At 43.1% G+C, this 57,671-nt stretch carries 38 protein-coding genes (2 of these 38 cut by a window edge); 18 read left to right on the top strand and 20 right to left on the bottom strand.

The genetic code is table 11. From position 1 onward, the window contains the following. Together CLV51_RS04370 and CLV51_RS04365 are read right to left on the bottom strand one after the other, a co-directional pair. Positions 1-1,209, bottom strand: the 5' end (the start) of a protein-coding gene (locus tag CLV51_RS04370; RefSeq protein WP_106526776.1) for a TAT-variant-translocated molybdopterin oxidoreductase. 1,854 nt of this gene lie to the left of the window's left edge; the window shows 1,209 of its 3,063 coding nt (coding positions 1-1,209); the start codon lies at positions 1,207-1,209; its stop codon lies off the left edge, out of view. 70 nt (positions 1,210-1,279) lie between these two features. Further along, positions 1,280-2,551: a c-type cytochrome gene (locus CLV51_RS04365; RefSeq protein ID WP_245898614.1), complete on the bottom strand. Its 1,272-nt coding sequence runs from the start codon at positions 2,549-2,551 to the stop codon at positions 1,280-1,282. 452 nt (positions 2,552-3,003) lie between these two features. Between CLV51_RS04365 and CLV51_RS04360 the strand changes: the two genes are divergently transcribed. The 3 genes from CLV51_RS04360 (at position 3,004) to CLV51_RS04350 (ending at position 5,206) form a co-directional block, all read left to right on the top strand. Next, positions 3,004-3,744 (top strand): copper resistance protein NlpE N-terminal domain-containing protein, encoded by a 741-nt coding sequence (locus CLV51_RS04360; RefSeq protein WP_158266925.1) that lies wholly within the window; start codon positions 3,004-3,006, stop codon positions 3,742-3,744. Positions 3,745-3,888: 144 nt separating this feature from the next. Continuing rightward, positions 3,889-4,458, top strand: coding sequence for a phosphoribosylglycinamide formyltransferase (purN, locus tag CLV51_RS04355; protein WP_106526774.1), 570 nt, complete (start codon positions 3,889-3,891; stop codon positions 4,456-4,458). Between the two features lie 79 nt (positions 4,459-4,537). After that, a complete protein-coding gene (locus CLV51_RS04350) occupies positions 4,538-5,206 on the top strand; it encodes a hypothetical protein (protein ID WP_106526773.1) in 669 nt (222 codons plus the stop codon). Here the strand turns inward: CLV51_RS04350 and CLV51_RS04345 are convergent, their stop codons facing one another. The 3 genes from CLV51_RS04345 to CLV51_RS04335 all read right to left on the bottom strand — a co-directional run bounded on the left by CLV51_RS04345 (position 5,207) and on the right by CLV51_RS04335 (position 9,436). Continuing rightward, positions 5,207-7,669: a TonB-dependent receptor gene (locus CLV51_RS04345; RefSeq protein ID WP_106526772.1), complete on the bottom strand. Its 2,463-nt coding sequence runs from the start codon at positions 7,667-7,669 to the stop codon at positions 5,207-5,209. It abuts the gene before it with no gap. A 138-nt stretch (positions 7,670-7,807) separates the two neighbouring features. Beyond that, on the bottom strand, positions 7,808-8,992 hold the full coding sequence (locus CLV51_RS04340; protein ID WP_106526771.1) for a GTP-binding protein: 1,185 nt from the start codon (positions 8,990-8,992) through the stop codon (positions 7,808-7,810). Between the two features lie 18 nt (positions 8,993-9,010). Further along, complete coding sequence (locus tag CLV51_RS04335) at positions 9,011-9,436, bottom strand: MerC domain-containing protein (protein WP_106526770.1); 426 nt, start codon at positions 9,434-9,436, stop codon at positions 9,011-9,013. 186 nt (positions 9,437-9,622) lie between these two features. Between CLV51_RS04335 and CLV51_RS04330 the strand changes: the two genes are divergently transcribed. Both CLV51_RS04330 and CLV51_RS04325 read left to right on the top strand, forming a co-directional pair. Next, positions 9,623-10,249 carry an SCO family protein gene (locus tag CLV51_RS04330; protein ID WP_106526769.1) on the top strand — a complete coding sequence of 209 codons (627 nt, stop codon included), beginning with the start codon at positions 9,623-9,625 and terminating at the stop codon, positions 10,247-10,249. A 14-nt stretch (positions 10,250-10,263) separates the two neighbouring features. Continuing rightward, complete coding sequence (locus CLV51_RS04325; RefSeq protein ID WP_106526768.1) at positions 10,264-10,698, top strand: Fur family transcriptional regulator; 435 nt, start codon at positions 10,264-10,266, stop codon at positions 10,696-10,698. Positions 10,699-10,773: 75 nt separating this feature from the next. Here CLV51_RS04325 and CLV51_RS04320 read toward each other — a convergent pair whose 3' ends face one another. From CLV51_RS04320 to CLV51_RS04310, 3 genes are all read right to left on the bottom strand, one after another. Continuing rightward, complete coding sequence (locus CLV51_RS04320; protein ID WP_106526767.1) at positions 10,774-12,495, bottom strand: M3 family oligoendopeptidase; 1,722 nt, start codon at positions 12,493-12,495, stop codon at positions 10,774-10,776. Between the two features lie 89 nt (positions 12,496-12,584). Further along, positions 12,585-13,250, bottom strand: a complete 666-nt coding sequence (locus tag CLV51_RS04315; protein ID WP_106526766.1) for a DUF5606 family protein — start codon at positions 13,248-13,250, stop codon at positions 12,585-12,587. 94 nt (positions 13,251-13,344) lie between these two features. Then, positions 13,345-15,054 (bottom strand): hypothetical protein, encoded by a 1,710-nt coding sequence (locus CLV51_RS04310; protein WP_106526765.1) that lies wholly within the window; start codon positions 15,052-15,054, stop codon positions 13,345-13,347. Positions 15,055-15,201: 147 nt separating this feature from the next. Between CLV51_RS04310 and CLV51_RS04305 the strand changes: the two genes are divergently transcribed. Next, a complete protein-coding gene (locus CLV51_RS04305) occupies positions 15,202-16,191 on the top strand; it encodes an aspartate-semialdehyde dehydrogenase (RefSeq protein ID WP_106526764.1) in 990 nt (329 codons plus the stop codon). A gap of 317 nt (positions 16,192-16,508) precedes the next feature. Continuing rightward, entirely contained in the window at positions 16,509-16,760 is a 252-nt protein-coding gene (locus CLV51_RS04300) for a hypothetical protein (protein WP_079471700.1), read from the top strand. 87 nt (positions 16,761-16,847) lie between these two features. On the opposite strand, the gene CLV51_RS04295 is transcribed toward CLV51_RS04300, so the two are convergent. The 4 genes from CLV51_RS04295 to uvrB form a co-directional block, all read right to left on the bottom strand. Then, positions 16,848-17,507: a DUF2461 domain-containing protein gene (locus CLV51_RS04295; protein WP_106526763.1), complete on the bottom strand. Its 660-nt coding sequence runs from the start codon at positions 17,505-17,507 to the stop codon at positions 16,848-16,850. Positions 17,508-17,649: 142 nt separating this feature from the next. After that, complete coding sequence (locus CLV51_RS04290; protein ID WP_106526762.1) at positions 17,650-18,735, bottom strand: porin; 1,086 nt, start codon at positions 18,733-18,735, stop codon at positions 17,650-17,652. A gap of 282 nt (positions 18,736-19,017) precedes the next feature. Next, a complete protein-coding gene (locus tag CLV51_RS04285) occupies positions 19,018-20,409 on the bottom strand; it encodes an ammonium transporter (protein ID WP_106526761.1) in 1,392 nt (463 codons plus the stop codon). A gap of 409 nt (positions 20,410-20,818) precedes the next feature. Continuing rightward, positions 20,819-22,873 (bottom strand): excinuclease ABC subunit UvrB, encoded by a 2,055-nt coding sequence (uvrB, locus tag CLV51_RS04280; RefSeq protein ID WP_106526760.1) that lies wholly within the window; start codon positions 22,871-22,873, stop codon positions 20,819-20,821. A gap of 106 nt (positions 22,874-22,979) precedes the next feature. Here uvrB and CLV51_RS04275 point away from each other — a divergent pair, with 106 nt between their 5' ends. After that, the gene (locus CLV51_RS04275) at positions 22,980-23,771 is read left to right on the top strand and encodes a S1/P1 nuclease (RefSeq protein ID WP_106526759.1); all 792 of its coding nucleotides are present in this window, start codon (positions 22,980-22,982) and stop codon (positions 23,769-23,771) included. A gap of 120 nt (positions 23,772-23,891) precedes the next feature. On the opposite strand, the gene CLV51_RS04270 is transcribed toward CLV51_RS04275, so the two are convergent. Then, complete coding sequence (locus CLV51_RS04270; RefSeq protein ID WP_106526758.1) at positions 23,892-24,815, bottom strand: PfkB family carbohydrate kinase; 924 nt, start codon at positions 24,813-24,815, stop codon at positions 23,892-23,894. Between the two features lie 80 nt (positions 24,816-24,895). Then, positions 24,896-26,311: an MATE family efflux transporter gene (locus CLV51_RS04265; protein WP_106526757.1), complete on the bottom strand. Its 1,416-nt coding sequence runs from the start codon at positions 26,309-26,311 to the stop codon at positions 24,896-24,898. Between the two features lie 441 nt (positions 26,312-26,752). On the opposite strand from CLV51_RS04265, the gene CLV51_RS04260 reads away from it, so the two are divergent. Beyond that, on the top strand, positions 26,753-27,262 hold the full coding sequence (locus tag CLV51_RS04260; RefSeq protein WP_106526756.1) for a hypothetical protein: 510 nt from the start codon (positions 26,753-26,755) through the stop codon (positions 27,260-27,262). Positions 27,263-27,458: 196 nt separating this feature from the next. On the opposite strand, the gene CLV51_RS04255 is transcribed toward CLV51_RS04260, so the two are convergent. From CLV51_RS04255 to CLV51_RS04245, 3 genes are all read right to left on the bottom strand, one after another. Further along, positions 27,459-29,516, bottom strand: a complete 2,058-nt coding sequence (locus CLV51_RS04255) for an OmpA family protein (protein ID WP_158266924.1) — start codon at positions 29,514-29,516, stop codon at positions 27,459-27,461. 66 nt (positions 29,517-29,582) lie between these two features. Next, positions 29,583-30,596: a PorP/SprF family type IX secretion system membrane protein gene (locus CLV51_RS04250; RefSeq protein WP_106526754.1), complete on the bottom strand. Its 1,014-nt coding sequence runs from the start codon at positions 30,594-30,596 to the stop codon at positions 29,583-29,585. 92 nt (positions 30,597-30,688) lie between these two features. After that, entirely contained in the window at positions 30,689-42,421 is an 11,733-nt protein-coding gene (locus CLV51_RS04245; protein ID WP_106526753.1) for an Ig-like domain-containing protein, read from the bottom strand. 641 nt (positions 42,422-43,062) lie between these two features. Here CLV51_RS04245 and CLV51_RS04240 point away from each other — a divergent pair. The 5 genes from CLV51_RS04240 (at position 43,063) to CLV51_RS04220 (ending at position 51,063) form a co-directional block, all read left to right on the top strand. Then, positions 43,063-45,660 carry an NACHT domain-containing protein gene (locus tag CLV51_RS04240; RefSeq protein WP_106526752.1) on the top strand — a complete coding sequence of 866 codons (2,598 nt, stop codon included), beginning with the start codon at positions 43,063-43,065 and terminating at the stop codon, positions 45,658-45,660. Between the two features lie 32 nt (positions 45,661-45,692). Next, on the top strand, positions 45,693-46,601 hold the full coding sequence (locus tag CLV51_RS04235; protein WP_106526751.1) for a transglutaminase domain-containing protein: 909 nt from the start codon (positions 45,693-45,695) through the stop codon (positions 46,599-46,601). A gap of 16 nt (positions 46,602-46,617) precedes the next feature. After that, positions 46,618-48,468, top strand: a complete 1,851-nt coding sequence (locus tag CLV51_RS04230; protein WP_106526750.1) for a chloride channel protein — start codon at positions 46,618-46,620, stop codon at positions 48,466-48,468. A 98-nt stretch (positions 48,469-48,566) separates the two neighbouring features. Continuing rightward, positions 48,567-49,172 (top strand): NAD(P)H-dependent oxidoreductase, encoded by a 606-nt coding sequence (locus CLV51_RS04225; RefSeq protein WP_106526749.1) that lies wholly within the window; start codon positions 48,567-48,569, stop codon positions 49,170-49,172. Position 49,173: 1 nt separating this feature from the next. After that, positions 49,174-51,063 (top strand): monovalent cation:proton antiporter-2 (CPA2) family protein, encoded by a 1,890-nt coding sequence (locus CLV51_RS04220; protein ID WP_106526748.1) that lies wholly within the window; start codon positions 49,174-49,176, stop codon positions 51,061-51,063. Positions 51,064-51,066: 3 nt separating this feature from the next. Here the strand turns inward: CLV51_RS04220 and CLV51_RS04215 are convergent, their stop codons facing one another. The 3 genes from CLV51_RS04215 to CLV51_RS04205 form a co-directional block, all read right to left on the bottom strand. Then, positions 51,067-51,315, bottom strand: a complete 249-nt coding sequence (locus CLV51_RS04215; RefSeq protein ID WP_106526747.1) for a hypothetical protein — start codon at positions 51,313-51,315, stop codon at positions 51,067-51,069. 23 nt (positions 51,316-51,338) lie between these two features. Beyond that, a complete protein-coding gene (locus tag CLV51_RS04210; RefSeq protein ID WP_106526746.1) occupies positions 51,339-51,581 on the bottom strand; it encodes a hypothetical protein in 243 nt (80 codons plus the stop codon). A gap of 157 nt (positions 51,582-51,738) precedes the next feature. Further along, on the bottom strand, positions 51,739-52,923 hold the full coding sequence (locus tag CLV51_RS04205; RefSeq protein WP_106526745.1) for a DUF5009 domain-containing protein: 1,185 nt from the start codon (positions 52,921-52,923) through the stop codon (positions 51,739-51,741). 152 nt (positions 52,924-53,075) lie between these two features. On the opposite strand from CLV51_RS04205, the gene CLV51_RS04200 reads away from it, so the two are divergent. The 4 genes from CLV51_RS04200 to CLV51_RS04185 form a co-directional block, all read left to right on the top strand. Beyond that, the gene (locus CLV51_RS04200) at positions 53,076-55,124 is read left to right on the top strand and encodes a M13 family metallopeptidase (protein WP_106526744.1); all 2,049 of its coding nucleotides are present in this window, start codon (positions 53,076-53,078) and stop codon (positions 55,122-55,124) included. Between the two features lie 194 nt (positions 55,125-55,318). Next, a complete protein-coding gene (locus tag CLV51_RS04195; protein ID WP_106526743.1) occupies positions 55,319-55,723 on the top strand; it encodes a GxxExxY protein in 405 nt (134 codons plus the stop codon). Beyond that, positions 55,692-56,819 (top strand): carbohydrate-binding family 9-like protein, encoded by a 1,128-nt coding sequence (locus CLV51_RS04190; RefSeq protein WP_106526742.1) that lies wholly within the window; start codon positions 55,692-55,694, stop codon positions 56,817-56,819. Before CLV51_RS04195 ends, CLV51_RS04190 begins: the two co-directional genes overlap by 32 nt. 5 nt (positions 56,820-56,824) lie before the next feature. Next, positions 56,825-57,671: the 5' portion of a family 10 glycosylhydrolase gene (locus CLV51_RS04185; protein ID WP_106526741.1), read on the top strand. It continues 242 nt past the right edge of the window; only the first 847 of its 1,089 coding nucleotides appear in the window; the start codon lies at positions 56,825-56,827; its stop codon lies off the right edge, out of view.

Below are 57,671 nucleotides of genomic sequence, written 5' to 3'. Positions count from 1 at the left end.
TACAGCACCGATGCTGCCTGCGTTCATATCGCTTACCAGTTTTGCCATATCGCTGTCGATACCCTGACGGTAGTTAGACGGTGATGCAAAGTCGATAGTAGTACCGTTTGCACCTACGATATTGTTGATAGCATTTACGATCAGTTGTACATTTACATCGTTGGAACCACTTACTACCAGTGCTTTACCGGCGTTTGCTTTCAGTTCTTTCGCTGCTTTTGCAACACCTTCTTTCAGGCGGCCATCAAGCGCAGGAGCAGTTACGCTACCACCAACAGCTGCCAGCAATGCCAGTGCAACTGCACCGGTTTCAGAAGGCTTATGTGTATATCTTTCATCCGCATTTGCACCGGTCAGGCTCATCGTGCTTTCGAACTGGAAGTGTTTGGACATTTCCGGTTTCTTAGCATTGATCTTACGTGTTTGTGCAAATTGTTTGGAGTATTCAACCGGGTTCAACCAGGTTCCCAGGAAATCAGCACCCAGACTCACTATCGCTTTGGCATTTTCAAAGTGGTAGGAAGGAATAACTTTTTTACCGTAGGAAGCTTCGTTGGCCTGCAGCATTCCGGAATAGGAAACTGCATCGTACACAACGTGGCGGGAGTTTGAATATTTAGCCAGGAACTCGCCGATTACCTTTTTAGTGGAAGGGCTGAGTATAGTGGAGCTTAATAAAACAACAGGAGCACCGCCTAATCCGGCCAGTGCTGCACCTATTTGTTTATCCAGTTCCGCCCAGGTTGTTTCCGTACCACTGATGGACGGGAAACGCAGGCGGGCTACATCGTACAGGCTCAATACAGCGCCTTGTACTCTTGCTGAGGTAGCTCCCTGGGTGATAGAGGATAAGGTATTCCCTTCTATTTTGATAGGACGACCTTCACGGGTTTTCACCACTAAAGGCACATATTCACCATCAATAGAATAAGAAGAAGCATAATAATTGGCTACACCCGGGGTGATTTCTTCCGGTTTGTTTACGTATGGAATTGCTTTCCTTACCGGTGTTTCACAGCTGGCAGCAATTGCAGCAGCAGCGGTGGTGAACCCAAGGTACTTCAGAAAATCCCTGCGCGGGGTAGTAGCATTCAACAGGCCTTCACTCTCAAACGGCAATTCTTCACTGAATTCGTTCTTCACAATTTCCTGATGCGCATCGGTATTGTGCAACTCCTCCAAGCCTTTCCAATACTTTTTTTGCTCCATGTTATATTAACGAGTTACGTTTATAAATTTGATATCTTCTGATTGGAGAGATAATCTCTCTAAATCCATCCTAGTAGTGACATTTTTGACATTCAGTACCACCTACCATTTCAACTGTTACGCTATCGATCTTCTTATCTTTAATATCCTGATGAAGCTTTTCGAAGATGCTGTAATAGTTGTTGTCGGCAAACTGCACTTTAGTAGTACGGTGACAGTTGATGCACCAGCCCATAGACAGGTCAGCAAACTGATGTACTTCGTCCATTTCAGTAATGGCACCATGGCAGGTTTGACATTGTTGTTTACCAGCCACTACGTGTTGTGAGTGGTTGAAGTAAACGTGATCCGGCAGGTTATGGATCTTAGTCCATTCAATTGGTCTGCCTGGCTTAGTGTATTTGCCAGCTTCAGGATCCCAACCTACGTAATCGTATAATTTTGCTATTTCTTCTGTACCATTTACTTTTTTACCTTCTGCAGTAACCAGCTCAGGACCGGAATATTCCTTAATGGCCTTGTGACAGTTCATACAAATATTTTCAGAAGGGATCATGGCATGCTTGCTCTTCTCAGCACCGGCGTGACAGTACAAACAGTTGATCTGATTGATACCGGCATGTACCTTATGACTGTAGAAGATAGGCTGAGCAGGCATATAGTCTTTCTGACGGCCGAGGCCAACAGCACCATTAATAGTGAAGTAACCACCCACCATAAACAACAACAGGATACCGATTGCGATATATGCTTTGTTTTTGTAGAATGGAACAGGGTCCGCAGTTGCTACTCCTTCTTTATCACCAGCCAGCTTATTCAGATTGCTGTTGATTTGCATGAGGATCAGCGCTACTACTGCGAGAACGAGGGTAATGATACCGAAGAGTAAACTGTTATCATTGCCTTTGTCTTCCGCTGTACCTGTTTCTCCTCCTGGAGTTGGAGTGGAAGCCGTTGGTACTGCAGCAACTTTTATGTAAGCCAGAATGTCGTCAATTTCCTCATCTTTCAATGCAGGAAAAGCGGTCATCGCTGTCTTGTTGAACTGAATAAACAGATCATTTGCATACTTGTCACCGGAAGCCAGTACTGAAGCGGAGTTATGAACCCACTGGTGCAATAATTTCTTATCGGGCCAGCGGTCTTCTACTCCCGCAAGCGCAGGACCAGTCAATTTCTTAGTGACACTATGACATGAAGCGCAATTTTGTTGAAATATAGCTTTACCCTTTGCAGGATCCGCCGCAGCCTTAACTGAAGAAAACGGAATTACTATACTAGCGCATAGAATAAGCACACTCACAAAATGCTTGCGCAAAAGAATGGAAACACGACGATACACAGCCTATATAGTTTAGATTTGACCTAAAGTTTCTTAAAAGTGCCAGCAAAAATAAGACAGAATGTTGACAATTTACCAACAATTAAAAAAAATTATTGTCTTATAGAATGCTTTTTTTTATCTCTTATTCGTGCGCTGATTGAGCTGTAAGTCTTTCTGCTGGCTATTTTCAAAGCAATGTCGATTATATCCTTTCAGAACTTATTATTTTGATTGAAAGTTTAATCCTTGTTCGGGAACCCGTCTATATACAGTACGGTGTGCAGTTTCAGGGGATATAATTATAATAGATGCAGATGAAAATCAGATAGTGGTCCCCTATATCCTCTCACGACTAATGTAATATAATATATTATCTGTCAGCATCATAAATTTCTGTGAGAGTTGTTATTTTTACCAATATAACCTGCTATCGGACCAGAATGTTCACTCTGTCTCCAAAAAACATTCCCATGAGAACACTCATCTTACTTTCCTTTTTGCTCGCCACAATGGCCGCCTGTAACAACAATACCTCCGGCAACCAGGCAGGTAGTATTACCCGTAAGACTACCCCGGCAACCACCCATATTACCGGCACCTACCAGGGAACCTTGCCCTGCGCCGACTGCCCGGGTATGGACTTCCAGGTGAGCCTGTACGATGACCACACCTTTAGCGAGCTTGTTTCCTATCAAGGCAGGGGACAAGGCATAGCAGAAGTGGAAAACGGTACCTGGAAGCAAGTGAACGACTCCACTATACTGCTTGAAAAGAAAAAAGACACCAGCTACTTCCTTGCCTCCGAGGGCAGACTCCTGCTACTCGATACACAGGGCAAAAGAATAGAAGGGGTACTGGCAAGTAATTATATCCTCAAACCTATAGAAGGAGGAGACAGGCGCCCCATGCTGGCAAAAAAAGAAAAAGCCGGTGTTAAATTTACCGCCAGCGGCAATGAACCTTTCTGGGATCTGGAAATAGACGACAAAAACATACATTTCCGTACAGTGAATGGAGATAGCCTGCAGGCAACCCTCCCGACAGCCCAGCCAAATACAGACAGTCTCAAGGTATTTACCGCACCTAATATTACCGTGAGCATTCGTAATACCGTATGCTCCGACGATATGAGTGGTTTGATGCGTCCAATTACCGTGCAGGTTCAAATAAAAGGTAAAACCTATTCGGGTTGTGGCGAATACCTGAAATAATAGCTATTAGCTGTTAGCTATTAGGAGTTAGGAGATGAAGCATAACGCTTAATCTCACTGCATTTTTCTAAAGACTAAAAGCTAAGCGCTAAAAGCTATCCGTAATTATCTATTTTTGCATCCTACTCAAAACAGGAATAAACTTTGAAAAATATTGCCATATTCGCATCGGGTGCAGGTAGCAACGCGCAGAAGATCATAGATCATTTCAGACAGTCCGATAAAGCCAGGGTTTCACTTATAGTTTGTAATAAACCCGGTGCTGGTGTTTTACAGATCGCCGAACGCGAAGGCATTCCCTCTTTATTAATAGAAAAAGATAAGTTCCTGCATTCCGATATTTACATACAAATATTGCAGGAGCAACAAACTGACCTGGTAGTGCTGGCAGGTTTTTTATGGAAAATACCTGCCAACCTGGTACAGGCATTTCCTAAACGTATCATTAATATACACCCTGCACTCTTACCAAAATTTGGTGGCAAAGGGATGTACGGACACTTTGTTCATGAAGCAGTAATAGCAGCGGGTGAGAAAGAAAGCGGTATCACCATTCATTATGTCAATGAAAAATATGATGATGGTGAAACCATTCTGCAGGAGCGTTGTACCATCACACCGGATGATACACCGGAAACAGTAGCCCGCAAGGTGCAAGCGCTGGAACATCAATGGTTTCCGGTAATTGTGGAACGATTATTGACCACCATTTAATGACTTAGCTGTTAGCATTTAACACAAAATATCTTGAGTAATAGCTATCTTTAAAAGCCAGTCTAACCCTTACAACTGTATGAAAAAGACACTGCTACTAATATGGCTGTTTTGTTCATTTATTTTTTCGTCCTATGCACAGGATGATAAAAAAGGTTTGAGCAGAAATACCTTTATCAAGGTTAATCCTACTACCTTAATTAATGAACTGGATATATACCTGGAACAGGAAATAACCGACAAATTAAGTATTGAAGCAGGCGTTAGTGGTATCTATACAGACTATCCCGATTATGTGCTGGCAAAAAAAATAGATATCGGACAAAAAAAACCGGACATCAGCACAGAACAATTTGTTAATGGCCGTGGACTTGGATTCCGCGTAGGCTTCCGCCTGTTCCTGATTTCCAGAGATATGGCGCCTGCCAGAGCCGCAGGGACCTATTTTGAACCCATGCTCTTTTACAAGAAAGTTTTCTATCCTAACCAGGATATTACCAACAACAATACTACCTATACCAGCTCCGGCGATAAAAACGTATTTGGGCTACAACTTTTAGTTGGCCGTCAATTCAAAAAGGATAAGTTTATCCTGGATCCCTTTATTGGTATCGGTATACGCAGTAAAGTGTATCAATACAAAACATACGACCTTAATAATAACGCTGTAAGTCTCAACGACGGCAGACTGGTAAGTATATTGCCCAGTTTGCAAATAGGCATCAAGATGGGAATTAAAATGTGGTAATTAAAACGGCACCATCGCTTTTACACTGAAATTTCTTCCCATATTATATATCCCCAAATGTCCGCCGGGCGAAGCACTGTAATACTCAAAGTATTTCAACCGGTTCATGTTCGCCTGATAGGCAACATCAAACACATTGTCCAATTGCAGGAATATTTCACAGATAGTTTTACCCTTTTTATTAAGAATACCAGTACCAGCGCCCACATTAAAAAGCGTGTACCCTGCTGTAAATGTTTCCGTATCATCTACCCCATAAAAATGAGATTGTGCTGCAAATATATCTGCCCCTACACGCGCATATGCTTTGGAAAACACACTATAATTTTTTAATGCTGTTGCTCTTAATTCAGAACGTATATGCGTTGGCGGTATGAAAGGCAGATAACGGGCTGCTGTACCGTGTGTCTTAATCATGTCATCATTTCTGTTTAAACCCTGCGTATAAGCAATACTATTATTCATTACTAACCAGGCAATACTGCGCGGATGCAAATTCACACTTATTTCTGTACCATACAACTGCGCACTGGATTGCTGGTAGCTGTAAGTGGTATTGCCAGGTACAATGGTTATCGGATTACCATTATTATCGTATAGCCGTGCCTGATAGATATAATTTTCTATATTATTATTGAACAATTCCACACTGATATCTACCTCCGGTAAATAGGCAAGGAAGCCAATATCCTCCTGCAAACTGAACTCCGGTTTAAAACCACGATTTCCGAGATATACAATATGCGCGCCCGGATCGAGGCCATTGGAGCCAATTTCCGTAATATTAGGCGCACGGTAACCTCTTGCAATATTTGCTTTCAGCAACACACGCTGACTAAGATTGTAAGTAGCGCCCAGGCTACCAGACACGCCGCTATAATGATGACTAAAATTTGGAAATTGTAATTTTGCACCTGCGGTATCCGGCCATTGTACATGATGCTCAAAACCATTTTGTTTATTGAGGCCTACATAAAAATCATTCCAGCGAATATGCCTGCTGTCGTAGCGAATACCACCGGATATATCCAGTTTATTGAAAGATTTTTTAGCAAAGAAAAATCCACCGATATCAAATAAATTATAGTCGGGGATAGGAAAATCAGTAGCCGCCTTACTTTTATTTACCTGATACATCCCGTTTACGCCCACTGTAGTTTCTACACCTTTTATTGCAGGCAGATTGTAACGCACATCATAATTTAATGTATTGAGCACTACGTACAATCCAGGCTGCACAGGCATTTCAGGATGGTTATATTCCCGTCTGATACTTTGCTGCAAGCCGATAGTGGTATTAATATCTCCATTACCAATCATCCATTTTATATGATTGTACATCCGGTAATGCTGGATGCGCTGATGCAATGGATTAATGGTATAAGTACGCAATTCATTATCTGGCACCAGCGGGCGGTTTTTGATATCATCTCCTTCTGTTACCTGCCGGGTAAATTTGCGGGTAAGGGAATCCCTGCTACCATCAGGGATTTCCTGGGTATTATCGTAGAGAGTAGTACCCCATTGGGAGTAGCCCCATGATTTATCCACGCGCGCGAGTGCAGAAAGATTATATTCTCTGAAAGCAGTACCATATACAAACCCATCTATCTTATTCTGATAATTATGCGCTGCCTTAGCCGTAGCGCGTACCGCATACTTCCAGTCATTATTCCTGTAAGCCAATCCCAGTGAGGAGCCTATCATACCGTTATTGCTGTGATAGTCTGTCAGGAAACTACCTTTCAGTTTGCCCTGCGGTACTTCGGGAATATCAGGGATCATATTGATTACACCCGCCAATGCGTCCGAGCCATAAGTTAAGCTGGCAGGACCTTTCACTACTTCTGCACGGGAAATACCATATTGGTCTATTTCAATACCATGTTCATCTCCCCACTGCTGGCCTTCCTGCCGTACGCCGTCATACAGTGTGAGTACGCGGTTGTAGCCGAGGCCACGTATGAAAGGCTTGGAAATATTGGGGCCGGTAGTAACAGCACTTACGCCGGGAACGCCTTGTATAATAGCATCAATGATGTTATTATTTACATTCATGTTCATTTCCTTTTTACCTATAACAGCAATGGGTATAGGATTTTTACGAACAGCGGTAGCGCGGGAAACACCCGTTACTACTACCTCATTTAGTTTTGAAAGATCTTCTTCCAGGGAGATGTTTAAAGCGACTACCTGCCCTGCGCCAATTGCTTTTTTCAATTTCACCGGCTGATATCCTACCATGGAAATTCTTATTTCATAGTTACCCGGTGTAATATTTTTAATGTTGAAAACGCCCTGCTGATCTGCTGTTGCACCTGTATGTAGAGCGGGGATTGCCACATTGGCAAATTGTATCGGCTGCCCACCTGCGTTTACAACTACACCTTTAACAGCACCCTGCTGGGCGCGTACAGATAAAGCAAGTGATAAAGCAAATAGTAGTATAAATAAATGTTTCATTAGCAAGAAATGTAGGCATGAAAGCAGCAAGGGAGTTCAGGATAGTAACAAATAGCACACTTTCCGAGCTGCTTTGAATTATTTTAGACAAAACTATGGCCTTATTTTATACTTGTCTTAATTATTTTTTAGTCTTGTCTAAATAATTGGAAACGGGTCTTTAAATTCATGGCCTTGTTGATACAATTTAATTTCTTGTTCTGTGCAGAGACATCCTTCCAGATCCATGATGATATCATGGGCCGCTAATTCCTGTCCTATAATCACCAGCTCATTGTAGCGGTCAGCAAAGCGGTCGTCCCAACGGCTGGTGATCAGTTCATAGGTTTCCTGGTCCAGCTGCCATTCGTTGCGCGGGATAGCGCACCACCAATACCCTGCTTTTTCTGCACGTAAAGAGCCGCCAGCCTGGCTCCAGTTAACTGCCAGTTTAGGGCGGGAAGCCAGCCAGAACAAGCCCTTGCTGCGGATCACATTACCCGGCCATTGTTCGTTGATGTATTGCCAGAAACGCTCCGGATGAAAGGGTTTGCGGCTCCGGTATACAAAAGAGGAAATGTCATACTCTTCTGTTTCGGGTGTGTGCTCCTTTTCCAGCTCTGCCTGCCAGCCTGCACTTTGAGAAGTAGTATCAAAATCAAACAACCCAGTGTTCAATATTTCTTTCAGATCTATCTTACCATTGGTGGCTTCAACAATGTTTGCATTTGCATTGAGCTTACGCAAAACAGCTTTGAGGTTACCTAATTTTTGCGGTGTTACGAGGTCGCATTTATTCAACACAATTACATTGGCAAATTCAACCTGATCTGTGAGTAGATTTACAATCGTGCGCTGATCTGCATCATCTTCTGTCAATCCCTTATCCTGTAAGCGTTCTATGCTGCTGTAATCATTGATAAAATTAAAGGCATCCACTACTGTTACCATCGTATCCAGCCTGCTGATGGCGCTGAGGTCTATACCATTGGCTTCGTCCTGGTAACAAAAAGTTTGCGCTACCGGAATGGGTTCCGATATTCCTGTAGATTCTATCAGCAGATAATCAAACCTGTTTTCTGATGCCAGCTGTGCAACTTCTTTGAGCAGATCTACCCGCAAAGTGCAACAGATGCAGCCATTACTCATTTCTACCAGTCGCTCTTCTGTTTTGTGCAGCGTGTTTTCATTTCTTACCAGTTGCGCATCAATATTCACTTCACTCATGTCATTAACGATAACGGCTACACGAAGATTTTCGCGGTTATGGAGCACATGATTAAGCAAAGTAGTCTTCCCCGCGCCGAGAAAGCCACTCAGCACCGTTACAGGCAATTTTTTCATATGTGATTAATTATTTTACTATGGGCGATGTTTATGCGTATTGCATTGTTTACATTTTCGCAAATTCAGCATATGCGCACCCGTTATAATGGCAGCACCAATGGCAATTATAACGGGTGGCCACCATCCGGCAGCGTACAGGAAATGTCCTGTCATCAGTAAGGCAAACCCGACAGCAAACAGCAGCAGCGGCACCATGCGGCGATGCCGACGGAAATATCCCCGCCCCAGCGCCACACAGCCAATCAGAAATGATAAGGACAAGAGCCCGTATTCCAGTTTTTCATTTTCCAGCATATGCGAACCTAACAACGGCAATACCGTCAGTAGTAGTGGTAATAGCGCGCAATGCACGGCACATATTAAAGAAGCGCCAATGCCCAGCGTATCCAGGTTCATCTTCCGTAAAATATTCTGCTCCATACCCTGATTTTCTATCTTCACAAAACTACATTAATTTGCAACAATGTTGCAAATTAATTTTCTCAATGATATTGAATAATTTATTTTTTCAATCGTAAACTGTTGTGGGCGTGTTAAAAAGCAAAACGAAAATATACATCGCTGGGCATCTGTTAACTATGTGCTACCTTTGTATATTATATCGAATAAAACAGAGGGATCATACCTATGTCGAAGACAGCAATCATATTAATTTCATTTTTTGTAGTGTTAAGCGCGGGTTTCCTTGGCTACTCCGCTTATGTGATCAAGGGCGAGAGGGGAACGTTTCTGGGTAAGGAAAAGCTGCCTGTTTTGGGAGCACCCGGCCATACTGTTCCAGGATTTTCATTTACAGACCAGAATGGTAACACAAAATCAAAGGAAGACGTAAAGGATAAAATCTATGTATCAGAATTTTTCTTTACCACCTGTACCGGTATTTGTCCTAAGATGAATACGAATATGGAAAAGGTGTATGCAAAATATAAAAACAATCCAAATTTCCTGATCTTATCACATACAGTAGATCCGGAACACGACAGCGTTCCTGTACTAAAGGAATATGCTGCCAAACATGGCGCTGATGAAAAAAACTGGTGGTTCCTCACCGGTGATAAGAAGCAGTTGTACCGTTTGGCCCGTCAGGGATATCTTGTAGACGATGGCACCTACGCAGGTGACGAAGATTTTGTACACACCCAATGGTTTGCACTGGTAGACAAAACAGGACAAATCCGTGGACTGTACGAAGGCACCAAACAACAGGATGTGAATAAATTAATGGAAGACATAGAGCGTTTAATGGAAGAATAAAGTTTTTTTTCATCATGGGCACCAAGCAACAAATAACAGAACGTATCGGCGTTTTATTACGCGACAGTAAACTAAGTGTAACAGATACCAGGATCAAGATCCTGGAACTGTTCATGAAAAGCAACGGCGCGCTGGAACACAGTGACTTCGAAAAGTTGGCTGGCAAATCGTTTGATCGCGTAACCGTATACCGTACCTTACAAACCTTCCTGGATAAAGGCATCATTCATAAAATACCTACTACAGATACTTCCGTACGCTACGCAGTATGCAAATCGGAATGTTCAGAACATCATCATCATGATCATCATATTCACTTTAAATGTGAAACATGTGGTACTACCATTTGTTTAGATGATACAGATGTACCGCCAATACAACTTCCCAAAGGTTATGCAGCGCATAATGTGGAAGTAGTGGTGAGTGGGGTGTGTAAATCGTGTAAATAATTTCCGAAGAAAAGCTATAAATGGAAAATGGCTGTGGATTCAATCCCACAGCCATTTTCCATTTATGCTATTATTTTACAATTGCTCAATTTCCTGCTTCACAAAATCTGCCAGTTCCTTCACATACACCGGAGAAAAATCAAACTTAATACCGGCTGCTTTATACAGATCAGGTAAGGTTTTGGTATTACCTAAACTTAACGCCTGTACGTAGTTATCCAGCGCCTGGGTTTTGTTTTCCTTGTATTGCTTCCACATAGCAATAGCACCCAGCTGAGCAATACCGTACTCAATATAATAGAAAGGCACTTCAAACAGGTGAAGTTGCTTCTGCCAGGTAATTTCACGGTAATCTTCATGACCAGACCAATCCACGATAGCAGGAGAGAACTCTTTTAAGATCTCCTGCCATTTAGCAGTACGTTCTGCTACGGTGTGTTGCGGGTGTTCATAAATCCAATGCTGGAATTTATCGATGGTAGCGATCCAGGGGAATATAGTGATGGCGCGCTCCAGCTGCTGCAGGCGTGCCCGACGCAGTTGTTCCGCATCATCGAAGAAGATATTCCAGTGATCCATGGTAAATAATTCCATGCTCATACTGGCTACTTCTGCAATTTCCATCGGGTATTCCTTAAATGCGCTGAGTGGCAGGTTATGACTCAGGAAAGAGTGCACTGCGTGGCCACCTTCGTGGACCATGGTAGTCAGGTCTTTCATCTGACCAGCCGCATTCATGAAAATAAACGGCACACCGGTTTCCGACAGCGGACAGTTATAACCACCGGGTGCTTTACCCTTGCGGCTTTCCAGATCCAGGCGACCCATTTGTTTCATTACCCGTAAACAGTTGCCAAAGAAAGGGCCCAGCTCATCAAAAGTAGCGATGGCTTTTGTTACCAGTTCATCACCGGTGTGGAATGGCTCCAGTGGCTTAATACCTATAGGTTCTGCATCAGTATCCCATGGTTTCAGGGTATCCAGTTGCAGTTTTCCTTTTTGTTTTTCAAGAATCTGTTGTACCAATGGCACTAAATGCGCTTTGATAGCATCGTGGAACTGGAAGCTATCTTCTTTGGTATAATCAAAGCGGCCCAGTTCTTCGAATTTATAATCGCGGTAGTTTGCGAATCCTGCATTCTTTGCCACCTGGTCGCGTTTCAGGATAAGACCTGTGTACAATTCATCCAGCGCCTGCCGGTCTTCCAGGCGGCGGGCAGCTGTTTTGGTAAATACTTCCTCCCGCAGGGAACGATCACTGTTTTCCAGGAATTTTGCGGCCTGTTGCAGCGTGTATTCCTGGTCTTTGACAGTAATGGTCATTTTACCTGCGATAACGCCGTATTGCTGGGCCATTACGCTAAGTTCAGCCTGAATAGGAATATTTTCCTCACGGAATAGTTTCACCTGTTTTTTAACACTGCGGAGATAGGTTTTATAAAGATCCTGGTCCAGGTCTTTTAAAAACGGGCTTTCCAGTAGTTTTTTGTTGAGCGCATCTGCATAGGGCTGCAGCTGTGGCTGTATTTCCATGCAGAAGTAGGTGAAAGCTTCCTCCAGCTCTTTGCTGGTGGTATCACACGTCATGCGGATCTGTCGCCAGCAGGCATCTTCGCTGATTACCGCTTCCAGTTCGCTCATATCTTTGAGCCATTTTTCCAGATCAGTCACGTGGCTGATTTCCCGCTGTTGCAGCGCCTCAAAGTAGGGCTGCAGGGCTTCCCAGGTAGTCACTTTAAATTCTTCCGGAAGAAAGTGACGTGGGAGTTTTTTTATATCTGCGTTTAATTTATTCATCTTACTAAAATAAAAAATTCCAGACTTCTATCCACAAGTAAAATACCTGCAACATAGAAGTCTGGATTATTAAATGATGTTGGAATCGACTATTCTTCTGTTTTCTTCTTGCGTGGCTTAGCAACTTTCTTAGGTTCTTCACCTTCTGCAGCCGGCGCGTCTTCTTTCTTAGCTTTTGTTTTCTTAGGCGCTTTTTCTTCAGCACCTTCTTCACCTTCTTCTTTGTCAGCAGCCTTTTTAGCACGTGGCTTCTTAGGCTTTTCTTCTGTTACTACTTCTTCTGTTGCAGCTGTTGCTGCTTTTTTCTTTGTTTCAGGAGCAGCGGCTTCTGCAACAACTTCTTCCGCTTCACCATCAGCCAGGATCTCTTCAAAACGCAACAGATCATTTGCTTTGAGGATACTAAACCATTTCACCATTTTCTTCATATCACTCACGTATACTCTGTCTTCATCGAATTCAGGGAATACATTTTTGAAATAGGCTTTGATCGCATTGTTATCTGCCTTACCTGCTGCAGGGGGAAATGCTGCTGCTTTTTCATCCATGGCTTTGAATACTTCAGCCAGGTTTACGTTTTCGCCGGTAGTGAATACTTCAATACTTTCCAGTGGAGTAAAATTATGCACGCGGGAAGATACAAACCTTGTACTTTTATCTTCCAGTGACCTTACGATGGCGCCATCTTGTTTGCTGGCTACTAACTGAAACAAACCGCCCAATCCGGTTACTGCAACAATTTCTCTGTACTGCATGTTCAAATTTTTAGGAAGCGCAAATATAAATAATTATAATAGATTGCCCGCTGCTATTTTTAACCTGAAAAAAGGCCATCGCCAGGGGGCCGCATCAGTTCAACTTTCGTGCCATGACCACAGTACGTTTCCAGCGTTTCACGTGGCCTTTGAGATTAAATATCTCTATAAAAAATATGTAAATACCTGAAGGCAAAACTACTGCATTTTCTCCAGATCCATCCCAGCGCAAATATCCTGTATTTCCGAGTAAAATATTACGGGCAAGGAAGCGTACTGGTTTCCCCTGCGCGTCAAATATTGTCACATTGGCCACACAGCCAGGGGCGGGCAATTGCCAGGTCAGCTGCGCCAGGTCAGCTATTCCATCGCCATCCGGAGAAAAAACGGCCGGCATTACTGTGATAGTGGTTTGCTCTCCCTCTTGTGGCCACTGCTGCGAGTTTGGCCAGCCAGGTGTGGCATAACCCGCTGTAGCAGCGGCAGAATGCCAGTTATCTCCGTTACTGGTGGGCAATTCTGTGTTCAAACGCTCCAGGGAAATGCCCTGTAAGGCACTGGCCAGCGGAAAATGCTGCCCATCCGTATAATGCAATTCATCAATCACCGTACTATCACTGCGAAGCAGCACCAGTTGCCCTTCTGCCATGGGCATAGATGGTAAACTGTTTACCTCCTGTATGTTTTCCCGCGCTTTACAGGTGTAGTGGCTGCATAACAGCGCCGCATCTGTAGTAAGGGCCACCAATTTACCAGGCATCAGCAGCCGGCCTGCAGGCGCTATATTTTTAACCGTTCCCAGGCTTCCGTCTTGCTTTCTGGCGCAAATACGCAACTGTTGCAGATCTATGACCTTATTACTGCGATTATACAACTCTATAAATTCAGGGACGCCGGCCGGGGGATAAAACAACAACTCATTCAACACTACATCAAAAACTGCTGGTTGTTGTGGCAAACCCAACGTGACCGCTGTTTTTATGCCACTTTCCAAGCCTTTACAGTCTGCAAGCCCCCTGGTGTCAAGGGTATATACCTGCTGCGATTGTATCGCAGCAGACAACTGCAGTTGCACTAAATTAAATAAGGGCGGCACTACCACAACCGCAGCTACATTTATTCCACCATTTACCTGATATCGGGCAGGATCCGCCGCCAATGTACTGTCCAGCGTTTTGCTGAATTGTAATAACACGTGCATACTATCAGTTACTACGGCATATAAAAGATCAGGTCTTGTGTCATCAGTTGTAGCTGCAGCCGCTGCATTGGGTTTGCCCGGTGTACCGCTTGCGGGAGCCGGGCTGGCGCACCAGTTTATTTTACCGCTACAGGGAAAAGCGGCATTTATCATTTCCAGGCTATAACCGCCCTTGCTTAAACGGGAATTGCCATACCAGCTTTGATTGTACGCGATAGCATGCATTACCTTTTTATTTTGATCATATAACACCACCAGTCCGCTATCATCTGGCAGTGCAGGGAAGCGGTCTAATCCCCTGATATTTGGAATGTTATAACTGCTTACCGCGGCTATCGGGCATAACAAAAGCAGGCTATCCGGCTGCAATAAGCAAGTTGGCAGTAATACATCCCGTTTATTTACTACCAGGTGCCAGTTTTGCAATTGAACAGGAGCAGCGCTGACATTCCGCAGCTCAATATATTCATATGGCGGTAATCCAGCCACAGGAGAAGGTTTGGGCATTATCTCCTGTATTATTACATCATAGATGGCCGGCACCTGTGAATAGCCGGCGAGTACCTGTAATAACAGGCAGGTACAAACAATGGGCACTCTCATATATTGTTTTTTTGGGTGATACAAACTTAGCCGCAAAATTTCTTTCGTGTGTTAATGCCATCTAAACAGAATAAAAAATCTTATTGCTATGAAAAGCGGGTAGTATATATTAATTTTGGGCTTCCAAAATTTAAAATGTAAAACAAAATGAAAGTTGCCGTAGTAGGAGCTACCGGACTGGTAGGCTCAAAAATGTTACAGGTGTTAACGGAAAGAAATTTTCCCGTTACAGAATTGATTCCCGTGGCTTCTGAGAAGTCCGTTGGTAAGGAAGTAACATTTAAGGGCAAGACCTGGAAGGTGGTTAGCGCCGAAACGGCTATTGCCATGCAGCCTAATGTAGCTATCTTTTCTGCCGGCGGAAGCACTTCGCTGGAATGGGCGCCTAAATTTGCAGCAGCAGGTATTACAGTTATTGATAACTCCAGTGCCTGGAGAATGGACCCTACTAAAAAACTGGTAGTACCGGAAGTAAACGGAGATGCCATTACACCGGAAGACAAAATTATTGCCAATCCTAACTGTTCCACCATACAGATGGTGCTGGTGCTGAAACCACTGCACGAGAAATATAAAATCAAGCGGGTAGTAGTATCTACTTATCAGTCAGTAACCGGTACAGGTGTTAAAGCCGTAACGCAGCTGATGAATGAAAGACAGGGTATTACCGGTGAAATGGCCTATCCTTATACGATAGATATGAATGCCATCCCACAGATAGACGTGTTTCTCGAGAACGGCTATACGAAAGAAGAGATGAAGATGGTGAATGAAACAAAGAAGATTATGAGAGATGATCATATCCAGGTAACGGCTACGACTGTACGTATTCCGGTAATGGGTGGTCATAGTGAATCAGTAAACATCGAATTTGAAAATGAATATGAGGTAGCCGAATTGCGTGCATTGCTCGCAAAAACGCCAGGGGTAATCGTTGTAGACGATCCGTCTAAAGCGCTTTATCCTATGCCTAAAGATGCACACGACAAAGACGAAGTATTTGTAGGCCGTATCCGCAGGGATGAAACGCAGCCTAAAACAGTGAATATGTGGATAGTTGCCGACAATCTTCGTAAGGGTGCAGCTACCAACGCGGTTCAAATCGCCGAATATCTCCAGGAGAAGAAATGGCTGTAATCATACTGTTGTGCTATGTAAATAAGGGGCTTATTACCCCTTTAGTGTAGCTCCCGCATATGACTATACGAAAATATATTTATAAGTCACTCAAAGCAAGCGTGTTAGCGCTTGCTTTTTTTTGGGCTTTTCACACAAGCATAACACAGAAAGTGTAAAAATTACACGGAAGTAGTATTGATTTGTGCGAGATAAAATTCAATTTTGGTAGTAATAATCCTATGCCAACTAAACTCTTTGCAGAAAAGAGTAGACCAATTTTAGAGATATGCCGGAATTTTTCGTTATTTTCTAATCAGAAAACACCCTTAAGTCCTATGAAAACCAACACCAATCGCGAGCTTCTGTTAATGCACAAGTTTACCGAAGAGTGGAGCACTAATTTCTCTTCACAGGTATCCCGTATCATGAACATTGTTGATCAGCAGGATACACTGGATGGAATTATCCCTATCATCGAGGTGGCAAACGTGTATAATCAACGTTTTGCTCATGCACGTACGGACAAAGAAAACCTTTTAAAGAACCGCAAGGCACGTCCGTTCGAATTCCTTATTCACAAGAATTAATCCCGGGGTAACCGGATGATGGTTTATTAGTTTATTAGGCAGTGAAAATGAAAGTAATCAGTCTGATAACTAATAAACCATCATTATTTAGTCCATCGCCCGATTGATGAATTGCAACAGTGGTTGCATGAGGGCAAATGTTTTAAGTATCTCTCTTACCATTGCCGGTTGTGTACAAGCTTCATCTGTAACAGGATGAGAAACGATTAAACTTTTCAGTTTCAGATATGCAATAGCCGGATTATCCGGAAGATACCCCTGTGGCGCCGTTTTGAGCGTATCACCCTCTACCTTTCCAAAATGTTTGATAAATTCTTTATTTGAGATGAGTTGTTCAAACTCGTGGAAATTATAATCAATTTCCTGCCGTAACTTCTTTAGTTCGGGTGCTGAGGGCATCCACAAACCGCCACCGGCAAAACTATTGCCTCCGGGCTCCAGGTGGAAATAATATCCTGCCAGGGTAGATTTTTTTCCGCCAGCCTGAAACGACGCGGCCATATTGATCTTATAAGGAGTTTTGTCTTTTGAAAATCTAACGTCTTTGTATATACGAAAAACACAATCTTTCAGCTGTAGCCCCTCCAGGGAGGCATCCTGCCTGACCATGCCATCTATCAGCTGCTGTACCATACTTTCAAAATCGGTTTTGGCTAACTGATATTCGGCTTTGTGTTCATCAAACCATACTTTATTATTATTCAGCTTGAGTGACTTCAGAAATTTTAACGTGGACGGCTGCAACATTGCTTTTTTTATAGCAAGATAATACACGGTTTTAATAATTACGAATTACGAATTGGGAATTACGGACTGAAGCGAGTGATATAAGCAAAGATTATATACTTATATCACTCGCTTCAGTCCGTAATTCTCAATTCGTAATTACTTAAAAGTGATAGGTCGCCGCCAGCAATACATTGGAAGCAACATCAGCTGGTTTGCCGCCGGATTTATTGAATAAATTTACAGAAGCCTTATCTACTCTGAACTCTGGTATTATAGTAAGGTTTCCTGCCTTGTAATTAAAGGAGAGGGTACCCGCTGTTACATTACCACCTCCGGGCACACCTGCAAATACTTTCACGCCGTCTTTATCACTAAAATATTCACCACGCAGGGTAAGACCAAATTTATCGGTGAAATCCATATTCACATAAAGCGCGCTTCCCCACCATTGATCATTCGTCCGGTTTTCCTTTGGGGTTTTTCTATCCAGATAAGCACTGTAAGTACCGTTATACCCTAAACCCAGTACTTTATTCACCTGGTAAGTAGCCACCAGATCCACCTGGTGATTTTGGACACTAAAAGTATCTTTCCCTTCCAGGTAGTTGAGGTAAAGTTTCACCGGTGTTTCTGCAGGCGCCCAGCCCAGTTGTGCACCTATATATTTATGACTGTTTTGGCTGACTGATTTCAGATCTGTAGGATTAAAAACCCCTACCATAGCGCTCATAGAAGAAGAAAGTGTAATATCAACTTTTGCACCGGTATTAAAAAAGGGGCCATTGCTAAACATATAGCTCATACTATAATTTCTGTTTGCGTAGGCATCTACCAGCTCATAGCCAATATGTGTAGCATAACTACCGAGGCTTACTTTAATCTTTTCTGTTAACTGATAAGAAACATATAATTGTTTGATGGCCATAGACAATCCGTTAGAGGAACCAGGTACATCATTATAGGAAAATTCCCCGGCTCTTTTTCCGAAACCGAGATCGGCTACAATACTACCTTTTTTAAATCCGTGTTCCACCTTTAGTGATACCATTCCTAATTCAAAAGAATTATGAGAGTTGGTGAAACTGGTTTTATTATCAGTGTAGTTACCATTCAAATTGTACTTGTAATATACGTCAGCAGATCCTGACAATTTAAAAGCGGGTGGAGGCACCGTGTCTGTAGTGGATTGAGACATGGCAACGAAAGAGTTGCCCACAGCGAATAAGGTCGTTAACATTCTTTTCATACTTATTAGTTTGGTTGATAAAATGGTAAGTATTAAGGCGGCCTTTCTTGCTTGATTGTTCTGGAGTGTGGAATGCGTGCGCGCGTGGAAATGCTACATAGAAGGAATGGATAATTAATAATTACTGATTGGAACGAGTTTCACTTATTTACAGCAGATTATAATTACTAATTATCCATTCCAGGCTCTTCTAACGTTATAGTGTATACGTTTTTAATAAAGTTGATAAAGATCGTATTCAAAAAACTGTAACTCTTTTGTTATACCGATGTACGGTACATTTCACGAGTGAACCAGTTCTTCTTCCTCTTTCAGTGTACCGTTGTCTGATACGCTGATGAGTATTGGGTGATAATTTTCGTTGTGTTGTGTAACATCCAGTCCGAGTGATTCTTCATCTTCAGATACACGGAGCGGGTGAATAAGGTTGATGAGTTTGAAGATACCATATGATACGGTGAAGCTGTAGCTTACTACCAGCAACAGACCCAGTACCTGGTTTTTGAAAAGATCAAAGTTGCCATAGAACCAGCCATCAGCACCACCTGCATTGACTGCTTTTGTAGCAAAGATGCCTGTGAGCAGCATACCTACCATGCCACCTAAACCATGGCAGGGGAATACATCGAGGGTATCATCGATACTGGTTTTTGATTTCCAGTGTACTGCCACGTTAGAAATGATAGCAGCAATAAATCCGATGAACACACTTTGTGGGATTGCAACAAATCCGGCAGCAGGCGTAATGGCCACCAAACCAACCACTGCACCGATGCAGAAGCCGAGCGCGGATGGTTTTCTACCGCGGATCACATCAAAGAACACCCATGATAAACCGGCAGCAGCGGTAGCAGTATTAGTAGTAGCAAAGGCACTTACAGCCAGCGCATTAGCGCTCAGTGCAGAACCTGCGTTGAAACCAAACCAGCCAAACCACAGCAAACCTGTACCTAATAATACAAAGGGAATATTTGCAGGTTGCAGTTCTTTCTTTTCAATATGATCCTTTCTTCTTTTCAATACCAGTGCACCAGCGAGGGCTGCGCAACCGGCAGAGATATGTACCACTGTACCACCGGCAAAGTCAAGTACGCCTAATTTAAACAGGATACCATCCGGATGCCAGGTCCAGTGTGCAATTGGTGCATACACCAGTAAACTGAATAACACCATAAACAATACATAAGAAGTAAAACGGATTCTTTCCGCTACTGCACCCACCACCAGGGCAGGAGTAATGATCGCAAACTTCATCTGGAAGAGCGCAAACAACAACAGCGGAATAGTGGGGGCCAGGCTCCACGGGGCTCCTGACCCTACATTTTGAAACATAAAGAAACTACGGGGATCTCCTATTATACCATGATAAGATTTACCAAACGCCAGGCTAAATCCAACCACTATCCATACAATACTGATTAAACCCGTTGCAATAAAACTTTGCATCATGGTAGAAATAACGTTCTTCTTATTTACCATGCCTCCATAAAAGAAGGACAAACCGGGAGTCATCAAAAATACCAGGGATGAAGCCACTAAAATCCAGGCGATATCAGCAGAATTATATTTGCCACCATCTGCAAAAGTTGGGAGTGCTGGGATAAAAACTCCAATAATTGCAACTATCGCCAAAAAAATGAAGGGTAGATAGTCCTGAAATGATTTTTTCTTCATAGCGTTTGATTTTTAAATTTCTTAAATAAAAGTAGGTTTGAAATTTAAAACATCAAATAGAAGGGGGTAAAAATAGAAATATTTGAATATCAGGTGTGATATTTAGGATTAAATCAATGATATTATAATTAATAATAATATTAATTATTAATTTCTATTCTGTGAAGGATTTTAAGGAGAAGATAAATTGCTATATTTTATTGATTATCAATTATATAAGTGATAAATTATTGTTGTGTTAACAATTTTCAAATTTACCAGGTGGTGGTGTTACTGTAATGCTGAATAATTTCACACAACCACCTGGTAAATAATATTTTATAAATTATATATTTATCACTGTGAATCAGAAAAAGAGATAAACATATTATAATAAATTGTATATAACATTATTAAATAGCCAGGTCCATTATTGTTTCATTTCCAACAATTCACGCTCCATTGCAAACATTTGATCCCTCAAACGGGCGGCTTCCATAAAATCAAGATCACGGGCAGCCTTTTCCATATCCTTCTTCACTTTAGCAATAGACTTCTCCATCTGTGGGATGGTTTTCCCGGCAGCAGCAGAGCTTTTTGCATATGCCATCGCATCCTCGGCTACCAACAATACCTCATCATGCAAAGCATAAGGTGAGTTTTCATCGAAATGCTTGATTTGCAATACAGATGTCTGTCCCATAATCTGCTCCTTACTCTTGCGAACAGTTCTTGGAGTAATATTATGTGCAATATTAAAAGCTACCTGCTTCTCCCGGCGACGATCCGTTTCATCAATAGTGCGCTGCATACTCTCCGTTATCTTATCTGCATAAAAGATAACCAGTCCATCTACGTTACGTGCCGCACGACCAGCAGTCTGGGTCAGCGAGCGTTCATCTCTCAAAAATCCTTCTTTATCTGCATCTAAAATAGCCACCAATGACACTTCCGGCAAATCAAGCCCCTCTCTCAGCAGGTTCACACCCACCAGTACATCTATATTACCTAAGCGCAGGTCGCGTAATATTTCAATACGCTCCAATGTATCTACCTCTGAGTGAATGTAGCGGGACTTAATATTAATACGTCCCAGGTATTTATCCATTTCTTCGGCCATGCGCTTAGTAAGGGTGGTTACCAGCACGCGATCTCCCTTTTGTACACGTTTGTCTATTTCTTCCAGCAGGTCATCTACCTGGTTTACACTGGGTCTTACTTCTATTGGTGGTTCCAGCAAACCGGTAGGACGTACTACCTGTTCCACAACTACTCCTTCTGTTTTCTTCAGCTCATACTCTCCCGGAGTAGCGCTTACGAAAATGGTTTGGTTTAGCATGTTCTCGAACTCATAAAAGTTCAGCGGGCGGTTATCCATGGCAGACGGCAGACGGAAGCCAAATTCCACCAGGTTGAGCTTACGGGAACGGTCGCCCCCATACATCGCACCTATCTGCGGAATGGTCACGTGGCTTTCATCCACCACTAATAAGAAGTCATCCGGAAAATAATCCAGCAAACAGAATGGCCTGGTGCCCGGCTTACGACGATCCAGAAAACGGGAATAGTTTTCAATTCCGCTACAGTAGCCAAGTTCCCGGATCATTTCCATGTCATAATTCACTCTTTCGGATAAGCGCTGGGCTTCAATCAACTTACCATTGGCTTTAAAATAATCTACCTGGGCTTTCAGCTCATCCTGTATTTCAATGATGATCTGGTGCATCATGTCTTTTGGTGCGAGGTACATATTTGCCGGGAAAATAGCCGCATTTTCCACAACAGTAATACGTTTGCTATTCTGCACGTCAAATGTTTCTATCTCTTCTATCTCATCTCCAAAAAAAGTAATCCGATAACCATAATCCACATAAGGCAGATTGATATCTACGGTATCTCCTTTCACCCTGAAATTACCTCTGTTAAAATCGCCCGTAGTGCGGCTATACAGGGAATTCACCAACCCGTGCAGGAGTGTGTTCCGGCTTAATACCTGTCCTTTTTGAATACGGATTATCCCATTTTCATAGTCTGTAGGGTTACCAATACCATATATACAGGAAACGCTGGCTACCACAATAATATCTCTCCGTCCGGAAAGCAGGTTAGACGTAGCTTTCAGCCGGAGCTTATCCAGCTCCTCATTTATTGCCAGATCTTTTTCTATATAGGTATCACTTACCGGCATATAGGCTTCCGGCTGATAATAATCGTAGTAGGATACATAATATTCCACTGCATTATCCGGAAAAAACTGTCGTAGCTCGCCATAGAGCTGAGCTACCAGTGTTTTATTATGTGTAAGTACCAGGGTAGGGCGCTGTACCTGTTCAATTACATTTGCTACGGTAAATGTTTTACCTGAACCGGTTACCCCCAGCAGGGTTTGAAAAGGTTCTCCTTCCATCAATCCCTGCGTTAATTGTTTGATCGCTTCCGGCTGATCACCAGCAGGAGCATATGGAGCTTGTATCTTAAATGACATATTGAAATTTATATTTGAGCAGTATATGTAAAAATACTAAAGAACCGGGAAGTATAAGTGTTAAAAAAGAAGCCTTAATTTTGCCACTTCAATCAAGGACGTACTTATGAGAAAGAAAATCGTAATGGGCCTGCTACTGGCCTTTCTATTACCTTTTACCAGCTTTGCCTGGGGACCTAACGGTCACCGTATAGTAGGGGAAATAGCTTACCTGCATCTGACCCCACAGGCACGTAAAGCCATCAACAATATACTGGGCCGTGAAAGCCTGGCTATGATTGCCAACTGGCCCGATTTCATTAAATCTGATACTACTCATCAGTATGATCATACCAGCTCCTGGCACTACCTCGATTTTCCGGCTAATATTGATCGTGCAACATTTGATCAGCTACTGAATGCTGCTACCGGTGAAAATCTGTATATTGAAACACAGGACATGATCAAGGATCTCAAAAACCGGTCATTGCCAAAGGATAAACAAATATTTGCACTCAGGTTCCTTGTACACCTGATGGGCGATATGCATCAGCCACTGCATGTAGGCAGAGATGAGGACATGGGTGGTAACAAAATCAGTGTAATGTGGTTTGATAAGCCATCTAACCTTCACCGCGTATGGGATGAGCAATTGATCGATTTTCAGCAACTGAGCTATACAGAATATACCAAAGCAATTGATATTGCGCCTGTAGCCCAAATAAAGACCATACAGAGTGGTTCTATTGCCGACTGGATGTTTGAGTCACACCTCCTGTCAGACAAGGTATATGACTATACAAAACCTGATTCAAAGCTTAGCTACCGTTACAATTATGTTTTTGTAAATGATCTGAACCAGCAATTGCTGAAGGGAGGATTGAGATTAGCAGCGGTCTTGAACGGGATATTTAAGTAAGCGATTAGCGGTTAGCTATTAGCTTTTAGCAAAAATGCAGCGAAGACAAAAGCGTAGGTTTATACTTTGCTTCTGTCTTCGCTGCATTTTTGCTAAAAGCTAATAGCTAACTGCTAAAACCTATACGAGGTCTATATCAAAATTCACCAGCTGAACAAATTGTTCCAGGCGGGTAGCAATTTCTCCGTGTGTGATCTCCCTGATACGCTCTGTACCAAATTTCTCCACACAGAAAGAAGCCATAGCAGAACCTACGATAATAGCTGTTTTCATGTTTTCGAAAGAGATATCTTTTGTTTTTGCAAGATGACCAATGAAGCCTCCGGCAAAGGTATCACCAGCACCGGTAGGATCATATACATCGTCCAGCGGCATAGCTGGTGCAAAGAATACATGATTTTCGTGGAAGAGTAATGCACCATGTTCCCCTTTCTTAATGATCACATAACGCGGCCCCATGGTCATGATTTTGCGGGCAGCTTTTACCAGAGAATACTCTCCGCTCAGCTGACGGGCTTCACCATCATTCACCATCAGTACATCCACTCTTTTCAATACTTTCAACAGATCGTCCAATGCAACTTCCATCCAGAAGTTCATTGTGTCCATCACGATCAGTTTAGGTCTTACCTTTAGCTGATCCAATACACTCATCTGTACCTGTGGTGTAAGGTTGCCCAGGATCAGAAATTCACTGCCCTGATAGCTTTCCGGAATAACAGGCTGGAAATCGGCCAGCACATTCAGATCAGTTACCAGTGAATCACGGGTATTCATATCCATATGATACTTACCAGACCAATAGAAGGATTTCTCACCTTTCTTTATCTGTACACCGTCTAATGCTACTCCTTTGGCCGTCAACGCGTCCAGTTCCGATTGTGGGAAATCTTCACCTATTACGGATACCTGGTTAATAGGCTTTACAAAGTTGGAAGCAGCCCATGCTATATAAGTGGCTGAACCACCAATGATCTTTCCTGATTTTCCAAAGGGCGTTTCAATTTCATCGAACGCCATAGTACCAACAACAGTGAGTGACATGCTATTTAGTTAAAAGTTTATTAGGTTAAAGTTTAATGCAAAACCTGGCAAAGGTAACTACTTATACAGAAAGCAGGAAGCTAAATATTCACCTTCTTCCAGGTACCCCGTCTGAATAGCACAATGGCCGCTATGGCTACAGTAGATTCTGAGATAGCAATAGCCCAGAATACGCCCTGAGGGCCTAACTTCAATCCAATCGCCAGCACCCAGGCAAGCGGCATTTGCCACATCCACAACGCAAACAGGTTAATAAGCGTAGGAGTACGGGTATCACCCGCACCATTAAACGATTGGGTAAGCACCATGCCATAGGCGAAAAAAATATAACCTAAACTCATCAGTCGCAAACATTGTACAGCATAACCTGTCACTACGGGTTCGTCTGTAAAAAAGCCGATAATACCAGGTGCGGCCACCATAAAGATAACAGCTATCATACCCAGGAATACCAGATTAAAGAATGCCGCACGCCAGGCCGATGTTTCCGCGCGTTCTGGTTGTTGTGCACCCAGATTTTGGCCTACCAGCGCAGCTGCCGCATTGGCCATCCCCCAGGCCGGCAGTATCGTAAAGATGACCACTCTGATAGCAATTGTATATCCTGCCACTGCATCCTTGCCGAAATAGGAAATAATGCGCACGAGAAAGATCCAGCTGGCAGATGAAATCAATAGCTGGGCCGTGCCGCCAGCAGCTATTTTCAGAATAGACATGATTACATCAATAGCAGGGGCGAGGTGCTTTTTAGTAATACGTATCAAATTTTTGCCCTTTAACAGGTGATACACTTGATAAGATACACCTGCACCGCGACCAATGAAAGTAGCGATAGCAGCACCTTTCAGGCCCAGCGCAGGAATTGGCCCTAACCCTGAAATAAGTAGCGGACAAAGCAAAATATTTAGTCCGTTCGCAATCCACAATGCGCGCATCGCCAGCGCAGCGTCACCGGCTCCACGGAAAATCCCATTGATAAGGAATAATAATACAATGACGATATTACCACTCAGTAATATTTTCGTATATACATAACCGTTATCAACCACTTCTTTGGATGCACCCATGATCAGCAGTATATCTTTTGCAAAGAAAAATCCCACAATACTGATGAGTAATGAAACAGCGAAACCCAGGTAAAGCGATTGCATAGCTGCATGTGCCGCAGCTGCAGGATCCTTTTCGCCGGTCCTTCTTGCAATCATGGCTGTAGCTGCCATACTCAATCCCATGGCCCCTGTGTATACCAGTGTGAGCACAGATTCTGTTAGTCCTACTGCCGTGATCGCGTTAACACCCAGGTGGCTGACAAAATAAATATCCACTACTGCAAATAATGACTCCATCGCCATTTCCAGTATCATCGGAACAGAAAGCAAAAAGATAGCGCGGTTAATATTACCGGTTGTAAATTCTTTTTCACTACCGGTAACGGCTATCTTGAATAGATGAAAAAAATGTCGGGTACGCGCAAAGGCTTGCGTTAATATGGGCATAAACTATCGTTAAAATAATAAACGGGAAAGCAGCCGTACCAGTTATGCTGCAAATTAATTACGGGAAGTGGGGAGCGACAACAGGAAGGGCTGTCGTCTGATTAATTTTTCATGTTGTTATAAGTTGACATATTCAATGATGCTGTACAAAAGTAAAAGAATTTTTTAATTATCAACATGTCAACAAAATAAAAAAAGTATGTATCAACGTTTACTTATAACTACTTTCTTCAATTAAAAATAAATTGTTCCGGCTGTAACGATCTGTAGCAAAGCATTACAGCCGACAAAAAATAATATTTAATAAATATCCTACTTGTACCTGTAACTTTTAATTTCATGCTTCGTTTAATATCCACTAGTAAGCGCTGAAAACCTATATAGCATAAAAAATCACAAAACTTAAAATCGCAATCTTAAAACCTTCATAAAACTGGAATCATGCACATGTTCAACAAACACGCTCTCCGCACCGGAGTAGTGATCGCTACTGTATTGGGTATAACTTTTACTGCCTGCAAAAAAGACGACAACAATACACCTACACCTCCAACCCCGCGTTCAAAGTCATTTGACGTGCTTGGTACTGATGCAAAAAAAGTAGGTGCAATTACTGTTACAGAAAATACTGATAGCTCTGTTAACGTAGTATTAAACCTCACTAAAAACGTAAAAGACACTGTTCATAACGTCTTCTTTATTGGTGGCAAAACCGGCGCTCCGACTACAGATACTTTGCTGAAGTTAGAGGCAAAAGGAACTGGTGCTGCTATGAATATTGATCTGTTCTCAAAAGTTAAAACAATCAAGCTGAACAGGGCTGGTGGTGTAACTAAAGACACTGCTTTCAGATTTAATGACGCTGTGAATTATAGCGCGTACCTGAAAGTGTTGCACAGCAAAAACAAAGCAGACACTATTGCTATTGGCAACTTCGGCAAGAGCATCTAACGCTTTCGAAATATTACATTAAAACTATTGAGAGCATATCCTTCTGTAAAGGGTATGCTCTCTCCTGTACATCAATATAGCAGGAGGTAACAGGTTATCATACGGTTCAAAAAAATAGCCGACACAAGGCCGGCTATTTTTTTGTAATTGTAGGATATGGTGGTATCCGAAATCAGATCCGGATACAAATAAAAAGCTATTGACCAGTGTTGTTATAATCACTACTCACCGCCACCTGTCTGCGTAATACTTTAAATTCTGTTCTGCGGTTAAGTTGCCGTCCTTCCGGATTATCCTTGTGGTTAGGCAATGAATTAGGTGCAATTGGCATTGATTTACCATACCCCTTTGCAATCAGTCTATTAGATGAAATGCCTTTACTGATGAGGTAATCAACACAAGACTGTGCACGTGCCTGGGACAGTTTATCATTGTATTTCACAGAGCCTACACTATCTGTATGCGCGCTCATTTCAATAGTGAGTTTCGGATTATCTTTCAGCATATCTGCTACTGTATCCAACACGATCCTGGATTCCGGGCGAAGCGTTGCTTTGCCGAAATCATAGTAGATATTATTTAGTACAATTGGTTTTTCTATTTCATAGTGTTTGAGGCAAAGCGTAGGATTATCCATCGAATCTATTGCTGCCAGCGTATCTGTATTGAAATAGATTGCTTTGGTGAAATAATTTTCCTTTTCTGCCAGAATCTTATAAAACCGTTGCGGGTCTACCTCAAATGAATAACGACCGGTAGCATCCAATGTAATTTTCTGAATGGTTTTCTGGCGAACAGTATCCAGCAGTGTAACAGTAGCGCCTTGCAGCGGTTGATGTGTATCACAATCGAGAATCAGGCCACTGGCAATTTTGCTGATTCTTTTAATACCAAATACTTCCAGGCAACAAATTGACTCCCGATCGGAGCTGATAAACCCTGCGGCAAACGGATGTGTGTTATTTAATGCAGTATAATAAATATCATCTTTGGGAGAGTTCAAAGGTCTACCCATATTCACAGGAGTGGACCAGGTACCGAAGTCCCCTTCACTCTGGAAGAAATCGAGTCCTCCAAGGCCTACGCGGCCATCTGTACTAAATACCAGCAGGTTTTTTTCTTCATCATAAAAAGGCGCCTGTTCTTCATCTTTTGTGTTGATAGCAGTGCCCATATTGCGTGCACCACCAGGTGTTCCGTTATTCATGATACAATACCAGAGATCATTTTTGCCCATACCTCCTGGTCTGTTGGAAGCAAATAACAGGTACTTGCCATCAGCAGTAACAAAAGGCTGCATAGAATTATATCCGGCCACATTCACATTATCGCCCAATATCTTTGGCTCAGACCATGTACCATTTTGATGGGTGCTTATATAGATAGCAGCCAGTTTTGTACCGCCCTTTTCTGTCCACCTGGTAAGATAGAGTGTATTACCGTCTGGTGTGACTGCGGAAACACCCTGCTCAAATCCTTTAGCGGTAGGTATTTTAAGCTTCTGGCTAAAATCAAAAGTATTACCATTACCTGTAGCTATGTAGAGGTCATTTACATAAGGGTTTCCTTTTTTAACCTGCTTCTTTTTATCTTCAGCGGTTTTAGCATTAGTTGGTAAAGGCGGATTTTCAGCGCGGGAAGAAGTGAACATCAAACTACCTTCATTCAATATTACGGGTGCATAATTAGCTCCTCCTTCGTTTACGTTTCCGGCAGTTTTCACAATTGTAAAGCGGGGTTGCCGGCTGGCTTCAGAGAGCGCAAATTCACAGGAAGCAATTTCAAGCGGGGTTCTGGTTGAGTATTCGTCGGCGGCTGTATAACTTTGTTTAAATTTATTAAACTGCTCCAGTGCCTGATCATATTTACCATTGGCCCTGAGACAAATGGCATACCAGTAACGGGCTTGCGGATATGCGGGATTATTGAACCCTACCACCTGGGAATACCATGTTTCAGCGTTGCCATAGTCATTAAAAAGACGGTATGATTCTGCCAATCGGGCTACCACTTGCTGATAATCTTTCAACTTACCACTAGGTGGCGCTGCATCAGCGAGTGTATAAGGTAATACCTGCTCAGGTTTTATTTTAAAAGTACCCAGCGCTTTGTTGTAATACTGCGCTGCAGAATAATAATCCCTGGCATTGTAAAAGATATCAGCTGTATGCTTGAAGTCATAAACATACTGCGCTTGTATGGAGTTAATTATTCCCATAAAAATCACCAGCCAACAGAGTGTAATTTTTTTCATGAGGGTTCCATTTCTTTTTTCTGTATAAGTTTTTTCCTCCATTCTGATCTGATTTCTTCTTGTAAATTATAACCTCGGACAAATAAAATATTCTTCATTAAGCACTCTTCTTTTGCGGCTGATAAAAGAAAGGGACACTTCGAAACTCTGGCTGCCATTTACCAGGCGACGCATGTTTGAGGTATTTGTATCATAGCTCAATCCCAACGTAAAGCTCTTAAAATGGAAACCTGCAAAAGGTATTGCTGCATCATTGAAACGGTAGTTTCCTCCTACCAATAAATCAAATTCTGGATTCACCATCAACTGTGCATAAACACCGGCTACAATTTCTTCCGCATTTCCCTGACGCATGTAGAGTCCTGTAGGAGTGAGGCTCACCGCGTCATTCAGTTTTATTTTAGTTCCTCCGTGAACCAGGTAACGGATAGGCAATGTTTTTTCTATTCCATTGCTGCCGCTGGCAAAAGGATCTTTAGGTTGTGTGAGATGCGCTGCTGCAAATCCGGCAAAGGGATTAAACATATGGTTGGGGTTCCCATCAAAATAAACAACTCCCGCCCCCGCATCAAATTGATTTGATTTAGTAGTAGTTACGTTTTCGCCATTGGCAATGCTTGGATCATAACCTATAACCGGCTGATACTGGCTACCTGTCTGGAATTTAGCCGGATCCACTCTTCTGTTGATCAAACCGGCATTAATACCAAAAACTAACTGGCTGGTTTTTGTACGACCAAATTTCACACCAGTATAGGAAATGCTGGCCATCGCACTGAAGTAGTTATATCCTGCATCACCTGCAGACATGTTCATTACATTGAGGCCCACCCCTATGTTTTTGTCGGTGGCAGCATCTATAGAAATCCCTGCAGTAGAAAAGGGTTTCCCATAATTGGCCCACTGATTACGATAGTCGCCGCTGATCCTGTAATCACCATCAATGACACCTGTTAAGGCCGGATTGAGCCATAACGGATAAGCATAATACTGTGAAAAGTGAGGGTCCACCTGGGCAACACACAACTTGGGCAACAAACTGCTCCATAAAAGTATTGCAACTATAAAAATCCTTTTCATAGGAACATTTTTAGCTTTTTCAAGATTAACCGGGATGCATTTGCACCCCGGTTATTATTAATAATTTTTAACCTATTCCTGTTGAATCATTCCTACCGCATGAGGGTAACGTTACCCTTCTTCGTGATCACAGTGCCATCCTGCATAGTAGCCTTAACAATGTACACGTACACACCTATCGGTTGTTTCTGTCCGCTCATCGTACCATCCCATCCCTGACGCTGATCTTTGGATGTGAATACCAATTGACCCCACTGGTTGTAGATCCTGAACTCGAGCTGCGCTATAGCGGTGCTGTATACATACTCGATATCATTTACTCCATCTCCATTCGGACTGAAGAGGTTAGGTACGTAGATGTTATTGCCTTGCGGATTGGTTGTTTTACCAATTACTGCGGTAGACAATGCACTTGTTTGACAATCTGTTGCCCCTATCGCTTTTACCTGTATGGTAACGCTCTGATTAGGCTGCAGGCCGGTTACTGTATGCGTAGTGCCGTTAGGTCCTGAGCTTGGCGGTATGAAGGTTACACCGTTGTCCAATGTTACTTCATAACGGAGGGCTCCAGGAATTGGGCTCCAGCGGAAGGTAATCGTAGTCGCAGTTGTATTATCTACTGTTACAAAAGGCGTAGCCAGTGGCTGTGCTATACTAACTGCTACCAATGTTCTGCTGATACTGCTGCAACCACCTGTAGTGAATGCTTCCACGTAATAATTAGTGCTTTCATTTAATGCCGGTGTTACAAATACTGCACCTGTGAATAGCGGTGTACCACCAGTAGCTGTGCTGAACCAACGGAAATTTACACCCTCAGAAGTAGAAGCCGCTGTGAGTGTTGCTGTTTTACCAGGACATACACCTGCCTCATTACCCGTTACTGTTGGTTGAGCTGGTGAAGGTGTAGCTTCAACACTCACTGCTGTGCGGGTAGGACTTGAACAACCATTGCTATTGGAAGCTTCCAGGTAATACATCTGGTTAGCAGTAATAGCTGGTGTAGTATATGATGGTCCTGTTGCTACAGCAGTACCGCCTGTTGCTTGAGTAAACCATTTATAAGTAAGCGCTGCATCCGGATTGAGTGCATTCAGTGTAACTGTTTGACCCAGGCATCCCTGTAATGTTGCATTTGCTACTGCCGGTGCAGCCGGTGCAGGATTCACGGTTACATTTACCGGTGTTCTGCTGGCACTTACACAACCACCACTGGTAGCTGCTTCCAGGTAGTAAATGGTACTGATAGTTGGCGTAATGGTAAAGTCTGCGCCACCAAATACCGCTGTACCACCCTGTGCTGAAGTAAACCAGCTATAAATTACACCCGCTGTTCTGTTTTTCACTGACAGTACAACTGTATGACCACTACATGTTGTAACCGGATCGGCGAGCGGAGCATCTATTGTTGTAACCACGGTAGCGGTTACACCTTTACGTGCACTGCTGCATCCTGCGTTATTTATCGCTTCGAGATAGATGGTAGTAGTAAGACCTAATGCCCCTGTTGTATAAGCATCTCCTGTAGCGAGCAATGTTCCGTTAGAAGGTGCATCAAACCAACGATAAGTCAATGCCGGATCCGGATTCTGTACGCTGAAGGTTGCAGTACCACCTATACAGGTGACTACATTATCAGCAACAACTGTCGGAATTTGTGGCGCCGGATCAACTGCTACGCTTACACTTGTTCTGGTTGCACTGGAACAACTGTTGCCTACAGTGGCTTGTACATAGTAAATAGTATTGGTAGTCACCACCGGCACGCTGTAAACAGCTCCGGTAAAGAGTAGTGTACCACCTGTTGCGGCATCATACCACTGATATGTAATACCCGGTTGTGGCATTTTCACTGCAACAGTTACACCTGTACCTGCGCATGTCCTGAGACTGGATGCTACTACATCTGGTGCTGCCGGAGCATTTACTACTGTTATGGAAGCTTTCGCTCTCAATGATGGATTACCACACTGGTTTACATCTCCTATTGCTTCCACAAAGAAGTCTGTGCTGCTGGTAAGTGCATCTGTAATGTATACAGGGCCGGTAAATATTGCAGTACCGCCTGTTGCTGTTGTAAACCATTTGTAAGTAATGCCATTAGTAGAAGATGTTACGCGAAGCGTAGCTTTCGTGCCTGAACAAATAGTCAGGGATGGAGATTCCAGTACTGGTGTTGGTGCTTGTCCTACACCTATTGAAATTTTTGCTCTTACTGTGCTGCTGCAATTACCATTGCTGGCTTCTGCATAAAAATCTGTGTTACTATTTAAAGCTCCGGTTGTGAAACTTGCACCGGTAAACAACAGGTTGCCACCTGCAGCTGCATCAAACCAACGATAGGTAACTCCTGGCAGCGGATTGCTGACTGATAACGTTACGCTACCACCCTGACAAACAGACAAGGAAGATGCTGATATTACCGGTGTTGCCGGAATACTGTTTACTGTAATAGTAGCACTGGTTCTTGTAGCACTAGGACATCCGCCATTTACCAATGCCTCTACAAAGTAGGTTACACTGCTATCCAGGGCGGTTATATTAAATACAGGTCCTGTAAATACCAGTGTACCACCGGTTGCAGCATTAAACCATTCGTAAGTAACTCCAGCCTGTGGGCTCTGAATTGCCAGAGAAACGCTCTGTCCTTTACAACCCTGTACCGCACCACTTACCAATGTTGGTGCTGCAGGAACAGGTACCACATTCACGTTCGCAGCTGCACGTGCAGAAGGTTTACCACATTTGGAAGTATCTCCTATTGCTTCTACATAGAATGTAGTATTAGCATTTATTGGTGCTGTAGTGTAGATAGGCCCTGTAAATACTGCTGTTCCCCCTGTAGCTACAGTATACCATTTGTACGTGATATTATTTACTGATGACGTTACTTTCAGCACCGCTGTACCGCCCTGACATACTGTTACGTTGCCAGATTCAAGGATTGGTACCGGTGCAGTTCCTACACCAATAGATATTTTGGTTCTGGTAGCACTGCTACAGCCACCTGCTGAAGCTTCCGCATAGAAGTCTGTTGATACCGTGAGGCCCTTTACAACAAACACAGTACCTGTAAACAGGGCTGTTCCGCCTGTTGCTACATTGAACCAGCGATAAGTAAGTGTATTGTCTACATTTTGAATTGTTAATGTAGTACTATCGCCAACACAAATGCTGATGGAAGAAGCGGCAATTATCGGAACCGGTACACTACGCACATTTACTGTTACCACCTTAGCATTTGCTGCTGTATTAGCACATTTGTTAGTTCCCTCTACTGTTACGTAGTAAGAAGTAGTAGCTGCTATTGCAGGTGTTGTAAATGCGGGGCCTGTGAACAGCAATGTTTTCAGACCAGCATCTTTGTACCATTTGAATATCGGGTTGGTAACAGTTGTACTGCTGGCAGTGAGTGTAACAGTGCCTTGCGGGCAAATAGTCGTATCTGCTACGATAACATCTGCCGCTGTTGCACCCATATTCACAGTTACTTTTACTGCTTTCAATGCACCAGCTGCATTTTCACATCTACCTCCGCTACTTACACTTACATAATAAGTATATGTACCGGCAGCTAATCCGGATACTGTTAATACACCCGCTGCGCTGACACCCTGCGTTATTGGGCCAGTCTTATTCGCGTTAGCATACCATTTAAACACAGGGTTTTGAACGGTAGTACTTGTTGGTGTTAATACTGCACTATCACCTGCGCAAATCACCTGGTCTGCTGCTGTAATATCAGCTGCTGTTGAAGCACTATCTACCGTGAGGGTGATCTTCGTACGTCCGCTATCGTTAGTACAGTTACCTGCATTCACTGCTTCCACGTAGAAGTTATAAGTACCTGCAACCAGATTAGCAGGTGTTGTAAATGTGTTACTGTTAGCTTGTACTTTAGCGCCACCGGTAATTGCATCAAACCAGTTGTAATTTACACCTGGTACAGCTTTCACGCTGAGTGTTACTGGTGTATTCAGGCAAGTAGTTACATTGTTGCCATTCGGTACCGGTGATGATGGTAAACCAAGTATGGTTATTTGTGCAGGTACGGATGCAGCTCCCGTACAACCATTCCTGCTGGCTCTTACCGTGTAGGTATAAGTACCTGAGTCGAGCGTGGTTGGTGTTACAAATGCTATACTATCAAGCAGGTGGTTACCCTGTTTGTTATACCAGCTGTAAACAACTCCCGGCGCAGGGTTCACTACGCTCAATGTTGCCTGTTTGCCTTTACATACAGCTGCATTATTCACCTGTACTGTTGGTTGCACTATTGCGCGCTGTGCATAATTAAAGTCTACTTCTGTCAGTGCACCCAGTATACCTGATTTCAGCTTCACTTCTATACCATCAAATGGTTTGGTTGGTACGAACGACAGCAAAGCTTGTCTGTTGCCACTAAGCAGATCCACATGCAGGATCGGGTTAGATACCAGTACGGAATCACCAGGGGTATTACCATTGAAAGATGTCAGCTGAATGCTGGCAAGAAGAGATGCAGAAAGTATCTGGCTTGGGTTAGACAATAATACTTTGACAGTATCGCCCGGTGTGGACAAACCATTAAAGATTGCTTTTTCCCAAACAGCTGCATTCAACGCTCCCAGATTTATAACAAGAGAGGAAGCGGTATTTTGATTATTATCTACTGCTAATTGTGGATTATATACATTACCCAGCACCAGTAAACCTGAACCTCCAATAGTTTGTGCGGTAGCGCCCTCACAAGGAACAGCATTAAATGGACCTGTAAATGTAACAGCATTGACTGCTACTCTTGCAGATACACAAGTAGTTGCTCCTGGTAAAGCTGCTTCTACCCAATAAGTAATAGTACCAAGTGTGGAGGATGCCGGTGCTGCAAATCTTGATCCTTTAAATAAAGTATCTGTACTTGTTTGACTGGCAAACCAGTAGAATACCGCATTTGCAGAAGTGGCGCTTGCCTGGAACACTGGTTGCTGACCTATGGCTACTGTATCGGATGCCGGCACTACTGTTGGCGGAGCCAATGACGCTGCAGTACCAACGGTAACAGCTGTTCTTGTTGCAGAAATAGTTTTACAACTATCGTTCACAGCTTCCACATAATAAGTAGCAGTAGCGGTAACATTGATCACTTTGAAAGTGAAACCGCTATCAGTATTCAATTTAGTGCCTGCTGTACTTACATTGTACCAGTTGTAGCTGTATCCTTTTAAAGGATTAGCTATTGCCAGTACTGCATCAGAGCCGGCGCATACCTGCACGTTTGCAGCTTGTACCGCTGGCGCTACTGGCGCTGCGGCTACTTTCACATCTACCCTGGCTCTTCCTTTGCTTGCACAACCATTTCTGAAGGCTTCTACCAGGAAGCTGGTATCAGTAGTGAGCACACCGGTCGTAAATGTACTTCCATCTTTACCGGTCAGATAATTACCATTACTGCTGTACCAGCGGTAGGTAATTCCTGCCACAGGATTTAATACATTCAGCGTAGCGGTGTTACCTGCGCAAACTGCTACTTGTGCAGCCTGTACTTTTGGCGCTACGAGCGCACGCTGTGCGTAATTGAAATCTATTGTTGTTAATGCGCCAAGCACACCTGATTTCAGTTTTACTTCTACTGCGTCAAATGTTGCTTTTGGTACAAATTCGAGTATTGCCTGTTTGCCGTTGTTCAGCAAAGTGAATTTAACAAGCGGATCATTTACCTGTACGGAATCGCCAGGAACAGTACCATTGTAAGACGTTAACTGAATACCGCCCAGTAAGCCTACAGAAAGTATCTGATTTGGATTGGACAGTAATACTCTTACGGTATCACCTGGTACGGATACGCCGTTGAATTTAGCTCTTTCCCAAACCTGTGCGTTCAATGCTCCCAGGTTGATTACCAGAGAAGAAGCAGTGCTCACATCGTTATCTACAGCCAGGTTCGGATTGTATACGTTACCCAATATAAGCAGACCACCGCCACCAATTGTTTGGGTGGTAGCACCTTCGCATGGTACAGGTGTTCCAGAGCCAACGGGGCCGTAAACGACTACCACCGGTACCCGTATAGATTGGCAGGTAGTACTTCCGGTGAGTGATGCACTCACCCAGTACGTAACTGTACCAAAGGTGTTTTGAGTAGGCGGCGCAAAGGTTGGACCAGTGAACAGACTATCATTTCCTGCCTGACTGCCATACCATTTGAATATTACATTAGTAGCATTGGATGTTGCTGTAAGTACTGCCTGTGTTCCGATGGCTACAGAATCAGGATTTGGCGATACAGCCGGTGCGCTCAGGGAAGAAGATAATACCACACTGATGGTTTGTCTTGGAGACACTGCACCACAGCTGCTTACCGCTTCCACGTAGAATGTGGTATCCCTGTTGATAGCCGGCACATTGAAAACGTAGCCACTATCTGTGTTCAGTTTAGTACCGCCTGTTGGAACATTATACCAATTATAAGTGAAACTATGATTTGGCGCTGTTGGTGACAATGATGCATTTGAACCCGGACAAATATTAATAGTTACCGGAGCACCAGGCACTGCAGGAGCCGGAGATACTGTTACGCTAACTGGTATCCTTGCAGGGTTAGGGCAATTATTTGGCCCACCCAGCACAGCTACAAAGTAGGTTATTTTACCTGCTGTTTTGAGCGTATCTGTAGTATATGAATTTTGTGTGCTTAATACGGTGGTGCTGGTAGAATCTGCATACCAGCGTACAGAAGTACCCGCTGCCGGTGTAACGGTAAGTGTTGCCTTATTATTTATACACACACTCGCGTTGGTAGTATTCACCACCGGATTTGGATAGATTATTCTTGCACCATAGATGTCGATAGCATTCAACAGATTAAGGACACCGGTAAGTCTTATTTCTACGCGGTCGTACGTGCCGGTTGCAGGTATAGTGGTCGCAAACTGCTGTCCGCTCATCAAGCTTATGCTAAGCAGTTTCGACAAAGTATCTGCTTTTACCAGCGTAGTATTATTATACAGGGAGATAACCACTCCACCCAGGAGGCTAACATCGGCCAGTCCACCCGGAGATGCAAATTTGATGCGAACACTGTCTGTCGCACTTCCCGGATTCGGGAATATCAGTTGTTGAAATACAGATCCGCCCAACAAACCTACTGGTATATCCAGTCTCGTGAAATTGGTTGTACTACTATCTATGTCATTAGTAGGATTAGTAACGCTACACAGAATACAACCAAGTGTAGTACCGGACTGCTGGCTGGTTGGAACGTTACAGTCAGGAGACGGAATTACCGGTCCTGTTACTACTACGTGAACGGCTACACGTTTAGATTCACACGCACCCGCAATTTTCACTGCCGCGAAATAAGTATAGATACCCGGGTTATTGAATGGTCCAACAACAAAGCTGGTTCCTGAACCGGCAACTGTTGTGGTAGTTGAATCATTATACCACACAATAGTTGCACCTGGGACCGGAGAGGCTGTTAATGTAGCCTGATGACCAGTTGTTACCACAACATCACCTGTTACTACTGGCGCTACAGGAGTTGTTACAACATTTACATGAGCTGCTTTCAGCGCACCTGCTTCATTTTCACAACGATTAGTACCGGATACACTTACGTAATAAGTGTGCATACCGGCAGCTAAGCCTGTGATAGTAAGTTTGCCGGTACTGTCTATTGCGTAGCTCACACTACCTTCTACAAGGCCATTTGTGATAGCAGTGGTTTTGTTGACATCTTTATACCATTTGAATATTGGAGCAGTAACCACTGTTGTAGTAGGTACTAATACTGCAGGACCGTTTACGCAGGTAGTAGTTGTATCTGCTATAGTAATATCTGCAGCACTGCCTAATGGATTCACGGTAACCACAACCGGTATACGATCAGGATTTGCACAACCATTGGCGCCAACCACTTGTGCAAAATAAGTAAACTTACCTGCTGTATTCTGTGGAGGAGTTATATAAGTACTTTGATTACTTAATGAAGTGGTAGTAGTGGAATCTGCATACCACTTTATAGTTGTTCCTGCAGCTGCTGTAGCCACAAGTGTAGCAGGCGAACCAACACAGGTAGTAAATCCACTTGCATTAATAGTTGGATTTGGAGCGACTGCCTTTGCACCATATATCTGTATTGCATTCAGCAAATTGGCTACGCCTGTAAGCATTATCTGTACACGGTCATATGGAGCCGTTGTTGCTACAGTGGCGGAGTAACGACCATTAGTTAACAAATGCAATGTCAGGAGCTGAGACAGGGTATCTCTCCTTATTACTGTCGTACCATTAGCGATGGTTATCACAGCTCCTCCCAACAAACTCACATTGGCCAATGGAGCAAAGGTGCCCAAATCAAGACGGATACTATCTGTTCCAGGACCTACCGCCGGGAATATGAGTTGTTGATATACAGATCCTCCTAACAATCCCAAAGGAATATTCAGTTGTGTAAAGTTGGTAGGATCATTATCTATGTCATTGGTTGGATTATTAACACTACATAATACGCAACCCAAAGTAGTACCGGTTACCTGGCTGGTTGGTACGTTACAGGTGGTTGGTATTACAGGACCAGTAACTGTTATTACTACCGGCACCCGGATAGATTTACATCCGCCTGGTAAAGTTACACCGGCATAATAAGTATAAACACCGGGAGTAGTAAATGGTGCCAGGACAATGGAGTCACCGGAAGCCAATGGTGCCTGCGTAGTATCTTTAAACCACTGAATAGTAGCACCGGGTACAGGTGTAGCTCTTAATGTTAATGACTGACCAGTAGTTACTGCATAAGCTTGTACTAACACTGGCGGCGCCGGAGCAGTAGTTACTTTTATAGTAGCTGCTTTCAGACTGCCGGCAGGATTTTCACAACGATTGGTACCCGATACACTTACATAATAGGTATGATTGCCTACTGCAAGACCGGTAACAGTAAGTTTACCGGCGGTGTCTATAGTAAACGTTGCACCACCCACCACAAGGCCATTCGTAATTGGTGTAACCTTGTTGGCATCCAGATACCATTTGAATACAGGTGTTGTTACACCCGCTGCTGTTGGTGCCAGTACCGCAGCACTGCTACCACAAGTGGTAGTAGTATCTGCCAGTGTGATATCTGCAGCACTGCCTAATGGGTTTACGGTAACCACAACCGGTATACGATCAGGATTTGCACAACCATTAGCAGCAACTACTTGTGCAAAATAAGTAAACTTACCTGCTGTATTCAGCGGAGGTGTGATATAAGTACTTTGATTACTTAATGAAGTCGTCGTAGTGGAATCTGCATACCACTTTATAGTTGTTCCTGCAGCTGCTGTAGCCACAAGTGTAGCAGGCGAACCAACACAGGTAGTAAATCCACTTGCATTAATAGTTGGATTTGGAGCGACTGCCCTTGCACCATATATCTGTATTGCATTCAGCAAATTAGCTACACCAGTAAGCATTATCTGTACACGGTCATATGGAGCCGTTGTTGCTACAGTGGCGGAGTAACGACCATTAGTTAACAAATGCAATGTCAGGAGCTGAGACAGGGTATCTCTCCTTATTACTGTTGTACCATTAGCGATGGTTACCACAGCTCCTCCCAACAAACTCACATTGGCCAATGGAGCAAAGGTGCCCAAATCAAGACGGATACTATCTGTTCCAGGACCTACCGCCGGGAATATGAGTTGTTGATATACAGATCCTCCTAACAATCCCAAAGGAATATTCAGTTGTGTAAAGTTGGTAGGATCATTATCTATGTCATTGGTTGGATTATTAACACTACATAATACGCAACCCAAAGTAGTACCGGTTACCTGGCTGGTTGGTACGTTACAGGTGGTTGGTATTACAGGACCAGTAACTGTTATTACTACTGGCACCCGGATAGATTTACATCCGCCTGGTAAAGTTACACCGGCGTAATAAGTGTAAACACCGGGAGTAGTAAATGGTGCCAGGACAATGGAGTCACCGGAAGCCAATGGTGCCTGCGTAGTATCTTTAAACCACTGAATAGTAGCACCAGGTACAGGTGTAGCCCTTAATGTTAATGGCTGACCAGTAGTTACAGTGTAGGATTGTATTAACACTGGTGGCGCTAACGCAGCACCCACTATTACTGAAGCTCGTTTAAGCTGGCCTGCTGCATTTTCACAATGGCCGCTATCTGAAACGCTGACAAAATAATTATAGGTGCCAGCTGTTAGACCAGTAATGGTAAGCTTACCGGTGCTATCAATTCCATATTTCACACTACCTTCCACCAGGCCATTTGTAATGGCCACACTCTTATTAATATCTTTATACCATTTGAATACAGGTTTGCGTGTAACCGTAGTTGAGGTAGGTGTGATTTTGACTGAATCACCCAAACATGATCGTGTGGTATCAGTAACAGTGACATCGGCAGCGGTAGAGAAATTATTTACTGATACCGTTACCAGTGTTTTAGCAGATTCAGTAGTACAGGCTATTCTTGTGGCAGAAACATAGTAACGGAAAGTACCGGCAATATTTACCGGTGCACTCGTAAGACTAGAAGCTGTTGCAAGCAATGTGGTTTGAGTAGAATCATACCATTTATAGATGAGATTAGGATCCGGATTACTAACACTTAAAGTAATAGGAACATTCAGACAGGTACTTCTGACATTCCCCAGCGCAACAACCGGGCCTGGGTCTACGCGTTGGATTTCGTATAGATTCAAAGAAGATAATGCGCCAACAATGGCTCCAAATCTTACCTGCACATGATCAAAAGGTCCGGTAGACACAAAGGAAAGTGTCTGTGGGCCACTACCTCCCGAAAACAGATTAAACACCACCGGAGTGCTGGAGCCGTTCACTGAATCCACAATTGTTTGTCCATTATAAGTAACTATTGTTACCGCATTTAATAGAGAAAGACTTAGTAAAGCAGAAGGGTTAGAGAGCGTTATTCTCACAGAATCACCTGTTTTCGACAAGCCCGGAAAGATGGCATTCACCTGTGCATAGGCTGCTGCACCTAGTGTAGTACTTAAAGTAGCAGCAGTAGCAAGATTTCCATCAATAGCATTATCCGGATTAGTTACTGATCCCAGATTTACAATTGGTACGCCAAGTGTGCTGGTCACCCCAGATAACTCATCAATGGGCAAGTCGCAGGCTATTACTGAAGAAGCGGGTTTATTATAATAAGCGCTGTAGATCCTCAGGGAGGCTAATGCACCTAACAACGGAGCTGTCATAGTTATTCTCACCCTGTCATAAGTGCCTGCACCAACTGTAGCTGGCACATATACTTCTGCCTGGTTATTTAATGCCAACAGATTGGCAATAGCATTGGAAATATTAGTGACAGGACCAGCCGGAGTTGCGCCGTTAAATGCCTGCACAGTAATCCCGCCGAGAACATTCAATGAAAGTGCAGATCCGGTGCCTATTTTGATAATAGATTGTGTTCCTATTGAAGGCAGGTTTGCTCCGGGAAATTTAATATCAAGGCTTACGGTTCCTCCTAATAAACTTACGCCGGCATGGAGATTTGCCGCAGTATTTAAAAATCCAGGGCCGGCGTCAATTGCCAATCCCGAACCGTCTACTCCGCAAAGCAAACAAATCCCGGTTGTAGCCGCGGAATCAGTAGCATTTGCATACACCCTTTGTGTTTGTGTTTGCGCCCAACTTTGCTGTGCACTTATTCCAAACAACAACAATAATAAAAGGAGGCTTTTCCAGGCAAAACCGGAGGCACCTTTATAGGTAATAAGAGAACTGGTTTTCACAGCAACCTTTCCCGTCGGTTTCGGGCAGCAAAAAGGAGCAGTAAAAGGGCTATTAGGAGTAGCGTTTGAATGCATAGCATCAAATATTTGAATAAAAATTGTTCAGTTTCATTGTGATACAACAAAACTCTATAGGAGGCGGCTAGGTTAGGAAGGCATTAATAATTTGGTGGAAAAATACTGGTTGATAAAAAGTATACTTCCTTTCAAATTGTTAAGAGAATGTTACAGAAAACGGTACGAATGTAGATGGAAGGGGGGATTTATGGATGGGTCTTTTTGTTCATTCTATTTATAAAAAGCAGTTTGTTCAGTTTGTTTATTTCTTGTTCATTTTGTTCAATTATGGTTATGAATGAACAATTTTCAAAAAGCAGGAAAAAATGGGTGTAAAACCAAAAAAACAAGGAAATTTTGCTGTTTTAAGCGAGCACATCAAAAAATATTCATCTTTTTTATCTCCAGCTTTTTCTTAAAGTGAAATATTATCGCATTATTCACCATATATTAATATTATATTGTCAGTCTAATATTTATATATGATACTCCTTTCTAAATTATCATAAAAATCATAATCTATTATTTATATTTATATATATAATTCGACATAATGCCGTCTGTTCATTTTGTTCATTCGCACTTTTGAAAATCTAAACCACTGAAGCATACGTAATTAAAAAAGTACCGACAATTCGAAAATCCATTTACTGTCCCCTATGATTGATCTATCCTATGACTTTATCATAACCCTGCAAAATGAAGTTTTGCGCAGGTTTGGTGTTGAAGTCATGTTACCAGGAGATTGCAAACATCTCTCTCAGTCCATATTGGATGACACCACGAAACTGGTGAGCGAAACTACGCTCAAAAGGGTGTTTGGATTTGCCGTGGCTCAACACAGCTTCTCCAGATACACATTGAACACCCTTTCCCAATATTGCCAGTATAAAGACTGGGAGGATTTTCAACAACATCATTACAGACAGCTGAATACAGCTACACCATCATCAGCAACTACTACTGTAGCCGCTCCGGTAGATAATGGTAAATGGGCAGGCCTCAAAACCAAAGCCGACGCGGTTTCCCATTACACCATGCTTACCCTCAAAAACCGGTCGGGAATTGCCTTCCCCTATACAGTGCATCGCCCATTCTGCAATGCACACATTGAAAAATTCCTGGAAAGTGACTATGCAGCTACTGCGTTAATTGCCCCATCAGGATGGGGTAAATCATTGTCACTCGTACATTTGGCCGAACATTTCTGGTTCGGGAAGGAAGCCCGGTATAAACAAGATGTATGCTGGTTTATACATGCACATGCTGCCGGCAGCCTGCTATTGAAAGGCTTCTCCCTATCTACCTGGCTGGATAACCAAATGAACCTGGGTAATGGCGAAAACTTCCGGGAATACTTCTCCAGTCACTTCGATAAAAAAGGCGGACGCCTTATATTAATAATAGACGGGTTTGATGAAATTGCAGTAGCCGGAGAAAAACTTCGCCTCCTTTATTCTAAACTGGAGGACTTCGTATACTCCAACGATCTTTACCCCTGGGTGAAAGTGATACTCTCCATCCGCAGCAGTACCTGGGCGGAAATATTCCAGCATTCCCAGCAATACCCCGCTTTCAGACGTTACTGGTATCTCGGCGCAGAAATGGACGAGGAAACCAATATTAACATGCCGCAACTGACAGAACAGGAAGTGAAGTCCATTCTGTACAATCACCAGTTTGATCCGGCAACGGTAAGACTGTTTTCAGAGAACTTTTTACAGAAGCTCCGGCATCCTTACTATCTCCAGTTGTTTTGCCAGCTGAATACCGGCCCCGATCAAACTTTTGTTGATGAACATCTCAGCTTGTTCGAGATTGTTTCCCGGTTCATTCAAAACCGGGTGTTCAATGCACAAAGCAATTCATTTAAAATAAAGATCATAGAGAAACTGCTGGTTTTACTGGACCTGGGCAGGGGAGGAATCTATACAGATAAACACCTGCTCCTGAATCAAAATGCAGACCTCTTTCCGGCATATAAAGAATTACTGGCAGATAATATATTGGTAGAAGAAAACCTGAGCCAGGAAATTATGTTTCATGTAAAGGTGCGGTTTGCCCACACTATGTTGCTGGAATATTTTGTGGCAATGCACTATCTGCAAAAAAATGAACAGGAGATCAATGAACAGTTATTGATGAAGATACTGGATCATCTGCCACAGTCACCTTACAGAATAGGCGTATTCAGATGGCTGCTCCGCTACGCCATCAATCACGCCCAAATAGATGGCATCATTAAAATGTTGCATCTGCCGCTGAGCAATATTGAAAAATCGCACCTGCTGGAATACCTGGTATTACACTATCAGCACGACGGCAATAATCAAGGTGAACTCAAATCCATCTTCCCGGCAGGATTCTTCAAAAAAAATCCGATCAGTCCTTTTATCAGCGATGAATTCATTCATTTCCGAAAACGAAAAGTGCTGACAGCCTTGCTAGGCCTGGCAGAAGCCCGCGAAGACAAGCTGAAGATCAGAAGTAAACTATTTACCATGGCCCTGCTACAGTTAGATGCAGAGCAATGTGAACAGGAGCTGAATAATATTAAAAAGATATATACTGCGGAAGAATTTGAAGAAGAGCTGTGGGTAAGTCCATATGAAATACAGCTGTTTATCTACGAATTTCTCAAGTTTGGCATCATCAATGAAGACATCCGTGAGAAAATTTACAATTACTTCCGTTACTGGGGCGGAAGAGGGAAAAAACCGATGTCTGTACCACAGGAAATTGTGTTCCGTAATATGGGTCTTGTATTTACCCTGCTGGGAGATAATGAACACCTGCTGACTTTCACCACCCGCATTTTTGAATCCTATCCTTCGCTACAACATCGCAAAACGGATTCATTGCGGCTTATGTTATTATGCTGGCAGGCGCAGGCTTACCTCGGATTAGGCAACACCAAATCTGCGGAACGCATTTGCAGACATACAGACCAGGTAATCAAAAAATATTCTGTTGAATATTTTGGAGGCAAATACCTGGAATCTGTACAAAAGATGTTGCATGCCAGTGTTTATTTTAGTGAACACGAATTCAACAAAGCTATCCGTACCGCTGAAACAGCCGTGGAAAATGCACAGAAGCTGGATTTCAAAGTACTTGCCCTGATGAATTTTGGCTTACTCAACAAAATTTATCAGCAACTGCAAATGGATAAACAGAAAAATGATAATCTCCAACAAATAGAACTCATCAGAAAAAGTACTTCATTTAAACAGGCGGTTTCTAATTTTGCAAGATGATTATGGCATAATTTTGCTTTATTGCATACGTAATGGCCATTGATGAAAGCAAATACACCGCAGCGCAAAAATCATTGCTCAACTTATTGAGCCTGTTGACATTATTGCTACTTGCGCCTTACATCAACCGCTTTGTACCTCCCCTTGTAGCAAATGGCTGGCATGTAGATCTGGGTGTATCTGTCATTATCAGCTTTCTCCTTATATATCTCTTCCGTTGGATATTCAGACCACTTATTATTCCTGTCTTTTTGCTGGTATGCGGCCTGCTGCTGATTAATAAATATTCCGACCGCTATACTTTCACCAATGTACTCAACGACTACAAAGGTATGGTACAGGGAAATTGGGGAGCCAAAGACAGCAAACAGCTGGATATCCTCAGTCTGTACCCCAGGCGGGTAGAGAGTTACCGGGATAAAACGGTAAGGGGCATCCGGGAAAAAATTAACTTCCAGGATTCTGTGGTACGCAACTTTTCTGTAAAACATTCCCTCGACCATTACGATGAATATTTTTATAAATATGGTAAGATAACACGGTTCCTATCCTTGTTCCGCTTTATCAACAACCAGTTTAAATATGTGCTGGACTCCCGGCGTGATGAATATTTTGCCACACCACAGGAAACCATACAAAACGGTTTAGGTGGTGATTGTGATGATCACTCTATATTAATGGTGTCCTGTTTGCAATCAATTGGCGCGCGATGCCGTATTGTGCTGGTGAAAGGACATGCGTATCCGGAACTGTACTGCGGCGACCGCGCAGATTTCGAAATCATGAAACAGGCCATAGTAACGCTTTTCCCGAGGCCGGTAGTAAAAGAAATATATTATCATGAGCTCAAAGGGGAGTATTGGATTAACCTTGATTACACTGCCCGTCACCCTGGCGGACCTTATATGAATGATAAAGTTTACGCATTGATTGAGCTCTGATCCCTAAATTTGCCTAATGAGTCAATTTAACCGCATCCGGAAATACCATAGCTTCTTCCGATTTAAAAAGGATTTCGAGAAGTATAGTATGAAGAAGGCCAGGAGCTATGAACTGATTATACATTGGCTGCACAGTAAAATGAACAGGAACCAGTTCCTCCTGCTATCTGGTATTATAGTGGGCTGTACCGCCGGAATTGCAGGCGTAATTTTAAAAATGCTGGTTCACTACATCCATTACTTTATCACTTATAAAGTACATTTCAGCACACAGGTAATCTTTTATATCGTCTTTCCTTTTCTGGGTATTGTTTTAACGACCCTGATGGTGATCTGGTTTTTCAAAGGTCAGTCCAGAAAGGGGATCCCCGCCATATTACACGAAATCGCACAGAATTCCAGTTTGATACCGCCGGTAAAAATGTATTCACAGGTACTGCAAAGCGCTATCACTGTGGGTTTGGGAGGATCGGCGGGTTTGGAAAGCCCCATAGCAGTAACGGGAGCAGCACTTGGGTCCAATTTTGCCCGGATTTACAATCTGGGATATAAAGAACGTACGTTATTACTGGCTGCCGGCGCTACCGCTGGTATTGCAGCAGCTTTTAATGCCCCCATTGCAGGGATGATGTTTGCTTTTGAAATCCTTTTAACCGGTGTGGTATTTTCCGATTTCATGCCATTAGTGGTGGCAGCAGTTTGCGGCAGCCTGCTATCTAAAATTATTTTGCAGGAAGAAGCATTATTCCATTTTGAAACCCGTGTTGCCTTTAACTATCGTAATCTTCCTTATTATATTATTCTTGGGCTGTTGAGCGGATTGTATGCCCGTTATTATGTGGTAATCTCACAGAAGGTGGAGCATTTTTTTCATCACCTGAAGTGGAGCGCACTACGAAGAGCCATGCTGGGTGGCTTACTGGTATCAGCCCTTTGCGTAGTGTTGCCGCCATTATTTGGTGAGGGCTACACCAGCGTGAAGTCATTGGCTAACGGCAACGGTGAAACGATTTTGCAAAACAGTTTCTTCCGCTATCTTCCCATACAAAGCTGGATGATACTGGTGTTCACCGGTTGTATCTGTTTACTGAAAGCATTTGCTGCCTCTATTACTATCCAGAGTGGTGGTAATGGTGGTAACTTTGCTCCTTCTTTATTTGCAGGTGGCTTCCTGGGATTTTTCTTTGCTATGTTATGTCAACAGCTGGGTATTACTGATATCCCTGTTACCAACCTGGTAATAGTAGGAATGGCTGGCGTGATGGCCGGTGTAATGTACGCACCGCTCACTGCTATCTTCCTGATTGCTGAATCCAGTTCGGGTTATGATCTGTTCATCCCCCTGATGATTGTATCTACCATCTCTTTCCTGCTGGCAAAATGGTTTTCTCCTATCTCTCCGGAACTTAAAGAACTGGCAAAAGATGGAAAAATATTTACACGTGCGCACGATAAAAATATTCTCCTGCTCCTGAAAATGGAAGACCTGGTAGAAAAGGATGTGCAGGTAATCAGTATTGATGCCACGCTGCGACAGCTGATAGAACTGGTAAAAGAAGGCACCAGAAACATTATTGCGGTAATAAATGAGCAGCAACTTTTTGAAGGCATTATTACACTGGATGATATCAGGCCCATTATGTTTAACCCGGAGCTGTATGATACTGTTACCGTAAAAAAACTGATGCAGGCACCTGCGGCAGTGGTTCATTTAAAAGAGAACATTAACGGCGTAATCAAAAAATTTGATGATGTACATGCCTGGAATTTGCCGGTGGTACAGGATAAGCGGCTGATTGGTTTTATCTCCAAATCAAGCATTCTTAATAAATACAGATTATTATTACAGGAATATTCAGAGGGATGAGTTAAATTAATTACGAATTACGAATTGGGAATTACGATTATAAGCGAAGATCGCTTCGATCCGTAATTCGCAATTCGTAATTCGTAATTTTTTTATTCATGGCTAAAGTATTGATCAATTTTGCGCATCCTGCGCTGGAAAAATCCAGGGTACATGCCCAATTGCTGAAAACCATAAAAGGTATACCAGGCATCACTTTTAATGACCTGTATGAGCAGTATCCGGATCTGGATATCAATGTAGCACGTGAGCAAAAGTTAATGGAGCAACATGATATCATATTAATGCAACATCCTTTTTACTGGTATAGTGCACCGGCTATTGTAAAACAGTGGATAGACCTGGTGCTGGAACACGGCTGGGCATATGGACATACCGGGAAAGCCTTACAGGGCAAGTATTTCAGCAATATTATTTCTACAGGTGGACAAGAAGGTGCTTACCATCCGCAAGGACATCATGCGCATACGGTGCATGACTTTTTACTGCCTTTTATACAAACTGCGTTGTTGTGCAATATGCAATATGCAGCACCCTATGTGATTTTTGGTGTACACCGGATGGATACGCTGGATATAAAAGAACAGGCACAACAACTGGGGCATGTGCTGGAACTATTGCGTGACGAGCGTTTTGACCTTTCTCCATTACCTAAATTGGAGTATATGAACCAAATCCTACATCTTCCTGCTCAAACCAGATAATATGGACCAACATTCTTTGCTTTTTCAGTCGATGGTGTACCTGGCCGCGGCCATCGTATTTGTGCCGCTGGCAAAAAAAATGGGGCTGGGGGCAGTACTTGGCTATCTGATAGCAGGTATTATCATAGGCCCTTCTGTATTAGGTTTCATAGGCAGTGAGGGAGAAGATATCATGCACTTCGCTGAATTTGGGGTGGTGATGATGTTATTTTTAATAGGCATGGAGCTGGAACCTGCGCTCTTATGGCGTTTACGGGCGTCCATCCTGGGGCTGGGAGGACTGCAGGTAATACTGAGTGCAGCGGCGATTGCAGCAATTGCCTTTTGGATAGGCCAGCCGCTGAATACTTCACTGGCACTGGGTATGATCCTCTCGCTTTCTTCCACTGCTATTGTACTGCAAACGTTGAATGAAAAAGGGTGGATGGGTACCGCTGCGGGCCAAAGCGCCTTTTCGGTGTTATTATTTCAGGACATCGCTGTTATCCCTATGCTGGCGATATTTCCTTTGCTGGTGGCAGGTAATGCTATGCCGGATGCCGCTACACATGCACCATCCCTGAGAGATAACTTACCCGGATGGGGACAAACACTGGTGGTGCTCGGCGCAGTAGCCACTATTATCATTGCCGGCAGATACCTGGTGCGTCCTATTATGCGGGTGATAGCACGTACCCGCGTACGCGAATTGTTTACTGCTACTGCATTGCTGATGGTAATTGCAATTGCGGTACTAATGAACCTGGTAGGCTTAAGTTCCGCACTGGGCGCGTTCTTGGGTGGGGTGGTACTGGCCAACAGTGAATACCGGCATGAGCTGGAGAGCGATATTGAACCTTTCAAAGGTTTGTTATTAGGTCTGTTTTTCATTGCTGTTGGCGCTTCCATTGACTTCAAATTAATTTTTGAGCAGCCATGGGTAATAATGGGTCTGGTAGTGGGTATTATGGCCATCAAGGGAGTAATATTACTGGTACTGGGAAAGATATTTAAACTCAGTACTGATCAAAATTTGCTGTTTGCTTTTGCTTTAGCAGATATAGGTGAATTTGCATTTGTGTTATTATCATTTACTAATCAAACGCGGCTGCTGAGCGGTGAAATGACTGCTATGATGACCGCTGTGGTAGCCATTAGTATGGCACTCACGCCATTGATCATGCTGCTGTATGAGAAAGTGATACAACCTTATTTTACAAGATCTGAAGTAACGGCCGAAAGGGACGCGGATGAGATAAACGAAAAAAATGCGGTGATAATAGCAGGCTTTGGCCGCTTTGGTAGTATGACAGGACGTTTCCTGCGTGCCAACGGCGTAAAGGCCACCATCCTGGATCTCGACTCAGACCGGGTAGATGCTTTGCACAACCTGGGTATCAAAGTGTATTATGGCGATGCTTCCCGATATGATTTACTGGCGGCAGCCGGTGCAGCAGATGCTAAAATGCTGATCATCGCAACAGACCATGCAGAACAAACCCGCGAAATAGTTGTCATGGCGCAACGTTATTTTCCGCACCTGCAATTGCTGGTGAGATCAGAAAATAATGAAGACACTTTTGAACTGATGGATTTGGGTGTATTACATATTTATCGTGAAACAGTAGATACCTCTCTGCGATTAGGCGTGGATGCACTGCGTATGCTGGGTGGCAGGGCCTATAGAAGTCAACGTGCTGCCCATACTTTTTTCCGGCAGGATGAACAGACGCTGAAAGGATTGTCCGCATTACGTGACGATAAAAAACAATATATCAATTCTATGAAAGAACGTATTGAAGAAATGGAAAAGCTCATTGCTTCCGACCGCGTGAAAACCTGGCTGGATGAGGGTCAGGGATGGGACCCTGAAACAATACGTGATGAAATCAGGGGAGAAAAGGAGAAGTAGCCACTACTGAATATGCTCAATGATGAGTTCCGCCACACGGTGCAATAATTCTACATCTACTGCATGTAAATGGTCGTGCAGGGGTTTACTTGAAACAGCGCGTACATAGCCCTCTTCATCGGGCTCATAAGTGATTTCGTGTTCCTCAATATCTACTTTATACACTGTTTTATATTGCTGGTGTGCAGTATGCACTTCCAGTATATGAGGATGACCTTTATACTCAAACTTGAGGGTGAAAATATCTGACATATTACGCTATCGTTGCGTGGCTGTTATCCTTCTGTTTCATTGTGCTGCTGATGATAGTAGCGTTTGATCCTGTTCTTTTCATCACGCGAAAGCTGATGAATAAACCACAGGGAAAAATAAGCAAGACCACTGATGATAAATATGTAGCCAATAAAACCAAGGGTGTGGAATACTTTGAACCACATCCAGTCGTTGGTTAAGGCATACTGCGCTAAGATAGCTAAAATCACTCCTGCTAACACCAATACAACTGCTATTTTTTTCATGAGGGGAACTATTTTGGGATAAAAATATATGTACACATGGAATGATGGCAAAACACAGGCCATCAACATATCTACGTAAAACACAGCTCTTAAGATGTATTTCATGTAGATATTGTTCTACTTTACGCGATATATAACGGAAGATTGTGTGAGATAGTTACAGTTGCAGACGAATACGGAGTTTGTTTAATCCCTTTACTATAAATAACATGGCCACCGCAAAACAGGCACACCAGATAATACCCGGTAATCCCGCACCTAGTACAGGCGGCAAACTGATTCTCAACAATATCATAAGATAATAAACAATATCTGGCAAGATGTAGGTCAGCAAAGGATTAGATCCCGCAGGGCGGAAAAAGGAAGTCCATTTACTGAGATGTTTTACATCTATCAAAAAATATAAAAGAGAAAACACGGCAACGCAAATGACTGCACTATACAAACACCAGCTGGGAGTTGCATGTATTTTTGAGATCTGATACCGGGGACGCAAGTTAACAGCGGCGATGAGCAGGATTACCAAAAATCCTGTTACACGCGCAAACAGTTTACTACCTCTCAGGCCAAGGTCTTCATCAAAATAAAATAATGTTAATACCATACCGGATAATACGATGGAAGTATGCGCGGCATTAACACCCTGTGATGCCAGCCAACTCCACTCACCCTGATGCATAAACGGTTGCTGACATAAAATATAATACCCAATACATACTGCGATCATGAACATATAAGCAGCAGCAACCCCTTTGAACAACTGGTAAATAATACAGGCGTATAGATATGCCCATCCTATTAAGCCTAAGATACCCCACCAATGAGGACTTAAACGTTCGCTTCCGTCACCGCCATGGTACAGCCATCCCAATACAAGTAATCCGGCAATACCTGTTCCTTTGAAACACCAGGAAATCCACTGCTGCCTAAAGGTATATACATTCCATACCAGGATCACACAAACGTAAAATAACAATGCCCACAACGTAGCATTCATACCTGTAGCAGCGGCATTCACCTCTTCTGCATTCACCATAAAAACACCCAACACCAACAATCCCAGGCTACGCCATCCAATATGTTTTTGTAACTGCCAGAAGCTATCGCCCTTCGCCAGGCGGCTATTGACAGCAAATGGAATAGACATGCCTACAATAAACAGAAAAGCCGGAAACACCACATCCACAAAGGTCATTCTATCCTCATCCGCATGTGCATGCTGCATCCAAGAAGGAATACCCTGTACACCCGCTACGCTGTTCACAAAAATCATTACAAGAATAGTAATGCCACGGAAAGCATCGATAGATAAAATGCGGCCAGTCGTTAATTTATTAATCATAAGGAGGAAGGGTGATCAGTTGACAATGTACCAAAATACAATATTAAAATGTGATTCCTGTCAATTTATCCTGATGTTGTTAAGCCCATTTTAATGGTTGCTATGCTGAAAAATAATTACCTTCCGGTGGCTAACAAAAATCTCTACAGCTTATGATAAAATTCATGCTAACCGGTGTAGGTATAGCCACCATAGCCTGTTTCTCAGCCTGTAACCAGGGAGAGAAAAAGGTGGACGCAACCTCCCCAACCCCTGATGCAGTAGCTTCCCTGGTGGACAGCACTATGAATCCTACCCAGGATTTTTTTGAATACGCCAACGGCGGCTGGATCAAACGCAACCCTATTCCTCCTGAATACAGTTCCTGGGGTATCGGCAACCTGGTACAGGAAGAACTGTACAAACGGCTGCGTATCATCAATGAAAAAGCAGTGGAAACCCCCACTGATCCTATCTCTCATAAAATAGCCGCTTTCTGGAAAAGTGGTATGGATTCCATTCGCATCAATGCAGATGGCATCAAACCAATTGAAGCAGATCTCAAAGCCATTGATGCTGTTACCACTGCACAACAACTGATACAACTGGCAGCCAAACAAAATATATTTACCGGCGCCATGTGCGGCCTGTATGTAGCGCAGGATGCCAAAAACAGTGATGCGATGGCCCTGCAATTCTACCAGGGCGGACTGGGCCTGCCTGACCGCGACTACTACTTCAACACAGACAATCGCACCGCTAAAATAAGACAGTTATATCCTGGTCACGTGGCTAAGATGCTGCAGTTCACCGGCCTTGACAGCAACGCCGCCAAAACGGCCGCCACCGAAGTTGTAGCGCTGGAAACCATGCTCGCAAAATCCAGCCGCAAACTGGAAGCACTCCGCGATCCGGAAGCTAACTACCACAAGATGGCCATTACCCAGCTAAACAAAATTGCCGGTAATATCGATTGGGTAGACTTCGTTAAACAACAAGGGATCAAGGGCAACGCAGATACAGTGATTGTTGGTCAGCCTGAATTTTATACTGCACTGAGTAATGCGATCAAATCGCAACCACTGGCAACCTGGAAAAACTACCTGAAATGGCACCTGATCAACAGCAATGCCCAGCAACTCAGCGATACCATTGCTAATACCTCCTTCGCATTTTATGGTACCTTAATGAGAGGTCAGGATAAACAGAAGCCTCGCTGGAAACGTGTACTGGATGCAGAAGAAGGAGCGATGGGTGAAGCACTCGGACAATTATTTGTAAAAGAATTTTTCAACGCTACTGCCAAAAAAAGATATGAAGCACTGGTAGAAGATATTCGCGGTGCATTAAAAACCCGCATCGAACATCTTGAGTGGATGAGTGACAGCACCAAACAAAAGGCGCTGTTTAAATTATCTAAAATCACAAAAAAAGTTGGTTATCCTGACAAGTGGAAAGATTTTTCTGCGATGGATATCAAATCATTATCTTATCCGGAAAACGTAGCCGCAGCAAGGACCTGGTGGCATAACTACGAAATAAACAAACTAGGAAAACCGGTAGATCGTACCGAATGGGATATGACTCCGCAAACATACAACGCTTACTACAATCCCAGCAACAACGAAATTGTATTGCCTGCCGGCATCTTCACTGTTCCCGGCAAACGCGACGAAGAACTGGATGATGCGGTTGTATATGGCTATGCCGGCGCTTCTACTATTGGTCATGAAATCACTCATGGATTTGATGATCAGGGCCGTCAGTTTGATGCTGCCGGTAATTTAAAAAGCTGGTGGACAAAAGATGATGAAACTAAATTTAATCAGCGTGCAGCCGTTATGGTTAGACAATTCAACAGTTATATAGTGGTTGATAGTTTACACATAAATGGTCAGGCCTCCCTCGGTGAAAACATTGCCGATCTTGGTGGAATCCTGCTTGGATGGGATGCTTTCAAGAAAACAGCGCAGTTCAAAAAAGGAGACAAGATCGCCGGATATACACCATCACAGCGGTATTTCATGGGCTACTCTTTAGGATGGTTAAGCCATACTAAAAAAGAAGCCTTAGCAAAAGCTGTATTAACGGATGTACATTCCCCTGCAAAATTCAGGGTGAACGGACCGTTCAGCGATGTAGATGCTTTTTATGAAGTGTATAGCGTAAAACCAGGAGATGGAATGTATAGAGCAGATAGTGCGAGAGTGAGGATTTGGTAGATTGTCTGAACTGTGATTATTATGATTAATATGATTATCCTGATGAGCGAAGATTGACGTTTGATATTTGATATTTTACTTTGATTTCTGCTTATCAGGTTAATTATAAAATACTTTATTTCATTTTCTGGTATATTGTTTATTTTAGTTTCATTGTTTGTATTTATTTGTTTGCTTAACCAACCCATCGCGCCATGATTAATACTAATTATAGCCATTCTGAACTCACGAGTAAAATAATAGGATGCGCCATGAGAGTACATAATACCCTTGGAAATGGATTTCAAGAGGTTATTTACCAAAGAGCATTAGCAATAGAGATGAGTGAAAGCGGAATCTTATTTGAAAGAGAAAAGGATATGCCCGTTTATTACAGAGATCAACAAGTGGGCGGCCGAAGAGCTGATTTTTTAGTAGAAGGAACAGTATGTGTTGAATTAAAAGCATTGATAAAAACAGAAGATGTTCATCTTGCTCAAACTATTAATTATCTTGAGGCCTATAACATAGAAATAGGATTACTTATTAATTTTGGAGCCAAAAGCCTAGAGTATAAACGTGTCAGCAATGCTAAATTCAACAAAAAATTATCACTATAATGTAATCATCCACACAATCAGGATAATCATCTTAATCATAATAATCACAGTTCAGACTGCCTCCGCGCAAACGTTCTCAGAATCATTCCGCCCGTTTACCGGCACACCACAAAATTATGTATGCTACCATACAAATGATAGTATCATCATTGATGGAAAAATGGATGAGGCTGCGTGGCAACAGGTGAGCTGGTCAGCCGATTTTAAAGATATTGAAGGAGATGCTAAACCCGCACCATCATTACGTACACGACTGAAAATGCTTTGGAACCAACAATACTTATATATTGCTGCTACCTTACAGGAGCCTCATGTATGGGGCACTTTGAAGGATCACGACGCGATTATTTTTCAGGATAATGATTTTGAAGTATTTATTGATCCGGATGGAGATACGCATCAGTATTATGAGATAGAGATCAATGCCCTGAATACAGTAATGGATCTCTTCATGAACAAGCCTTATCGCAATGGAGGTTTGGCCTTACTCAACTGGGATACCAAAGGGATACGTACCGCCGTACATGTGAATGGTACAATTAATAATCCCGGAGATACCGATAAAGAATGGACCGTGGAAATGGCCATCCCTTTTAGTGCCCTGCGGTTTTTTAATGACGCTATAAGGCCCGCTGACAATAGCATCTGGCGAATTAATTTTTCAAGGGTTGAGTGGGATACCGATATACAAAATGGTAAATATGTAAAACAGCGTAAGCCGGAACATAACTGGGTATGGTCGCCACAAGGAATTATTAATATGCATGCACCGGAAAGATGGGGATATCTTTTGTTTACCAATAGTCCGGCCGGCAGCAATAATGTAACGTTTCAAATGCCGGCAACAGAAGAGGCAAAACAATATCTGTGGCTCATCTATCATCAGCAACAACAATACAGACAAGCACATGGCAGGTATGCCGCTACTTTACAGGCATTGAATATACCGGCTAAACAAACAGCTGCAAACGGACAGATGTATACGTTACAGATGGAAGGGATCACTTCACAGTTCAATGCGAAAGTATCAGGAAATAGTTTTAATGGTTCGCTGAACATTAACCAGGAAGGTAAAATTTATAGTGACAGAAAATAACGGGTATGGATAAACGTCTTTTTATTAAATCATTGGGCATTGGTGGTTTAGCCCTGGTAAAACCAACGCTACCAGCCAGTGCCGCAGTAGCAGCTGTAAAGAAAGTGCAGACGCTGGAAAAAAATTTAGTACAACACCGCGTGTGGATTAATCCTGATCATAAGGATACCGCGGCAGTGTTGCAAACACGGTACGCTGCTTACAGAAAAGCCGGCATTACTGATATCATGTTTGAAGCCGATAGTGAAATACATTTCAAAACGGCCAAAGCTAATGGTATCAAGGCTCATCGCTGGATATGGACGATGAACCGCGGAGAAAAAGAGTTGCTGGCAAGTCATCCTGAATGGTATGCACAAAACCGGAAAGGTGAGTCCTGTGCCAATCATCCGCCTTATGTTGATTATTACAGATGGTTGTGCCCCAGCAAACCGGAAGTAGTGAACTATCTGAAGGCACAAGTGGAAAAGGCCCTTTCACTGGACTACGTTGATGGCATCCACCTGGATTATGTACGCTACTGCGATGTAATATTACCTGTGAACTTATGGAGTCATTACGGTATTGATCAATCTAAAGAATTACCGGAATACGATTTCTGTTATTGTGAGCAATGCCGCAGTGCCTATAAAGAGAAGAGTGGTGTAGACCCGCTACAGATAGAACACCCCGATCAAAGCCCTTCCTGGCGCAAGTTCCGCTATGATCGTATTACCAATGTAGTAAATAACCTGGCGCAGGTAGCCAAACAACATAAAAAGCCTATTTCAGCAGCTGTATTTCCTACACCCGAAATAGCTAAACGTATTGTTCGTCAGGACTGGACCAACTGGCCGTTGGATGCAGTGTGCC

The organism is Chitinophaga niastensis, assembly GCF_003014755.1.
In the GTDB taxonomy this organism is placed as follows: domain Bacteria; phylum Bacteroidota; class Bacteroidia; order Chitinophagales; family Chitinophagaceae; genus Chitinophaga; species Chitinophaga niastensis.
The sequence above is the reverse complement of the archived record's forward strand: the minus strand, read 5'-3'. Positions and strand labels throughout refer to the sequence as shown.

What these genes read in the sequence shown, in the direction of transcription:
- CLV51_RS04360 (WP_158266925.1), top strand. Translation starts at nt 3,004, where the DNA reads ATGAGAACACTCATCTTACTTTCCTTTTTGCTCGCCACAATGGCCGCC.
- CLV51_RS04350 (WP_106526773.1), top strand. Translation starts at nt 4,538, where the DNA reads ATGAAAAAGACACTGCTACTAATATGGCTGTTTTGTTCATTTATTTTT.
- CLV51_RS04345 (WP_106526772.1), bottom strand. Translation starts at nt 7,669, where the DNA reads ATGAAACATTTATTTATACTACTATTTGCTTTATCACTTGCTTTATCT.
- CLV51_RS04340 (WP_106526771.1), bottom strand. Translation starts at nt 8,992, where the DNA reads ATGAAAAAATTGCCTGTAACGGTGCTGAGTGGCTTTCTCGGCGCGGGG.
- CLV51_RS04330 (WP_106526769.1), top strand. Translation starts at nt 9,623, where the DNA reads ATGTCGAAGACAGCAATCATATTAATTTCATTTTTTGTAGTGTTAAGC.
- CLV51_RS04325 (WP_106526768.1), top strand. Translation starts at nt 10,264, where the DNA reads ATGGGCACCAAGCAACAAATAACAGAACGTATCGGCGTTTTATTACGC.
- CLV51_RS04320 (WP_106526767.1), bottom strand. Translation starts at nt 12,495, where the DNA reads ATGAATAAATTAAACGCAGATATAAAAAAACTCCCACGTCACTTTCTT.
- CLV51_RS04315 (WP_106526766.1), bottom strand. Translation starts at nt 13,250, where the DNA reads ATGCAGTACAGAGAAATTGTTGCAGTAACCGGATTGGGCGGTTTGTTT.
- CLV51_RS04310 (WP_106526765.1), bottom strand. Translation starts at nt 15,054, where the DNA reads ATGAGAGTGCCCATTGTTTGTACCTGCCTGTTATTACAGGTACTCGCC.
- CLV51_RS04305 (WP_106526764.1), top strand. Translation starts at nt 15,202, where the DNA reads ATGAAAGTTGCCGTAGTAGGAGCTACCGGACTGGTAGGCTCAAAAATG.
- CLV51_RS04300 (WP_079471700.1), top strand. Translation starts at nt 16,509, where the DNA reads ATGAAAACCAACACCAATCGCGAGCTTCTGTTAATGCACAAGTTTACC.
- CLV51_RS04295 (WP_106526763.1), bottom strand. Translation starts at nt 17,507, where the DNA reads ATGTTGCAGCCGTCCACGTTAAAATTTCTGAAGTCACTCAAGCTGAAT.
- CLV51_RS04290 (WP_106526762.1), bottom strand. Translation starts at nt 18,735, where the DNA reads ATGAAAAGAATGTTAACGACCTTATTCGCTGTGGGCAACTCTTTCGTT.
- CLV51_RS04285 (WP_106526761.1), bottom strand. Translation starts at nt 20,409, where the DNA reads ATGAAGAAAAAATCATTTCAGGACTATCTACCCTTCATTTTTTTGGCG.
- uvrB (WP_106526760.1), bottom strand. Translation starts at nt 22,873, where the DNA reads ATGTCATTTAAGATACAAGCTCCATATGCTCCTGCTGGTGATCAGCCG.
- CLV51_RS04275 (WP_106526759.1), top strand. Translation starts at nt 22,980, where the DNA reads ATGAGAAAGAAAATCGTAATGGGCCTGCTACTGGCCTTTCTATTACCT.
- CLV51_RS04270 (WP_106526758.1), bottom strand. Translation starts at nt 24,815, where the DNA reads ATGTCACTCACTGTTGTTGGTACTATGGCGTTCGATGAAATTGAAACG.
- CLV51_RS04265 (WP_106526757.1), bottom strand. Translation starts at nt 26,311, where the DNA reads ATGCCCATATTAACGCAAGCCTTTGCGCGTACCCGACATTTTTTTCAT.
- CLV51_RS04260 (WP_106526756.1), top strand. Translation starts at nt 26,753, where the DNA reads ATGCACATGTTCAACAAACACGCTCTCCGCACCGGAGTAGTGATCGCT.
- CLV51_RS04255 (WP_158266924.1), bottom strand. Translation starts at nt 29,516, where the DNA reads ATGAAAAAAATTACACTCTGTTGGCTGGTGATTTTTATGGGAATAATT.
- CLV51_RS04250 (WP_106526754.1), bottom strand. Translation starts at nt 30,596, where the DNA reads ATGAAAAGGATTTTTATAGTTGCAATACTTTTATGGAGCAGTTTGTTG.
- CLV51_RS04245 (WP_106526753.1), bottom strand. Translation starts at nt 42,421, where the DNA reads ATGCATTCAAACGCTACTCCTAATAGCCCTTTTACTGCTCCTTTTTGC.
- CLV51_RS04240 (WP_106526752.1), top strand. Translation starts at nt 43,063, where the DNA reads ATGATTGATCTATCCTATGACTTTATCATAACCCTGCAAAATGAAGTT.
- CLV51_RS04235 (WP_106526751.1), top strand. Translation starts at nt 45,693, where the DNA reads ATGGCCATTGATGAAAGCAAATACACCGCAGCGCAAAAATCATTGCTC.
- CLV51_RS04230 (WP_106526750.1), top strand. Translation starts at nt 46,618, where the DNA reads ATGAGTCAATTTAACCGCATCCGGAAATACCATAGCTTCTTCCGATTT.
- CLV51_RS04225 (WP_106526749.1), top strand. Translation starts at nt 48,567, where the DNA reads ATGGCTAAAGTATTGATCAATTTTGCGCATCCTGCGCTGGAAAAATCC.
- CLV51_RS04220 (WP_106526748.1), top strand. Translation starts at nt 49,174, where the DNA reads ATGGACCAACATTCTTTGCTTTTTCAGTCGATGGTGTACCTGGCCGCG.
- CLV51_RS04215 (WP_106526747.1), bottom strand. Translation starts at nt 51,315, where the DNA reads ATGTCAGATATTTTCACCCTCAAGTTTGAGTATAAAGGTCATCCTCAT.
- CLV51_RS04210 (WP_106526746.1), bottom strand. Translation starts at nt 51,581, where the DNA reads ATGAAAAAAATAGCAGTTGTATTGGTGTTAGCAGGAGTGATTTTAGCT.
- CLV51_RS04205 (WP_106526745.1), bottom strand. Translation starts at nt 52,923, where the DNA reads ATGATTAATAAATTAACGACTGGCCGCATTTTATCTATCGATGCTTTC.
- CLV51_RS04200 (WP_106526744.1), top strand. Translation starts at nt 53,076, where the DNA reads ATGATAAAATTCATGCTAACCGGTGTAGGTATAGCCACCATAGCCTGT.
- CLV51_RS04195 (WP_106526743.1), top strand. Translation starts at nt 55,319, where the DNA reads ATGATTAATACTAATTATAGCCATTCTGAACTCACGAGTAAAATAATA.
- CLV51_RS04190 (WP_106526742.1), top strand. Translation starts at nt 55,692, where the DNA reads ATGCTAAATTCAACAAAAAATTATCACTATAATGTAATCATCCACACA.